General features: G+C 62.6%; 44 protein-coding genes (1 of these 44 cut by a window edge). 21 read left to right on the plus strand and 23 right to left on the minus strand.

Annotated elements, in window-relative coordinates; all coding sequences use genetic code 11:
• The first annotated feature begins 309 nt into the window (after positions 1-309).
• The 6 genes from C8K58_RS15840 to C8K58_RS15865 all read left to right on the plus strand — a co-directional run bounded on the left by C8K58_RS15840 (position 310) and on the right by C8K58_RS15865 (position 6761).
• The gene (locus tag C8K58_RS15840) at positions 310-801 is read left to right on the plus strand and encodes a CS1 type fimbrial major subunit (RefSeq protein ID WP_027604636.1); all 492 of its coding nucleotides are present in this window, start codon (positions 310-312) and stop codon (positions 799-801) included.
• 122 nt (positions 802-923) lie between these two features.
• A complete protein-coding gene (locus C8K58_RS15845) occupies positions 924-3449 on the plus strand; it encodes a CS1-pili formation C-terminal domain-containing protein (RefSeq protein WP_092356273.1) in 2526 nt (841 codons plus the stop codon).
• Positions 3450-3475: 26 nt separating this feature from the next.
• Positions 3476-4714, plus strand: coding sequence for a hypothetical protein (locus C8K58_RS15850; protein WP_108573914.1), 1239 nt, complete (start codon positions 3476-3478; stop codon positions 4712-4714).
• Between the two features lie 15 nt (positions 4715-4729).
• A complete protein-coding gene (locus tag C8K58_RS15855; protein WP_108573915.1) occupies positions 4730-5470 on the plus strand; it encodes a pilus assembly protein in 741 nt (246 codons plus the stop codon).
• Positions 5470-6000 carry a CS1 type fimbrial major subunit gene (locus C8K58_RS15860; RefSeq protein ID WP_223841661.1) on the plus strand — a complete coding sequence of 177 codons (531 nt, stop codon included), beginning with the start codon at positions 5470-5472 and terminating at the stop codon, positions 5998-6000. The genes C8K58_RS15855 and C8K58_RS15860 overlap by 1 nt, the downstream gene beginning before the upstream one ends.
• 20 nt (positions 6001-6020) lie before the next feature.
• The gene (locus C8K58_RS15865) at positions 6021-6761 is read left to right on the plus strand and encodes a pilus assembly protein (RefSeq protein ID WP_027604631.1); all 741 of its coding nucleotides are present in this window, start codon (positions 6021-6023) and stop codon (positions 6759-6761) included.
• On the opposite strand, the gene C8K58_RS15870 is transcribed toward C8K58_RS15865, so the two are convergent.
• On the minus strand, positions 6758-9868 hold the full coding sequence (locus C8K58_RS15870) for a transglycosylase domain-containing protein (RefSeq protein ID WP_108573916.1): 3111 nt from the start codon (positions 9866-9868) through the stop codon (positions 6758-6760). The two genes, C8K58_RS15865 and C8K58_RS15870, sit on opposite strands and share 4 nt — an antisense overlap.
• A 457-nt stretch (positions 9869-10325) precedes the next feature.
• Here C8K58_RS15870 and C8K58_RS15875 point away from each other — a divergent pair, with 457 nt between their 5' ends.
• Positions 10326-11744, plus strand: coding sequence for an amino acid permease (locus C8K58_RS15875; RefSeq protein ID WP_092356291.1), 1419 nt, complete (start codon positions 10326-10328; stop codon positions 11742-11744).
• 50 nt (positions 11745-11794) lie between these two features.
• On the opposite strand, the gene C8K58_RS15880 is transcribed toward C8K58_RS15875, so the two are convergent.
• The 10 genes from C8K58_RS15880 to C8K58_RS15925 form a co-directional block, all read right to left on the minus strand.
• Positions 11795-18283 carry an NEL-type E3 ubiquitin ligase domain-containing protein gene (locus C8K58_RS15880; protein ID WP_108573917.1) on the minus strand — a complete coding sequence of 2163 codons (6489 nt, stop codon included), beginning with the start codon at positions 18281-18283 and terminating at the stop codon, positions 11795-11797.
• Positions 18284-18349: 66 nt separating this feature from the next.
• Complete coding sequence (locus C8K58_RS15885; RefSeq protein ID WP_092356297.1) at positions 18350-19483, minus strand: OpgC family protein; 1134 nt, start codon at positions 19481-19483, stop codon at positions 18350-18352.
• Between the two features lie 132 nt (positions 19484-19615).
• Positions 19616-19912 carry a cupin domain-containing protein gene (locus C8K58_RS15890; RefSeq protein WP_027604626.1) on the minus strand — a complete coding sequence of 99 codons (297 nt, stop codon included), beginning with the start codon at positions 19910-19912 and terminating at the stop codon, positions 19616-19618.
• Between the two features lie 64 nt (positions 19913-19976).
• Complete coding sequence (locus C8K58_RS15895; RefSeq protein ID WP_065938672.1) at positions 19977-21596, minus strand: FMN-binding glutamate synthase family protein; 1620 nt, start codon at positions 21594-21596, stop codon at positions 19977-19979.
• Between the two features lie 81 nt (positions 21597-21677).
• Positions 21678-23942 carry a glycoside hydrolase family 3 N-terminal domain-containing protein gene (locus tag C8K58_RS15900; RefSeq protein WP_108573918.1) on the minus strand — a complete coding sequence of 755 codons (2265 nt, stop codon included), beginning with the start codon at positions 23940-23942 and terminating at the stop codon, positions 21678-21680.
• Complete coding sequence (locus C8K58_RS15905; RefSeq protein ID WP_256592526.1) at positions 23939-25519, minus strand: glucan biosynthesis protein; 1581 nt, start codon at positions 25517-25519, stop codon at positions 23939-23941. Before C8K58_RS15905 ends, C8K58_RS15900 begins: the two co-directional genes overlap by 4 nt.
• A 219-nt stretch (positions 25520-25738) precedes the next feature.
• On the minus strand, positions 25739-27118 hold the full coding sequence (locus tag C8K58_RS15910; RefSeq protein WP_027604624.1) for an ATP-binding protein: 1380 nt from the start codon (positions 27116-27118) through the stop codon (positions 25739-25741).
• Complete coding sequence (locus C8K58_RS15915) at positions 27115-28929, minus strand: DAHL domain-containing protein (RefSeq protein ID WP_027604623.1); 1815 nt, start codon at positions 28927-28929, stop codon at positions 27115-27117. Before C8K58_RS15915 ends, C8K58_RS15910 begins: the two co-directional genes overlap by 4 nt.
• Positions 28930-28939: 10 nt before the next feature.
• On the minus strand, positions 28940-29908 hold the full coding sequence (locus C8K58_RS15920; protein WP_108573920.1) for a cytochrome-c peroxidase: 969 nt from the start codon (positions 29906-29908) through the stop codon (positions 28940-28942).
• Positions 29909-29933: 25 nt separating this feature from the next.
• Positions 29934-31808, minus strand: a complete 1875-nt coding sequence (locus C8K58_RS15925; protein WP_027604621.1) for a bifunctional diguanylate cyclase/phosphodiesterase — start codon at positions 31806-31808, stop codon at positions 29934-29936.
• Between the two features lie 219 nt (positions 31809-32027).
• Here C8K58_RS15925 and C8K58_RS15930 point away from each other — a divergent pair, with 219 nt between their 5' ends.
• Genes C8K58_RS15930 through C8K58_RS15940 form a run of 3 tightly spaced genes read left to right on the plus strand, consistent with a single transcriptional unit; the run spans position 32028 to position 34302 of the window.
• Complete coding sequence (locus C8K58_RS15930; RefSeq protein ID WP_092356312.1) at positions 32028-33344, plus strand: HD domain-containing phosphohydrolase; 1317 nt, start codon at positions 32028-32030, stop codon at positions 33342-33344.
• A gap of 32 nt (positions 33345-33376) precedes the next feature.
• Positions 33377-33790, plus strand: coding sequence for an NUDIX domain-containing protein (locus C8K58_RS15935; RefSeq protein ID WP_027604619.1), 414 nt, complete (start codon positions 33377-33379; stop codon positions 33788-33790).
• Positions 33791-33795: 5 nt separating this feature from the next.
• Positions 33796-34302 (plus strand): GNAT family N-acetyltransferase, encoded by a 507-nt coding sequence (locus tag C8K58_RS15940; protein WP_108573921.1) that lies wholly within the window; start codon positions 33796-33798, stop codon positions 34300-34302.
• A gap of 24 nt (positions 34303-34326) precedes the next feature.
• On the opposite strand, the gene metR is transcribed toward C8K58_RS15940, so the two are convergent.
• On the minus strand, positions 34327-35244 hold the full coding sequence (gene metR / locus C8K58_RS15945; protein ID WP_027604617.1) for a transcriptional regulator MetR: 918 nt from the start codon (positions 35242-35244) through the stop codon (positions 34327-34329).
• A gap of 182 nt (positions 35245-35426) precedes the next feature.
• Between metR and C8K58_RS15950 the strand changes: the two genes are divergently transcribed.
• The 5 genes from C8K58_RS15950 (at position 35427) to C8K58_RS15970 (ending at position 39042) form a co-directional block, all read left to right on the plus strand.
• Positions 35427-36446, plus strand: a complete 1020-nt coding sequence (locus C8K58_RS15950; RefSeq protein WP_108573922.1) for an alpha/beta fold hydrolase — start codon at positions 35427-35429, stop codon at positions 36444-36446.
• Positions 36447-36501: 55 nt separating this feature from the next.
• On the plus strand, positions 36502-37155 hold the full coding sequence (locus C8K58_RS15955) for a DsbA family oxidoreductase (RefSeq protein ID WP_027604615.1): 654 nt from the start codon (positions 36502-36504) through the stop codon (positions 37153-37155).
• 188 nt (positions 37156-37343) lie between these two features.
• Positions 37344-38264: an arginase gene (locus tag C8K58_RS15960; RefSeq protein WP_027604614.1), complete on the plus strand. Its 921-nt coding sequence runs from the start codon at positions 37344-37346 to the stop codon at positions 38262-38264.
• The gene (locus C8K58_RS15965; protein WP_027604613.1) at positions 38261-38641 is read left to right on the plus strand and encodes a transporter; all 381 of its coding nucleotides are present in this window, start codon (positions 38261-38263) and stop codon (positions 38639-38641) included. The genes C8K58_RS15960 and C8K58_RS15965 overlap by 4 nt, the downstream gene beginning before the upstream one ends.
• Positions 38638-39042, plus strand: coding sequence for an EamA family transporter (locus tag C8K58_RS15970; RefSeq protein ID WP_027604612.1), 405 nt, complete (start codon positions 38638-38640; stop codon positions 39040-39042). The genes C8K58_RS15965 and C8K58_RS15970 overlap by 4 nt, the downstream gene beginning before the upstream one ends.
• A gap of 51 nt (positions 39043-39093) precedes the next feature.
• Here C8K58_RS15970 and C8K58_RS15975 read toward each other — a convergent pair whose 3' ends face one another.
• Positions 39094-39864: a MipA/OmpV family protein gene (locus tag C8K58_RS15975; protein ID WP_108573923.1), complete on the minus strand. Its 771-nt coding sequence runs from the start codon at positions 39862-39864 to the stop codon at positions 39094-39096.
• Positions 39865-40090: 226 nt separating this feature from the next.
• Here C8K58_RS15975 and C8K58_RS15980 point away from each other — a divergent pair, with 226 nt between their 5' ends.
• The 6 genes from C8K58_RS15980 to C8K58_RS16005 all read left to right on the plus strand — a co-directional run bounded on the left by C8K58_RS15980 (position 40091) and on the right by C8K58_RS16005 (position 47528).
• Positions 40091-40795 carry an MtnX-like HAD-IB family phosphatase gene (locus tag C8K58_RS15980; RefSeq protein ID WP_027604610.1) on the plus strand — a complete coding sequence of 235 codons (705 nt, stop codon included), beginning with the start codon at positions 40091-40093 and terminating at the stop codon, positions 40793-40795.
• The gene (locus C8K58_RS15985; protein ID WP_027604609.1) at positions 40788-42182 is read left to right on the plus strand and encodes an aspartate aminotransferase family protein; all 1395 of its coding nucleotides are present in this window, start codon (positions 40788-40790) and stop codon (positions 42180-42182) included. Before C8K58_RS15980 ends, C8K58_RS15985 begins: the two co-directional genes overlap by 8 nt.
• On the plus strand, positions 42179-43117 hold the full coding sequence (locus tag C8K58_RS15990) for a carboxylesterase (RefSeq protein ID WP_108573924.1): 939 nt from the start codon (positions 42179-42181) through the stop codon (positions 43115-43117). Before C8K58_RS15985 ends, C8K58_RS15990 begins: the two co-directional genes overlap by 4 nt.
• Positions 43118-43247: 130 nt before the next feature.
• Entirely contained in the window at positions 43248-44372 is a 1125-nt protein-coding gene (locus tag C8K58_RS15995) for a GNAT family N-acetyltransferase (protein ID WP_098480931.1), read from the plus strand.
• A complete protein-coding gene (locus tag C8K58_RS16000; RefSeq protein ID WP_092356323.1) occupies positions 44372-46141 on the plus strand; it encodes a HAMP domain-containing sensor histidine kinase in 1770 nt (589 codons plus the stop codon). Before C8K58_RS15995 ends, C8K58_RS16000 begins: the two co-directional genes overlap by 1 nt.
• A complete protein-coding gene (locus C8K58_RS16005) occupies positions 46131-47528 on the plus strand; it encodes a sigma-54 dependent transcriptional regulator (protein WP_027604606.1) in 1398 nt (465 codons plus the stop codon). Before C8K58_RS16000 ends, C8K58_RS16005 begins: the two co-directional genes overlap by 11 nt.
• 121 nt (positions 47529-47649) lie before the next feature.
• On the opposite strand, the gene C8K58_RS16010 is transcribed toward C8K58_RS16005, so the two are convergent.
• The 10 genes from C8K58_RS16010 to glpK form a co-directional block, all read right to left on the minus strand.
• Positions 47650-47988 (minus strand): GlpM family protein, encoded by a 339-nt coding sequence (locus tag C8K58_RS16010; RefSeq protein WP_108573925.1) that lies wholly within the window; start codon positions 47986-47988, stop codon positions 47650-47652.
• Complete coding sequence (locus C8K58_RS16015) at positions 47988-49325, minus strand: sigma-54 dependent transcriptional regulator (protein WP_065926532.1); 1338 nt, start codon at positions 49323-49325, stop codon at positions 47988-47990. Before C8K58_RS16015 ends, C8K58_RS16010 begins: the two co-directional genes overlap by 1 nt.
• Positions 49322-51223: an ATP-binding protein gene (locus C8K58_RS16020; protein ID WP_027604603.1), complete on the minus strand. Its 1902-nt coding sequence runs from the start codon at positions 51221-51223 to the stop codon at positions 49322-49324. Before C8K58_RS16020 ends, C8K58_RS16015 begins: the two co-directional genes overlap by 4 nt.
• 66 nt (positions 51224-51289) lie before the next feature.
• Positions 51290-52024: an amino acid ABC transporter ATP-binding protein gene (locus C8K58_RS16025; protein WP_027604602.1), complete on the minus strand. Its 735-nt coding sequence runs from the start codon at positions 52022-52024 to the stop codon at positions 51290-51292.
• A complete protein-coding gene (locus C8K58_RS16030; protein ID WP_027604601.1) occupies positions 52021-52692 on the minus strand; it encodes an amino acid ABC transporter permease in 672 nt (223 codons plus the stop codon). The genes C8K58_RS16025 and C8K58_RS16030 overlap by 4 nt, the downstream gene beginning before the upstream one ends.
• Positions 52692-53438, minus strand: a complete 747-nt coding sequence (locus C8K58_RS16035; protein ID WP_024073702.1) for an amino acid ABC transporter permease — start codon at positions 53436-53438, stop codon at positions 52692-52694. The genes C8K58_RS16030 and C8K58_RS16035 overlap by 1 nt, the downstream gene beginning before the upstream one ends.
• Positions 53439-53632: 194 nt before the next feature.
• Positions 53633-54559, minus strand: coding sequence for a glutamate/aspartate ABC transporter substrate-binding protein (locus C8K58_RS16040; protein WP_027604600.1), 927 nt, complete (start codon positions 54557-54559; stop codon positions 53633-53635).
• Positions 54560-54871: 312 nt separating this feature from the next.
• The gene (gene glpD / locus C8K58_RS16045) at positions 54872-56410 is read right to left on the minus strand and encodes a glycerol-3-phosphate dehydrogenase (protein ID WP_027604599.1); all 1539 of its coding nucleotides are present in this window, start codon (positions 56408-56410) and stop codon (positions 54872-54874) included.
• A 222-nt stretch (positions 56411-56632) separates the two neighbouring features.
• A complete protein-coding gene (locus C8K58_RS16050) occupies positions 56633-57388 on the minus strand; it encodes a DeoR/GlpR family transcriptional regulator (protein WP_027604598.1) in 756 nt (251 codons plus the stop codon).
• Between the two features lie 95 nt (positions 57389-57483).
• Positions 57484-57671, minus strand: the end of a protein-coding gene (gene glpK / locus C8K58_RS16055; protein WP_027604597.1) for a glycerol kinase GlpK. It continues 1318 nt past the right edge of the window; only the last 188 of its 1506 coding nucleotides appear in the window; its start codon lies beyond the right edge, outside the window — the gene reads right to left on this strand; its stop codon occupies positions 57484-57486.

The raw sequence follows: 57671 nt of genomic DNA on the forward strand, positions 1-57671 counted from the left end.
ACGCTTGAATAGTTAGAGTCTGCGGTGCGTGTAGTTAATGTCCTACAGATAAATGAATAAACTAAGTAGTATCGAGTGCTTGAAAAGGTAATACATAGATGACAGTTAATATTCAACGTATTGAATAATATTGTTTTTTTCTGTATTGCCCAGTCGTGATTAATTACGCGGTTAAACGAATGTGCTGGCATCGTTGAATGGGTTTTCGAGGGAGTATTTACCGGCGTCGCAAGACACGCATTACGCGATTGCTTGCGGCGCGAGAAACCGTTTCTCAACTAAAGACTGATGTCACTACAGGTACTTAAAATGCTTAAAAAGACCGCTTTCGTGCTGCCACTGATCGCTCTGGCTATTGGCTCTTCCAGCGTGTTCGCTGCCGGCGAAGCTACCAGCGTCATCAACATCAAGGCCACCATTCCTACCAAGCAGTTTCATGTCCAGCCGCGTGATCCCAACTTCGGTCGTGATGAAACCATGGCCTACAACACCGTCAGCGGTGAACTGAGTTCGCTGCGCGCTACCTACGATGTGAAGAACACGGATGGCTCGATCAAGGCCTACATCGAAGGCGGTCCTGCTTCGTTGACCAACGGCACTTCGTCGATCGCACTGACGAACACCTTCAACGGTGTGGTGCTGACCGGTTCGCCGCTGGAAGTGGTCGACGACGCCAGTTCCACCCCAGGTACCCAGGCGGATCTGGTCGTGGCCGCAGCCAAGCCGGCGGATGGCATTTCCGGCCTCTTCACCACCAACTACACCATCGTGTTCGACCACGAGCCACGCGTTACTCCGTAACGCCAAGCCCGTTGACTCAATAAGCCGCGGCTTATTGTTGGGTAGCGGTACCGGTCGGCAGGCAGCGTTTGTCGGTCGATCGGTCTCCCTGTTTTGACGTCCGAATTCAGAGTATTCCGTTCATGTTCCCGATGACTCCCATCGCGGCAGCGCTCGCCCTGTTGTTTTGTGCGGGCGCGTTGGCGGCAGGTACCGCCGACGGTACAACCCCTCGTAGTTTGCTGTCCCAGGCCAAGGGACTGCCGGCGGACTTTGAAGAGCACTTTTTCGACGTGCCGCTGGCGGTCAGGGTTGAGTTGGATCAGGAGTTTGTCTCCGAGGCGATGATAGTCCTGACCCGTGATGACCGCATGACCCTGCTCGACTTTACCGACCACGACGGCAGCGTGATCAAGGACGAAGAGCGCGACCAGTGGGCCGATTACCTGAAACAGGGTGTGGCCCTGGGTGCCTGCGCCAGCAACTGCCCGGATGGGCTCATGGCCGTGCACTACAACCTGGAAAACTCCACGGTGTCGCTGCTGACCGAAAACGCCGAGCGTGATGAGCAGGCGCAGCGCTACTATTTCCTGCCCACCGGTGGCAGCACCGGCCTGATCGTACGCAACCAATTGAACCTCAGCGGCGGCGAAGGCCAGGACCTGGGCGGGCGCTTCGGCATCGACGCCAGCAGCAGCCTGGGCCTGTGGAGCCAGACCCTGAACATGCAGTTCTCGCGCCTCGGCGGTCCCGATGACGACGACCTCAACCACGCGGTGTATGCGCTCTATACCCAGCGCGAGTTGCAGGGCAACTTCCTGCGCCTGGGTTACTTCACCCCCAACGCCGAAGGCCTGACCCGCCAGTTGCGCACCTTCGGTGCCAGCCCGGACACCGCGGTCGGCGTGATGTACGGCAGTTCCGACAGCCTGGTGATCAACAACTCCAAACCGGCGGTCTACCCGATCTATGTCACCGCCAGCCGCCAGGCATCGGTGGAGATTTACCGCAACGGCCTGCTGATCAACACCCAGCCGGTCGGCAGCGGCCTGCACAGCCTGGACACCCGACCACTGCCCGGTGGCATCTATGAAGTGGAAGTGCGCCTGGTGGAAGACGGCCAGATCACCAGCACCACCCAGGAGCTGGTGTACAAGCCCAACAACTGGCGCAACCACGACGAGCGTTGGCGCTACAACCTGTTCGCCGGCCAGGAAAGCAAACTGCTGAGTAATTTCGACGAACAAAGCAGCGGCAGTCCGACTGCCGGCGTTTCCCTCAATTACCTGGCGCATCCCCGTGTGGTGCTGGGTGTATCCGGGCGCCAGGTCAAGGACAACATGCAGTACGGCTCCTCGATCGACTGGACCCTGGCCGACCAGGCCAGCCTGTACGCCAACGTGTACTGGTCGGAAAAGTACGGCACCGGCCTCGACCTCAACGGCTTATACAACTACGGCATGGGCAGCGTGGTGTTCAACCACACCCGCAGCTGGCTCGACACCCGCAACACCTACGAAAACCTGCCCGATGGCACGCGTATTCGCCAGCGCGACATCTTTGTCGGCCAGACCAGCAGTTCGTCGATTTCGGTCAACCATCGCCTGAGCAACCTGCGTTCGATCAATGGCCGGCTGTTCTACAGCGAGGGCAATAACGAAGGCGTCGGCCTGGACCTGGGCTGGACCGAACGCACCCACCTGTTCGGCAACGACGCCAATTGGCGGCTGTCAGTGTTCGACCGGCCCGCCAGCGCCAGCACGGGCGACCGGCGCAACCGCGGGGTCGACCTGAGCGTCAGCCTGGCCCTCGGCGCGCCGGGCGAGCAATGGTCCGCCAGTATCGGCACGCGGACTTCCCGCGACGGGACCCGCGACAACAATGCCTCGCTGACCTACCGCAAGGACCTGCAGGACCACATGCTGCAAAGCGTGTCCGCCACGGCAACCACCGACACCTACGGCGTCGGTTTGTCCGGCATGGCCAGTTTCGAAAACGAGTTTGTCAGTGGTGACGGCTATGCCCAGCGCTCGTCGTTCAACAACGAGTTGTCCGGCGGCCTCAACCTGGACAGCACCTTCGCCCTGGGCCAGCAGAAGATGGTGCTCACCAGCCAATACCACGGCACCGGTTCCGGCCTGATCGTGGACGTGGAGACCGACGTCGATGACATCGCCCTGCGCGCCGACGACCTGAGCGGCGGCAGCACGGCCCTGCGCCCCGGCCGCAACTTCATCCCGATCACCGCCTACAAGGGCAGCTCGGTGAGCTTCGACTTCGAAGGCAACCATGCACCCTCGGCCACGATCCAGCCGCCGCGCACGCGCTACCACTTGAACAAGGGGGGCGTGGAGTATCGCAAGATCAGTGTGATGCAAACCGTGACCGTTCTCGGTCGCCTGGTGGATCCCCAGGGCAAACCGCTCAAGGGCTTGCACGTGATCAATCACGCCACCCGTGGGGTGAGCGAGGTCGACGGCTTCTTCTCGCTGGAAATGAACGCCAGTTCACCCACCCTCGAAGTGCGCCGTAACAACCAGTTGCTCTGCCAGTTCCGGCTCGACCCCTCCAAGGCCCGCAGCGAAAACAGCGTGCTGATGATCGGTGACTTGCGTTGCACGCCGGATACGTTGGCCGACTCCACCACCGCCGAACAGATTGCCGGTTGAGCATGATGACGAGACTAAACAACGTTATGAAAAAACCCAGGGCCCGCGCGCCTCGCCGTTTCGCCCTGGGCATGGCCGTCCTGCTGTGTTCCGCTGGCGCAACGGCCGACGAGAACATCACCGCACGGTTCCGCCCCGATCCGTCCAACCCCATGGTGAACAAATTCGAAAACACCACGCCGATCAGCTCGATCTGCGCCGCGCATATTCCGGCGCGCTGCAAGGCGTTGGGTATTTTCAGCCTGCGGGACACTACCCTCAGGATTGCCAGCATCGCACCGATCATTGCCAATCATGAGGAGGAGCGTCAGGGCTTCATGGTCAAGGTGCCGTCCGCTTGGCGTGACTTGGTCGTGACCCATGCCACCACCCAGGAAACAGAGATCGTTCAAGTCCGGATCGCTGGCATCGGCGGGTATTGGTCTGTCCCCCGGCCTCCAGGCGTGTCGGCATGGGGGCAGCCAGGGATCGCCTGGTCAACACAGTGGCGGTACGCTCCTTCCCCTTGCCAAAGCACCAGCCATCTTGCAGCGGGTACCGCGTCCGCTTCGTACTTCTGGCTGACGCCTGAAGGGGCCGGCCCTTGCAGCCGGAAACCGTCACAGGACCTGCTCAGGATGAACGTCAACACCATGGAGTATGCCTACGAACTGCGCACGCCCAACCCCTTGGGCATGTCCAGCGGGCTATACACCGGCAGCATCACCTACACCATGGGCCCTGGCGGCGATTACGATTTCGGCGACGTCATGATGCCCTCCAAGAACGCCCTCACGTTCAACTTCACCTTGAGCGTGGAGCACGACCTCAAGGTCGAGGTACCGCCGGGGGGCAATCGCATTGAACTGGTGCCCCAGGGCGGCTGGCAGCCCTGGCTGAACCAGGGCCGCAAACCCGCGCGGCTGTTCCGTGACCAGACCTTCAATATCTCCGCCTCGTCGCGCTTCAAGATGCAGTTGGGGTGCGAGCGAACGATGGGCGATACCTGCGCCTTGAGAAACGCCACCGACGGCCACGCAGTGCCGGTGGATGTCAGCGTCAGCCTGCCCCATGGCTTGAGCCACGGGGACGGTGCGCCGGTGAATCGCCAGCCGTTGCTGCTGAGCGGTGCCGGTACCGAGTTGTTTCAACCGGGGTTCTATGTCAACCGACGGCCCGGCACCTTGCACTTCGAGGTCAAGAAAGACTACGCCGAACAGATGCTCGAACGGGGAGGCAGCACCTACTCGGGCCAGGTCACGGTGGTCTGGGATTCGGAACTCTAACGGGGATTTATGGCGATGAAACATCTGTTGGCGCTGTGTGCGCTGTGCTGGTTGCCGTTGTCGGCGCCAGCGGCTCCCAACATCAACGTCGGGGTGTTCTATGACTACCTCGACGGTGACAAAAGTACCTACCTGAAACGGATATTCAACGGTGGCGACAGTACGGCGTTCATCAAGGTCTCGGTGATGGAGATCCTCTACAACGCCGATGGCAGCGCCGAGGAGGTCGAGCTCAAGAACACCCCCGGGAATGCCGCGCGCGATGGCCTGATGGCCACGCCGGCCCGCCTGATCGTGCCGCCCGATGGCATGCAGGGCACACGCCTGTTGTACCTGGGCGAGCGGCAAAACGAGCGCTATTTCCGCCTGCGTTTCGTGCCCGTGATGCCCGAGCCCGAGGACGATTTCGTGGTCTCCAGCGAAGAGCGTGAGGCCTACAAGAATCAACTGTCAGCCGGGGTCACGGTGTTGGCGGGGTTCGGCACGGTGTTTTTCGTGCGGCCTAAGAACACCCGCTTCGCCACCCGCATCGATGAGCAACCCGTTGAGTACGGGCTGCATAACGACGGCAACAGCGTGGTGGTGGTCGATGAGTTCAAGGACTGCGCCAGTGGCGATAGCCAGGACTGCCTGCCCGTCACCAAGCATCACATCCTGCCGGGGCGTGCCTTCAGCTTTGCCAGGCAGGCCGGGCGTACCTACCGCTTCACCCTGATCGAGGGCAGCGAAAAAAAACCATATGAGGTCAAAGGCTGATGGTCAGTGAAATAGCCCCAGGGGGCGCGCGCCAGTCGTGCAGACATTGCAAGCTCGTGTTGGCGGCGCTGCTGCTGATGGTGGGCGCATTGCTGAGTACCCAGGCCTTGGCGATCCGTGAAGAACAGGTGTTCGATGTGTCCGTGACCATCCCGACCGCAGACTTTTACGTCCTGCCGATCAACCCCGGGTTCCTGGAGCGCGAGCAAAAAATGGTCTGGGACCTGGTACCCGGGCGCCTGCGCCCGCTGCGCGAGCACTTTGACGTGAAGAGTTCCGCCGGCGGCATCAACGCCCGTCTGGGCGCGTTGCCCACGCTGTTCAATGGCGGGCGCACCTATATCGACTTGAACGTCACCTTCAACGGCCAGGTGCTGGGCCTCGATGACACCCTGGTGGTGCCGCACGACGAGGCGCGCCAGGGCAAGCGCGTGCTGCTGGATATCTCGGCGGTCGAGCCGGCGGATGGTTTTACCCCTGGTGAGTACTACGGCAGCGTCGAGCTGCTGTTCGATGCGGTACGGCCGTGATGATGGGCAGAGGAGTGGTTATGAAGGCTTTATATGCAATGCTGGGTTTGATGCTGTGTTCACTCAATGCCCAGGCCGGGCCGAACATCAACGTCGGTGACTTCTACGATTATTTGCGCGGCGATAAAAGCACCTACCTCAAGCGGGTATTCAACGGCGGCACCAAGACGGCCTTCGTCAAGGTCAATGTCACCGAGATGCTCTACAAGCCCGACGGCAGCTACGACGAGGTGCCGCTCAAGCTCGAAGCCGATGGCAGCGTGCGCAACGGCCTGGTGGCCAGCCCGGCGCGCCTGATCGTGCCGGCGGACGGCATGCAGAGCACGCGCTTTGTGTTTATCGGCGATCGCGAGCGCGAGCGCTACTTCCGGGTACGCTACCTGCCGGTCGCGCCCGAGACCGAAGACGGCTTTGGCCTCAGCGACGAAGAGCGCAAAGCCTACGAAGAGACCTTGGTGGGAGGCGTGCAGGTGATGGCCGGCTACGGCACGGTGTTCTTCGTGCGGCCCAAGGACAGCCGCTTCGACACCCGGGTCGAAAACGGCGGGCAGCGTTACACCTTGCGCAATGCCGGCAACACCGTGGTGGTGGTGGATGAGTTCAAGGATTGCGCGGCAAAGGACCGTACATCCTGCGCCCCGACCACCAAGAACCATATCTTCCCTGGCCGGGTGTTCAGCTTTGAAAAACAGCCCGGGCGGACGTATCGGTTCTATCTGGTGGAGGGCACCTCCGAACGCATCATCGAAATCAACGGTTAGTCTGTTGAGGTCACGGCACGAGGCGGGTTGCACAGGGTATGGCCGCCCGGTTGCAGGTACGGCATCAGCACCGGTGCCATGCCCTTGAGCACCTGCACCGGCAGCGCCGAGGTAAAGGTGAAATTCTGCGCGCCGCTGCCGGGCACGAAGGCCGTCAGCGTGCCGAAATGCCGGTCGCCGATATAGAACACAAAGGTCGCGGTACGGTTGATCGCCTTGGAGCTGAGGATGCGCCCACCGGCGCCGATGGCTTCGATGCGATTGTCCCCGGTGCCGGTCTTGCCGCCCATGGCCAGCGGTGTGCCGTCGGGCAGCTTGAAGCTGCCCGACACGCGTTTGGCCGTGCCCGCATCCACCACCTGGGACAACGCGCCGCGCAAGGCGGTGGCGACTTCGCTGGGCATCACCCGCTTGCCTTTGTCGGGGTTGTTCACCAGGCGGGTTTCATAGGGGGTGTCGACGGCAAAGTGCAGGCTGTCGATGCGCAGCGTCGGCTCGCGTACGCCGTCGTTGAGGATCGTGCCCACCAGTTCCGCCAGCGCCGCCGGGCGGTCCCCCGAGCTGCCGATGGCCGTGGCCAGGGACGGCACCAGGTGGTCGAACGGGTAGCCCACCGCCTGCCAGCGCTGGTGAATATCCAGGAACGCCTCGACCTCCAGCATGGTGCGGATACGACTGTCGCGGGCGCTCTTGTGGCGGCTCTTGAACAGCCAGCCATAGACTTCCTGGCGCTCATGCTCGCTGGCGGCGACGGCCTGGGTGAAGGTGGCGTCGGGGTGGTTCAACAGGTAGCCGAGCAGCCACAGGTCCAGGGGGTGGACCTTGGCGATATAGCCTTGGTCCGGCAGGTCGTAGGCACCGGGCCCGTAGTCGTTGTAGAGCCTGGCCAGGCGTTCGTCGGTCAGTTTTTCTGCGGCCTTGCTGCCGGTCAGGTGGGAGCGCACGAAGCTGTTGAAGCTCGCCTGGCTGGCCTGGGGCAACAGGTAGCGGTGCACGGCGGCCAGGCGGATGGCGGTGGGGTGCAGGCTGTCGAGAAAGGTGGCGAGCCGCGCCTGGGTGTCCTTGTTGCGGTACTTTTTCCAGAAGCGCAGCAGGAAGGTCGTGCCTTCGCGGTCGGCGAACTGGGCCAGGTATTCCTGGCGCCGTGGGTTGCTGTCGTCCTTGAGCAACTCGGCACTGTTGTTGTCTGCGTGATAGGTGCTGTAGCGCACCAGGTCACGCATCAGGCGAATAAATGGCAGGTTGATCGACTCACGCAGGGCGTCGCGCAACGTCGGGTTGCGGCCGTTGTCTTCATTGCGAAAGTTATGGAAGCGATGCAGGCCGCCGCCGGTAAAGAAGCTCTCGCCGGGGTTGGCGGAATACGACCGGTCGAGGGCGGCCTCGAGCATCTTCGACAGGCTCTTGTCGCTGTTTTGCGCCAGGTAGTCCACGGCCCAGCGCGACAGGCGATCCTGCTCATCGATATCGACTTTTTTCAGTGCAGCCGGTGTCTGGTCGGCGTAGCGCTGGTGCAGTTCGCTGATGATTTGCAGGTAGGTGGTGAGCACCCGCAGCTTGGCGGTGGAGCCCAGTTCCAGCTTGCTGCTCTCGTTGATATCGAACGGCTGGTCGGTGTTGTCGGTCTGCACCCGGACCCGCGCGCCGTCGCCGGTCATCTCGTACAGCGTGAAGCTGTAGCGCACCTGGGCGGTGCTGGCGGGCGTCAGCAGGCGCGGGCCGAGCAGGCCGAGTTGCCCGGCGAAGGCCGGATCGGCCAGGTGCTTGAGGTAGGCCGTGGCCTGGGTTTGCAGCTCATTGTGCAAGGTGCTGGTGGCGGACAGGTCGAGGCGATCCAGGTCATACAGCGGGCGGTTGAGCAGGGCGGCCAGGCGGCTGCGGGCCATGCTGATGCCTTTGTTGGTGTCAATCGCTTGGAGCGTCGGCTGTTGCTGCCAGTCGCGGTAACTTACTTTGCTGGCCAGGGCGGCCCTTGCCAGGGCAGGGTCGATGATCCCGTCCTGCTCCAGCAGGCGGAGGTGGCTGTCGGTCAGGTTCGAAAGTTCCGCGTGGCCTTTGGACAGGTAATGGGAAGGCCGGCGCTGGGCAATCATCAACGACAACACTTCGCGCAGGGCCAGGCCCTTTTGCGCGAGGTCCTGCGGGCTGGCGTCGGCGAGCAACGCGTTGGTGCGGTCGAAGTCGGCGCCGTACCACACACGCAACCCTTCGGCCATGCCATGCACTTCGCCGTGACCGGGCACGGCGGACAACGGCACGCTGTTGAGGTAGTCGCGCACGATGTCCTGGCGCGCCTGCAAGGTCTGCGGGCCATCCCGATAGGCGCGCACGCTGGCGGAAAACATCTGGCGCAGTTTCTCGCCGCCGGACAGCGTCAGCCCGTCAGGGGAGTGGCGGTATTTTTCCAGCTGGGTGGCCAGGGTACTGCCGCCGGCGGTCTGCCCGGGCAAGTGCAACAGCTTGGCCACTTGCGACCACGCCGCCCTGGCGAAGCGCGGCCAGTCCACCGCCGGGTTGGCCTGGGGCTGGGCCGGGTCGAGCAAGTCGCGGTTCTCGATGAACAGCAGGCTGTTGACCACCACCGGCGGGATCGCGTCGAAACGCTGGTAGGACTGCTGTGGGTAGGTGAACCGGTACAACGGCTCGGCGCGGCAATCGCTGATCGACAGGCCGGCCTGGATTTTCTCCCCATAAGGCACGAACAGGCCGCGCTCGGCATAGGTCATCAGGGGCGTGGAGAAGCGCACCTGGCTCTGGACCAGATAGTTGCGCTTGAGCAGGCGCGGCAGGAATTCATCCAGGTCGCTGTAGCCCAGGCGTTTGTCGAAAGGCCCGTCACCGGGATAGACCACGGCATCGCTGGGGCCGGGTTCGAGCCGGTAGTTCAGGGTGGCGGCCAGGCGGCTCAGTTCCCGGGCCTGCCAATGGGACGTGCGCATTTCGCGCTGGGCGGCGAACCCTGCGGCGATCAGGCCGATCACCAGCAACAGCCACGCCATTCGCCACCGGTACAGCCGTTTGCGGGAGCGTCGTGGCAATGGCTGTTCGTCCATGCTGTCGGTGGGGGCCGCAGCCTTGGTTGAATCGGTTTGCCATAAAGCGCCCATAGTCGATTGATCCATCCCGGCAGATTGATCGGACTTGATTCAAGCGTAGACGCTGATGGGCACCGCCGAGAAATTTGTCGGCGTGCGGGCGACCCCGTGCAACCCCTGGCGATTCATCGCGGCGAAATCAGCCTGCCCATGGCCCGCACGTGGTTCTTCGACGTGCCGATGTGGGCGCCGCCAGGGTCAGTACGCAGGGCAATGGGCTTAAGCCGCGCACCATTGCCGTGCGATACTCCCACCGCGCAATCGGAGTTCTCCGGGAGTTCCCGCTGAATATTGCCGTTTATAGAGTGAAAATCACTGGGTTGAGCTTTTTATACTGCACCCCCCTGATCTGGCCCGGCCAGACCGGTTGACCCATAAGGTTCACCGGAGACGGCATGCCATGGCTGACCCGCCGTGGCGTGCCGGACTCGGAGGCTCATATCCAATAACAAGACGAGGTTGTATCCCTATGCCAGTCGGCAACCACCTGCCCCATGGCGAGACCGCTTCGGGCGGCCCGCTCAAACGCGAACTGGGCGAACGGCATATCCGCCTGATGGCGCTCGGCGCCTGTATCGGTGTCGGCCTGTTCCTCGGCTCGGCCAAGGCCATCGAAATGGCCGGCCCGGCCATCATGCTGTCCTACATCATCGGTGGCCTGGCCATCCTGGTGATCATGCGCGCCCTCGGCGAAATGGCCGTGCACAACCCGGTCGCCGGCTCGTTCAGCCGCTATGCCCAGGACTACCTCGGCCCGTTGGCGGGCTTCCTGACCGGCTGGAACTATTGGTTCCTGTGGCTGGTGACCTGCGTGGCGGAGATCACTGCGGTGGCGGTGTACATGGGCGTGTGGTTCCCCGATACGCCGCGCTGGATCTGGGCCCTGGCAGCCCTGATCAGCATGGGCACCATCAACCTGATCGCGGTGAAGGCCTTCGGTGAGTTCGAATTCTGGTTCGCGCTGATCAAGATCGTCACCATCATTGCCATGGTGATCGGCGGCGTCGGCATCATTGCCTTCGGCTTCGGCAACGACGGCGTAGCCCTGGGCATTTCCAACCTGTGGAGCCACGGCGGCTTCATGCCCAATGGCGTCCAGGGCGTGTTGATGTCCCTGCAAATGGTGATGTTCGCCTACCTGGGCGTGGAGATGATCGGCCTCACCGCCGGTGAAGCGAAGAACCCGCAGAAGACCATTCCCCGCGCCATCGGCTCGGTGTTCTGGCGCATCCTGCTGTTCTACGTGGGCGCGTTGTTCGTGATCCTGTCGATCTACCCGTGGAATGAAATCGGCACCCAGGGCAGCCCGTTCGTGATGACCTTCGAGCGCCTGGGCATCAAGACCGCCGCCGGCATCATCAACTTCGTGGTGATCACTGCGGCACTGTCGTCGTGCAACGGCGGCATCTTCAGCACCGGGCGCATGCTCTACAGCCTGGCGCAGAACGGCCAGGCACCGGCCGCGTTCGGTACCACCTCGAGCAACGGCGTACCGCGCAAGGCGCTGCTGTTGTCGATCTTCGCCTTGCTGCTGGGCGTGTTGCTCAACTACCTGGTGCCGGAGAAAGTCTTCGTCTGGGTCACGTCCATCGCCACCTTCGGTGCGATCTGGACGTGGGTCATGATCCTGCTGGCCCAGCTCAAGTTCCGCAGGAGCCTGAGCCCGGCCGAACAGAAAGCCCTCAAGTACCGCATGTGGCTGTACCCGGTCAGTTCGTACCTGGCCCTGGCGTTCCTGGTGCTGGTGGTGGGCCTGATGGCGTACTTCCCGGATACCCGCGTGGCACTGTATGTGGGGCCGGCGTTCCTGGTGCTGCTGACCGTGTTGTTCTACGTGTTCAAGCTGCAGCCGACCCCGGTCGTCCAGGGTTCACAGCCATCGGCGTGATCCCTTGAGCGCGGGCCGGCTTGTGTTACGACAGGTCGGCCCGCACGGTCTCAGACCCGCTGCAACGTGCGTTGCGTGCCCTCGGTCAACTGCCGCACCAGGCGGTTGTGTTCGTTGGCTTCCTCGTCGACCAGTTGTTGGCGACGCTCCAGGTATTCATCCGAACGCCTGTCCGATAATTCCTGATCGAGCACGCTAACTTTGTAGGTGATGGTGTCCTTGACGGTGAAAAACGCCTCCGGCTCGCTGCTGGCCAGGTACTCGACCCAGAACTCGGTGGCCAGGATCGCCTCCTGCAACGCCGGTGACTGGCCGAGCCTGCGCAGGGTCCGGCGCGCCTCGTCGATGACTGCCGGTGTCACATAGTCATCCACGCTGTACAGCAGCTCCAGTGGATAAAACGGCAAGTTGAATTCCCGCGCCAGTTTACTGCGCAGGTAGATGGTCACCTCGGCGGGGTCGGCGTCCAGGTCGGCCCGTTCGCGCGCCAGCACGAACTGGTCGGCAAAGTGGTCGAGCTGATTGAGGTAGAAACAACTCTTGGCCAGTTCCAGCAAGGCCCGGTCGGCCAGGTAGCTCCTGGGTTGCAGCTTGGCCTGGTGGATACGGTGATGCAGTTCCATGTTGGTAAAGGCCAGCAGCACGCTGTCGCCGCAATTGCCTGAGCCGTAGGTATTGAGGCAGATCGTGTTGCGCAGTTGCGTCGACTCGCCCATCGCCATCAGCAGGCTCCAGACCCGCTCGGTCAGCCGCGTTCTTGAGGTGTTGCTGCGGTAGGCGTGGGTCCTCTTCAGGTCGCGCAGGACCCGGAACACATCATCGGCACTTGCTGTTTCATTCGCCTTCAGTTGCTCCCACAGTTGTCGGCGGGCCGCCACGTCCTGCGCCGCGACGCCGGTCAGCCAGGTATCGAAGTCATTCGGCGCCACGGGGGCATGGGCCGGTGTGCGCAGTTGACCGCCCAGGCGGATACCCGTGGCGATACGGTAGGCGTCGATGCTTGCCAGGGTCTCGGCGGACAGCGGGTTTTCGTGCAGCAGGGTATTGCGATTGGCCATTTGCAACCAGGGGTTGCTGAAGACTTCGTCGGGAATGGTGCTGATCCCGTTGGACTGCAAGTGCAGCTCGGTCAGCACCGGCAGCGCGCTGGCGCCGATGGGCCATTGGGTGATCCCGGTGTTGGCCAGGCGCAGGGTATTGAGCTGCGGCATCCGGCTGACATCCGGGGTGAGGGTCAGGTCCGGGTTGTCGTTCAGGTCGAGTTTCTGCAGGTTGACCATAGTGGCCAGGCGCTGTACCGACTCTTCGGTCAAGCGCAGGTCGTTGTCGTTCAAGTCCAGGTGGGTGAGCCAGGTCATGTCGGTGATCGCGCTGGGCAAGTCGGTGAGGCGACAGTCGATACGCAGGGCCTTGAGCTGGGTGAATTTGCCCAGGAACTCTGCCCCCGTGGCGGGGAAGGCGTTCCCGGAAATCCGCAGGTACTCGATGTGGCTGAAGCCGCTGGTGCCGGTCAGGAACGAGCCGGGCGGCAGGCCTTCGTCGTCCAGCTGCAACTCCAGTGACGGTACGTTGAACAGGCCGGCGATATAGAACGTCGCGTTTTCGCGCCGCCATGCGCCCCGCAGTTGGTAGGCGATATGGCGACGTCGGCCACGGTTCATGCCCAGCGGGTCATTGAGTTCGTTGTCGGCCGGCAGCAGGGTTTCGCTCCAGCGTGACAGTTCCACATCCATGGCCTGGTACTCGGCCTGGCGGCGCTCCAGCTCGATGAGTTTTTCCGGGTCGGTCATGTTCAGGGACTGGAGCATCCGCCGTGCATCGTCATTGTTGAAGTGCGGGTAAAGCTCCTGGACCTTGGCCACCAGATCCGGCGGCCGTGGGCCGCGAAACGGCCAGATACGCTGCCAGAACGGATACACCAGGAACGAACGATCCACCCCCATGGCCGGTTGCATCCAGGGTTGCAGATGGGGGATATCCAGCAGGCCCTTGATTTCCACGCGGCGTGCGAAGGCCAGTTCGGCCAGTTGGGTGCGAAGTTGGGCGATACCGCTTTCGCTGTCCACCTCGAGCAAGGCCTGCTCGTCGGCGGACAAGCTGCTGAGAATCACCCGCAGCAATCGGTTCGAGGGCTGGCCCAGCTGCTCGCCCTGCGGGGTGTAGGCCTGGTAACCGCGATTGGTCCTGGCCACGGTCCGGCGCGAGGAGCCCTGCCGATGGCCGGCGGTTTCCAGCAGGCGCCCCTGATTGTCCCGTTCACGCACATCGATGCGCAGGGTCTTCGGCCAGGCGGGCAGGTTGTGCAGCAGGTACAGGGTGATCCGGTCACTGTCGGCGTTGGCGCAGGCATCCACATACAGGCCTTCGAACGCCCGGTTCAAGCGTAACTCGTGGCCGCTCAGGCGCGCCTGTTCGGCCAGGCGCAGGCTCAGGCGGTCATGTTCATGCAGCTGTTTGAGCTCGCGCTTGGAGGCCTGGCCGAGAATCGCCTTGACCGTGCTGGTGGACAGGTCCGGGTGCTTGGTCTTGAAGCGGCGCTCCGGCTCGCTGCCCGCAGTCTCGCTGCGCATGTACAAGGAGTCGAGGATTTGCGAGCGCTCGCGGTCGGTGTATCCAACGATCCGGGTGATCAGCTGGAACAGGCGCTGTTCCTCGGTCTGCGGCAGCGTGCCGAGCAGCGCCCGGGTCAGGTCATCGTCAGCGATGAATTTTTCCAGCAGCCCGGCCGACTCGAGGTCTTTATCGGTGGCGCTCACCACCTTGGCATCGGTCCGATGACGGGCGGGGTATCTGAGCGGGGCATCCCGGTCGACAATCTCCAGCACGTGGCTGTCGGGCCAGCCGGGCAGGCTGGAGACCACCAGCAGTTGCAGGTTCGGGTCTGGAGCGGTGGCGGAATTATTGGGGAGCTCATACATCGCTTCGATGAAGTGGTTGATTTCCTGATCGATGCGCAAGCGCTTGCAGGTATCGGCCAACAACGGTGGCGACGCCCGACCGCTGCGGTGTATCTGGCGCAGCACGTGGGGCGGGGTGTCGGTCAGGGCGAGAATGCTGCGGGCGGTGTCCTGGGGGAATGTGTAATGGTCGCCCCCGAGGCGATAGAGCAGGCTGTGGTCGTCCCAGCCCATGGGGTTCTCGCTGGACAGGCGCCACGCGCCCTCGCCGTTGTGCTCCAGGGTCGGGGTGTCGACACCGATCTTCTGCGGGTGTTTGAGCCGCCACTTGAACAGCCGTTTGTCATAGACGATCCGGTACCAGGAACCGAACAGCGGCAGATAGTGGTCGCCGGCGAGAGGGAAAATACCCTCGGCATCCGGCCGCAGGCTGGTCGGCAGCGCCAGGGTGTGCTCGTACTGGGCCAGCGAACCGTCGGCCAGCCTGACGAAGCCTTCCGGGCCGCGCTGGTTGCTCATGTAGTCGCCCAGGGTGATGCGCAGGCCCCTGGCGTCGGTGGCACTGCGCATGCCCAATTGTTGCCGCTCATGGGGTTGCAGTACCGAACCGATGGCCAGGTAGAAACTGTCCACCGCCGGCGTCACCGCAATCGTGCCGGCATTGCGCATGTCATAGGCTTCATAGACGCCCTCGCCGTAGTGACGCAGCTCCACGGTGAGGTCCTCGGGGCCGCTGGAGCGATAGGGTTTGGCGATGCGTCCCGCGACCACTTCGGTGATGAGGAAATCGCGCTTGAGGCTTCGGCGTATCAACGCCGAGGCGAACTCCCGCGCCCATTGATCGGCATCGTTGTTGAACTGGCGCGGGTGGTACAGCGCATCGATTGCAGCGTCGATGCGCAGGGCGGTGCGGTGGTTGTCCAACAGTTCGGCAAAGGCCGTGGGCAGCCCGCCTTCACGCAGATAGGCCTGCTGCTGGCGCGGGGTGAGGGGATGCTGCGCCAGCAGGCGCTCCAGCAAGGCCGGTGACAGCGGGCTGTTGAGGTCGCGCAGTTTTTTCAGCAGCGGCGTAACCGCCACCAAGGGCATCGACGCCTTGACCGGCAGGAAACGCCGCACATTGGCGGGCGGCAATAGCTCATGTTTTTCATAGCCGGCGTAGTTCACCAGGGCCGCGAACAGGGCCAGGCGTTCGCGCCGCGCCAGGGCGGCGACGTCGCGCCGTACTGCCAGGATCCGCTGTTCGAGCGTGGCGTCGAGTTGATCCGTGAGCCCCAGCAGCGAGGTGCTCGGTTGCAGGCTGATGACCAGGCCCAGCAAGGGGTCGGCCCGGTAAGGCGGCAGGCCGCCGTCGCCTTCGGCCTGGTAGCGGTGGTCGGCGCCGCGCACGAGGGTGATCGTTGTCGGGCGCGGCACCGTCGGCTCGGTCTTGCCGAAGGTTTCGATCACGCTGCGTTGCGGGTCGTTGATGCTCAGCAAGGTGGCGGTGGGCCAATCGGGCAGTTGGGTCAGCAGGCATAACACCACGCTGTCGCCATAGGGGGGCAGATAGCCGGCTTCATGAAAGCGGTTGATGATGTGCTCGATCACCTGGTCGGCTTGCAGGCGGCGCACGCCTTCGATCAGGTTCAACGGGGCCGGTTCGCCGCGCCACACGTCCTCCAGGGTGGCGCGGGAGGTGGCTGTGCTGCGCAGCATCCGCTCCAGGTCGGCTCGCGCGATCAGCGATGAGCCATCGGGCAGCATCTGTTGCAGCAACTGGGCATCCGACAGGGCCTGGGTGTTGTGCAGGTCGAAGGTCCAGGCTTGCAGCGCCGGGTTGAAGACAATCGGTGGCTTATAGGGGCTGCTGCCGTTCTTGAGGACGTAGCGCTGGGTGGCCTGGTCGTGGGCGACCTCGGCCACCAGGGTCTGGCTGTCATGGTGCAGCTTGACGTATTGCTGGCCTTGCACGGTGAACACGCACAGGGCGTCGGCGCGTTGACCCTCGAGCAGGTACTGCTGGCGATGGGCGTAGGGACGTGCGTCGGGTTTCCACAGCTCTTCCACCCCGTCGGGACGCGTGACTTTGCGCGGGTTGCCCAGCCGTTGCAGGTGCCCGAGCATGCGCTGGCGATGGGCGCTGCCGGCGACGCTGATCAAGCGGCCGCTGATGGCCAGGTCGGCGACATCGCTGAGGGTCGAGGCGAAGCTGCTGGCCTCGCCCTTGACCGCTTCATTCAGGCCCACGCTGACGCTGTAGGTCATGCTGCCCAGCACGGCCAGCTGCATCACCCGGTTCATCCCCGTGACCCCGCCGGGCAAGGGCGTGAGCAGCACTTGCAAGACTTCGGCGGCAACGGCGGCGGTGGCGTCCTGGACCGCCTGCCAGTCGGCTTCGGAACGGCTGTTGGCCAGGGTGTCGAGGTCGGCCTGGCAGCGTTGGATCTGCCGGTAAGTCAAGGCTTGCACCAGGGTTACGGCGGGGCCGGCGTGCGGGTCGGTGGAGAAGCGAATGTCGTTGAGGGTGCGCTCCGGGAAGGCCGCGTGAAAGCCATCGTAAAGCCGCTCGGCCAGCCAGCTCATGCCCTCGGGGCGGGGTTGCCGGGTCAGCAACGACTGGAACACCGACAACCCCACCAGGGGCAGTTGCCGGGAAAACCAGCCCAGGTCGCCTTGCTGGTGGCTGTCCAGCAGCTGCTGGCGAAAATCCACCTCTGCCGCGCGCGCATCGCTGTGGTAACGCAGCGCGCCGCCGGGGCGGAACGGAAAATAGGACAGCACCCCGAGGCTGGCGACTCTGATCAGCAGCAGCGGTACGGGAATGGCACTCTCCCAGGTGACGAAGGGCACGGCGATGACAGGGGTGACGCCCGAGGTCAGACTCAGGCGGTCGACCGGCAGTTGCGACCCGCTGCCGTCGATCGATGCGGTGAGGCTGTCATACATCTCGCGGGTCAGGCCGTTGCGGGCGCGGTTGCGCCAGGCGTCAAGCACATCGAACTGCAGCAGTGCCAGCGCCGCCTCGCCCATCAAGCGGCGCAGCGTGCCGTTTTCATCGAGGCTGGCCTTGATCTTCACCTGCAACTGATGGCCCAGGTCCAGTTCGCGGGCAATGGCGATGAATGCCTGCGCCGTGAGGCTGCGATCGTCACCGGGCCCGACCACACGGCTGGCGTCCACCAGGCTGTAGCCGGAGTCCTGGCGGACCGAGGCGGTGAAGCCGAAATTCAGGCAGGCGGCCTCCCACAGCGAGAGGCTTTTGATGTGTTCGATAAAGCGCAGATCCTTGTCGGAGCGCCGCGGTACCCGCACGTGACTGCCCGGCTGCCGGTCCCAGGGCAGCGGTTGCTCGATCTTTTCCAGGTAGGTGGTTTCGAAGCGATACTGCTCCGGATCGCGCCCTCCGATCCGGTCGCGCAACTGCGCCAGGCCATCTGCCTTGAAGCTGCGGACCACCCGTTCCTTTTCGGCTTCAACCGCCGCCATGGCCGCCAGGGCGCTGCGTTGCAGGCGCAGGAAACGGTTTTTTTCCTCGGCGTCCAGCCCTTCAAGGGCTTGCAGGATATTGCGCTGGATCAGCTCCAGCGCCTGTTGCTGGGCCCAGGTGGTGCTCGATTGCAGATTGCCGGACAGGCCGTTGAGTAATTGATGAGTCGGCATGCGCTCTACCTTTCACGATAAGTGGAAGGCAGATGGAAGCATCACGCATACCGGCGCTGGGGCTATCTATTTAAAGGCCGGCGCCTCGCCGCGCAGGGCTAGGTCCAGGCGCTTGTTGAACTCCAGCCACGCCGCCAGCCCGGCCATCAGCGCCAGCCCCAGCAATGCACTGAAAACCTGCATCGGCCAGGCATCCTCGACCTGGGCGTTGAGCATGTCCGCCAGCGGTGCCAGCAGCACGCCGAGGCAGAACACCTCCAGGGAGTAGCGGCCCATGCGGCAGCTTTGTTGCGCCCACCAGGTTTGCGTCCAGCCGCGACCCGGCAACAGCTTGGCGGTGACATAGGCCAGGGCCAGGAAGTGCAGCAGGCGCAGCGGCGACAGGTCGGTCTTGCTGATGGGGTAGATCAGGTCGCTGAGCCACGACGGCATCAACGCGTCATGCACCTCGGGCCAGCGCCATGACAGGGTCAGCACACACGCCACCACGGTGTACACCGCCGCCGCCATGAACAACGGCTGGCGCTTGAGTGGGCGTTGTTCCGGCGGTCGCCCTTGACTGGCCTGCAGTGCCGCCGCGCCACCGAGGATAAACAGGAACTGCCAGGTCACCGGGTTGAAGTACCACACGCCGTCGGCAATCGCCCGCAGGTTCCAGCCCATCCACGGCGCCAGCAGATACACCGCCGCCGACGCGGCCACCACCAGCCAGGTGCTGCGCAGCAGCAGCGGCAACACCAGCGGCAACCCCGCCAGCAGCACGATATACAGCGGCAGCGGGTCCATCAGGTTGGGTTTGAAGCGTAGCAGCAGCTCGTCGGTTAGGGCCTGTTGCGGGTGGGTGACGAAGTGCGTCAGGCCCATCTCTTCGACCAGGTCGCGGGTTTCCACATGGCTGTTGGCGAAGAACACGATGCCCATCAGCATCGCCAGCAAAAAGATATGCACCACGTACAACACCCAGGCGCGACGCAGGATTTTCAGCGAGGCAATCCAGTAGCCGTCGCGTTGCAGGATCTTGCCGTAGGCCAGCACCGCGGCGTAACCGGCGAGGAATACGAAGACCTCGGCCGCATCGCTGAAACCAAAATTGCGCAGGGTGATCTGGCCGAGAGGATTGTGGGGGACGTGATCCCAGAAAATGAAGATCAACGCCAGGCCCCGAAAAAAATCGATGCGTGGGTCGCGTCCGTTCAGCATGGCAGCGGGCTCTTGAACAAAAGGTTTAGTAATGACCGGCGAGCGCGCAGGTTGTCGTACGCCGCACGTCGGGCGGGCGCAGGTTGGCGGTATTTGTAAGCAATTGCAAAGGTTGGGTATTACTGAATGTCTCTAGACGTCAATGATCACCAGGGTGCCCTGGCTACCTGGAAGTACGGCATGAGCGGTGCCCGCTTCCACGAGGTACATCTGGCCGGTCTCTACGTGGATCTCTTCATCAGCGATGCTCAGGCGCAAATGGCCGCTGATCACCAGTAGCCCTTCGTTGTAGTCGTGCACTTCTGCTTCGTAAGCCTGCTCATCCATGCGCAGCATCTTGATCCGCGCCGGGCCGACCTGGCCCAGGCGTATCGATTTCCAGCTGTCAGGCAGTTGCCCGGCGAGTGCAGCGAAGTCCAGTAACGGCATGTGAATCTCCTTGTTTCTACGATGCCGTCGGTGGTCCGGTTCAGCAGGAAAGGGTGGTTGCAGGTTATGCAGCTACCACCTCATGGGGCTCAAAACTGTCCGCCCGCGCCATCTGCCACATGCGCGAATAGAACTCGCCATTCACTTCGCCGGTGAGCAACTCGCCAGGCTTGAGGAATACATGCAACTGCGAGAACAGCTTGATCTCGGTGGCCGACATGCGTCGTACCAGATGCTTGGCCGACAGCTGCGACGGATGATCCAGGCCTGCCGCCGCGAGCATCTCGGCCAGGGCCTTGAGGGTGTTGCGGTGGAAGTTGAATACGCGCTGGGCCTTGTCCGGTACCACCAGGGCACGTTGGCGCAATGGGTCCTGGGTGGCGACGCCGGTCGGGCACTTATTGGTGTGGCAGCTCTGGGACTGGATGCAACCGATGGCGAACATGAAGCCGCGCGCCGAATTGGCCCAGTCCGCGCCGATGGCCAGCACGCTGGCGATGTCGAAGGCGCTGACGATCTTGCCGCTGGCACCGAGCTTGATCTTGTCGCGCAGGTTCAGGCCCACCAGGGTGTTGTGCACGAACAGCAGGCCTTCGCGTAGCGGCACGCCGATATGGTCGGTGAACTCCACGGGCGCGGCGCCGGTGCCGCCTTCCTTGCCGTCGACGACGATAAAGTCCGGGAGGATGCCGGTTTCGAGCATGGCTTTGGCAATGCCCATGAACTCCCACGGGTGGCCCAGGCAGAACTTGAAGCCCACCGGCTTGCCGCCGGACAGTTCACGCAATTGGGCGATGAATTGCATCAACTCGATAGGGGTGGAGAACGCGCTGTGACGCGACGGCGAGATGCAGTCTTCGCCCATCAGGATCCCGCGGGTTTCGGCAATCTCTTGAGTCACCTTGTGCTTGGGCAGGATGCCGCCGTGGCCGGGTTTGGCGCCCTGGCTCATCTTGATTTCGATCATGCGCACCTGCGGGTTCTGCGCCTGCGCGGCAAAGCGCTCCGGATCGAAGCGGCCGTCGCTGGTGCGGCAGCCGAAGTAGCCGCTGCCCAGTTCCCAGGTCAGGTCGCCGCCGTTTTCGCGGTGATAGGGGCTGATGCTGCCTTCGCCGGTGTCATGGGCAAAATTGCCGAGCTTGGCGCCCTGGTTGAGCGCGCGGATCGCATTGGCGCTCAACGAGCCAAAGCTCATCGCCGAGATATTGAACACCGACGCCGAATACGGCTGGGTGCATTGCGGGCCGCCGACCATCACGCGAAAGGCGCTGGGGTCGCTCAGGGGCGCGGGGCGCATGGAGTGGCCGATAAATTCGAAACCCAGCTGGTACACATCGATCAGGGTGCCGAAGGGTTTGTCGGCGGTTTCGTTCTTGGCCCGCGAGTACACCAGGGATCGTTGCGAGCGCGAGAAGGGCAGGGCGTCGCTGTCGGACTCCAGCAGGTACTGGCGGATTTCCGGGCGGATGGCTTCCACCAGGTAACGGATATTGCCCAGGATCGGGTAGTTGCGGCGTACGGCGTGGGGGCTTTGCAACAGGTCGAAAATACCGATCAGGCTCAACACGCCGGTGACCAGGGTGATGGGCCACAGCCATTCGTGTTGGATAAAGGGCAGGCTGGCGAGGGTGAAAATGACGCACACGGCAAAGAAGGCGTAGCGGCTTAGCAAGGACAGGCTCATACGGTTTCCTTGGGTTCGGACTCTCAGGTCGATCCGGCATTCTGCGCCAGTAACGAAACGCCAGACAACCTGCAGGTGGACTCAGTTTGATCCCGGTGATGGGACGGACTGGCCCGAAATAGACAAGGCGCGGCCATCGGTCAGTTCAAACCGGGCCTGGTTTTCGGTGGTCGAATCTGCCCCGACGAAGACGGTGAACGTGCCGGCCTCAATCACCGGCGAAAAGTTGCTGTCCAGCAGGGCAAAGTCCGCCTGGTCAAGGGTGAAGGTCAAGTCCCGAGCCTCGCCGGGCGCCAGTTGCACTTTGCGGAAACCGCGTAATTGGCGAACCGGGCGGGTCACGCTGGCGACGTCATCGCGCAGGTACAACTGCACGATGTCTTCGCCTGGGCGCGCTCCGGTATTGGTGACGGTGACCTTTACAGCTAGCACTTGGGTGGACGCCAGCCGCTGTGTGCTGAGCCGCGGTGCGGAGTAACTGAACGAGGTATAGCTCAGGCCGAAGCCGAAGGGATACAGCGGCGTCCAGTGTTCATCGATATAGCCGGAGGTATACCTTTCATCGCCGCTGGGCGGACGCCCGGTGCTTTTGTGCGCGTAGTAGAGGGGGATCTGCCCCACGTTGCGGGGGAACGTGATCGGCAGTTTGCCGCTGGGGTTGACGTCACCGAACAGGATATCGGCCACGGCATGGCCCATCTCACTGCCCAGGAACCAGGTTTCCAGCAGCGCCGGCGCCTGGCGCACGTTCTGCGAGAGCACCAGCGGGCGGCCATTCATCAACAGGATGACCACGGGTTTGCCGCTGTCCAGCAGGGCACGCAACAGCGCCTCCTGGGCACCCGGCAGGCCCAGGTCCGCGCGACTGCGGGCTTCGCCGCTCTGATCGGCGCGCTCGCCGAGCACGGCGACCACTACCTCGGCGCGGCGGGCGGCCTGCCGGACCTCGTTGAGGTTCTGCGTCTCGGTGCTGATGGGCGAAGCGCCGGGCAGGTAAACCACCTCGGTGCCAGGCGCGACGGCACGGCGTATGCCCTGCAAGACCGTGATCGAATCTTGGGGATGAGCCGCCAAGGCCCAGGGGCCGAGCGTGGCCTCGGCGTCCGTGGCCAGGCTGCCGACCACCAGCATGTTGCGCAGGTGCTTGGGCAGCGGCAGCAGGGCGTCGGTGTTTTTCAACAATACGATGGACTTCTGCGCGGCCTCGCGTGCCAGTGCCCGGTGCTGCGGGGTCAGGACATTGGCCCGCTGCCGCGCCTCGTCGCTGTAGCGGTAGGGATCGTCAAGCAGTCCCAGGCGCTGCTTGGCCTGGAGTACACGGCGCACCGCATTATCCACGGCGGTCAGGGAAACCTGGCCAGTGCGCACCAGGGTGGGCAGGTATTGGCGGTACGTCTGGCTGACCATGTCGATGTCCACGCCGGCGTTGAACGCCAGCCGTGCCCGGTCGGTCGGACCGCCGGCGATGCCGTGCTGGCTCAGCTCCCAGAGGGCGTTGAAGTCACTGACAATGAGGCCACGGAACCGCCACTGATTGCGCAGCACACCGGTCAACAGCGCGGTGTTGCTGTGCAGGGGCGTCCCGGCCAGTTCGTTGAACGAGGGCATGATCCCATCGACGCCAGCCGCCACGGCCGCCTGGAAAGGTGGCAAGTACACCTCCCGCAAGGTGCGTTCCGACACGTCGGCGACGTTGTAGTCGCGCCCGCCTTCTGCCGCGCCGTAGGTCACGAAGTGTTTCGCGGTCGCCAGCATAAATGACGGGTCGGCAGGCCCGGCACCGTGGAACCCCCGCACCTTGGCGCTGGCCAGCGCTGCGCCCAGGAATGGATCTTCGCCGGTGCTTTCCACCACACGGCCCCAGCGCGGGTCGCGGGCAATGTCGACCATGGGCGCGAAGGTCCAGTGTATGCCGCTGGCCGTCGCTTCAACGGCCGCCGCGCGAGCGGTCCGTTGTGCCAGGTCAACGTCCCAGGCCGCAGCTTCTGCCAACGGCACGGGAAATACGGTGCGAAACCCGTGGATCACATCAAAGGCAAACAACAACGGTATAGGCAGGCGCGAACGGGTGACGGCGTGTTCCTGTAACCGGCGGGTCTGTTCGACGCCGTAGGCGCCAAGGACCGAGCCCACGGTGCTCATGGGCCGTTGCGCCAGCTCGCCTGGGTCAATGACCGGGCCGGTAGGTGTGTCCTGGACGCCGAGCTGGCTGAGTTGATCGACTTTTTCTTCCAGCGTCATCTGCTGCAACAAGGCCTCTACCGGGTCCTGCTCGCCGGCCTGGAGAGCGTTGCCGCTGGCATTGAGGGCCAGGCAGAGCAGCGCCCATTGACCGCCGAGCCTCATGGACTATTGCCGGTGTCAGCCGTTGAAGGGGTACCGATTGCCGTCGATTCCGAATGGAAGGGGTGGTACTGATACAGCCAGGTCTCTGACAGCGGCTGGCCGTCCAGGCGTAGGAACAGGCGCAATTCCACCGGGTCCTTGCCGTCGACGCTCAGGTCGAACTGTGCCCGCCAATGGCCGGCGACGCCGTCCGGCACCGCTTCGGTAAAGACCCGGCTGAGCGCGCCCCTGGAGCCACTGATCACGGCCTCGGGCTTGACCCCCGATGCGAGTTTTTCCAAGGGGGCGCCCTGGAATTCCACCACGAATTTACGTACCCCCAGCGGGCGCGGCTCGCCCGGTGAGCCGCCTTTGCCCAGGCGAGTGGCCACGCACACCGCCAGTGGCGAAACGTAGGGCTCCCGGGCCAGCCAGTGCAGGCGATACCGCAGCGCATAACGGTTGCCCGCTTCCGCCGGGGCCGAGGGCACCCACATTGCGACGATGTTGTCGTGGATCTCGTCGTCGGTGCCGTTTTCCATCAGTTGCACGCTGCCTTCGCCCCAATCGCCCAATGGCTCGACCCACAGGCTGGGGCGCCGCTGGTAATTCACGCCATCGAGGTAGTGGTCGAAATCACGGTCGCGCTGTAACAGGCCGAAGCCCTTCGGTTGCCGGTCGCCGAACGCCGAAACCAGGGTGCGTGGCGGGTTGTTCAAGGGCCGCCAGATACGTTCTCCGTTGCCGGTCCACAGCGCCAGGCCGTCACTGTCGTGGACCTCGGGGCGCCAGTCGGCGGCGGTGCGCTTGGCGGTTTCACTGAACCAGAACATCGAGGTCAGCGGCGCAATGCCCAGCCGGCCGACGTTCTTGCGCAGGAAAAACGTGCAGTCGATGTCCATGACCACGCCCTGTGTGCGGTGGATCACGAAACGGTAGGCGCCGCAGATACTGGGGCCGTCGAGCCGCGCGTAGAGGGTCATGGCGTTTGTGTGCTGGTTCTTTGGCGGCTCGAACCAGATATGGGTGAAGTCGGGGAATTCTTCGGCCTTGCCGGCTTGTGCCACATCCAGAGCAATCGCCCGTGCCGACAGGCCGTACTGGTACAACTTGCCGATGGCCCGGAAGTACGACGCGCCAAGAAAGGCCACCCAGTCGTTTTGTTGCCACGCCAGCCTGGCCTGGTCGCCCAGGCGGCTTTCCTGGATACGAAAGCCGGCGAACCCGCTGTTACGGGGCAGGGCATGGGCCGGGCTGTCGCCCGGCATATCAAAGTGCGCCGGGTCGTAGACGATCTCGCGGGCGATGCCGTTGTCCAGCACATACAGCCTGACGGGCGTGCGAAAAAACGACCCCAGGTGAAAGAATGTCACAGGGAACTTGCCGGGGCCTTTGGCGAACAGGGCGTGCTCGGGTTTGAAGCGGATCTGGCCATGGGCGGCGTAGTCGAGTCGCGCCAGCAGCGCGGCCGATGCGGTGCTGGGGTAGGTGTAGGGTTTCAAGGCATCGGCCTGTGCCTGTTCGATCAAGCCTTCGAAGGAAAAAGTACTGGCCGGGTCGGCTGTATCGGCCGCCAGGGCGCCCCTGCCCAGTGGCATGAGCAAGGCGCCCAGTGACGAGTATGTGAGGAACTCGCGGCGCGTAGACATGGTGTCCTTTCCTTCGACGATGAGAGCCCAGGCCTCACGTTCAGCACGCCACCGGCACGCCACCGGCATGCAATCGTGTTGCTTGTGTGGAGTCTCGAGTCGGGAAAAGGGTCTGTCTACTGTCAGAAGTAACAGGTTGCGCAGGGGCGGATGATTCGGCGGCGTGTCCTACGCCGCCGTCTGCCGAATCGGTAATACCACGCGAAACTTCGTGCCCTTGCCCAGTTCGCTGCTGACAGAGATATCGCCATGGTGTTTCTTGATGATGCCGTAGGAGAGTGACAGCCCTAAGCCAGTGCCTTCGCCCACCGGCTTGGTGGTGAAAAACGGGTCGAAGATTTTCTGCACCGCCTCGGGGGCAATCCCACAGCCGTTGTCCGCCACTTCCAGCCACACGTTCTCGCCTTCCACACCGTTGCTGATGGTGATGATGCCGCGCTCCGGCCCCATGGCCTGCGCCGCATTGATCACCAGGTTCATCACCACCTGGTTGAGCTGGGAGGCCAGGCATTCGATCTCTGGCAGCGGTGCGTAGTGCTTGACCACATCGGCCTTGTACTTGAGTTCGCTGGCAACGATGTTCAGCGTCGAATCGATGCCCTGTTGCAGGTTTGCGAATTGCCAGGTCTGGTCGTTGTCCACCCGCGAGAAGTTTTTCAGGTCCTTGACGATCTGCACCACGCGGCCGATGCCCTCCTTGGACTCGTGGATCAACACCGGAATGTCTTCCTGTAGAAACTCCAGTTCCAGGCGGGTGCGCAAGGCCTTGAGCTGCTCGTGCTGTTCACCCGTGGCGAGGCTTTCTTCGGCCTGCCGGTAAGCCTCCAGCATCTGTTGCAACTGGGTGAAGTAGCCGTCGAGGGTGCTGAGGTTGGACGAGATAAAGCCTACCGGGTTATTGATCTCATGGGCCACGCCCGCAGCGAGTTGCCCCAGGGAGGCGAGTTTTTCCGACTGCACCAGCTGGCTTTCCAGGTGCTTGCGCTCTTCGATTTCCAGCTGCAGCGCGTGGGTGCGTTGTTCCACCAGCCGTTCCAGATGAGTGGTTTGCAGGGTGGCGCGACGGGCCATGTCCCATTTATTGGCCAGGGTGTTGGCCATCTGTTGGACTTCGATGTTATCGAACGGTTTTTTCAGGATCAGCAAGCGATCATGGCCTTGCAGGCGGTCGAGCAGGTCCTCCCAGGAATAGTCCGAGTAGGCGGTGCACACCACCACTTGCAGGTCGGGGGCGACTTTCCAGAGCTCTTCTATGGTCCTCGCGCCGTCCCAGCCCTGGGGCATGCGCATGTCGACAAACGCCAGGGCATAGGGCTGCTGGTGCGCCATGGCGGTGATGAGCAACTGCAGGCCTTCTTCGCCGCCGTAGGCCGAGTGCAGGTCGAAAGGGGGGGCCGTGGGTTTGCTGGTTTCGCCGAACAGTGCCGACTCCATGTCATCCAGCTCCTGGTTGGATTCAGTGGGCGGCATCAGGATCTTGCGGAAATCCTCATGAATCGACGGTGTGTCATCAATCAACAGGATGCGCCGGTTGGGAGGCTGGTTCATACGAGGCTTCCGGCAGGAATGAGGGGGATCGTCAGGGTGAATAGCGCGCCCAGGCCCGGCCCGTCGCTGTGGGCGCTGAGGTGGCCGTCCATTTCGACGGCGGCCAGGGCGCAGCTGTGCAGCCCGAAACCGTGGCCTTCCTTGCGGGTGGTAAAACCGTGGGTAAATATCCGGGTCATGTTCTCGGCCGGTATGCCTTCGCCTTCGTCCTTCACGCTGATCTGCAACCTGTTGTCCTCCAGCGACTGGACCGTAAGGGTCATCTGCCGTGGCCGGTCGGTGAGGTTGGACATGGCGTACTTGGCGTTGCTGATCAGGTTGACCATGATCAGCAGCAAGCGGTGTTTGTCCCCGAGGACTTCCGGCACCTGCCCGTAGTGCTTGACCACTGTGACATTGTGCCGGCTCAGGGCCCCCGCGTTCATGCGCAGGGCGTCTTCCATCAAGGTGCTGATCTGCACCGGCTCCTTGAGCGAGGGCGCGCCCGCATAGGATTGTTGGGTGGAGACAATGTCCTTGATATGGTCCACGCTTTTGCTCAATTGCCCCAGTTCCTCGATCAGGCCTTGTTGCTCGACGGCAATGGCGTCCACCAACTGGTTCAAGTAGCCGGGCAGCAACTTGCCCTTCTCATCTTCGGTGATAAAAGTGCCCAGGTCGCCCTGGCGTTCGTTGATCAACTGCATGGCCTTGCCCAGGCCCATTGCCTTGCTGCTGCGCAGTTTGCGGGTGACCAGGTCGGCGGAGATGTTCACGCTGTTAAGCACATTGCCGACGTTGTGCAGCACGTTGGTGGCGATCTCCGCCATGCCGGCCTGGCGCGCGCTGTCCATCAGCTCGCTCTGGGCATCCTTGAGCTGTCGGGTACGTCGTTCCACACGCTGTTCCAGGGTTTCGTTCACCGCCTGCAAGGCGCGGTTGACGCGGTTGATCTCGGCGAAACTACGCAGCAGGCGAACCGTCAGGAACAGCAGCAGGGCCACCAGCAGGGTCGAGAACACCAGCAGGTAACGGTGGTATTGCTGCTCGACCAGGTCGAGGGCCTGTTGGTCCTGGTTGAGGTGGGTGGTCAGGTCATCCAGGCGTTCGGCTACCGGAATGGCGGCGATCTGTTCGAGCAACGTGTTCACCACCGGCTGCTCGCGCAGGATCAGTTCGATGTGATTGCTCAGGATCTCCACCGGGCCGCGGAATTCGCTGGGCAGCAGTTCCTGGTTGACGGCCAGCTTGCCCAGGCCGACGAGAATGTCGGCGGCGCGCTCGTCGCTGGTGACCTGGGCGAATTCAAGGCTGCTGAGCAGCAAGTCGTAGGTGTCGGTGGCCACGCTTTGCAGTTGCGGTTTTGTATCGTCGTTCACCTGGTTGAACTGCGCCTGGATATCGTCTTCGGCAGTCGGCAGGAAGGCCAGGGAATTGCGCAATACCGCGTTATGGGACTTGAACTGGTCGACGCGCCGGGCCTTTTCCTGGATGGCCGCCTGATAAGCCTGTTGGCTGGCTTGCCAGGCGGGCAGGTCTTGCGGGCTGTGGTACGAGTCGCGTGCTTCCAGTTCGGCCCACAACCGGGTCATTTCCGTCAGGGGCGTCACCAGGGGGTCGTAGTTGTGGGTGATGGCTATCCTGGCCTTGAGGACTTCGCTGTCCCACTGGGCATTGAGTTGCTGCAACTGCCGGATCAGGTCCCGGGAGTGGGTGTAGGAAGACGCCTGGTCGCTGGACGACTTGATGTACAGAAAAATCAGGGTCGAGGCCAGCAACAGGGTGATCAACCCCAAGGCCAACTGGCTGGTGCGGCGGCGAGAAAGGGTCATGACGGTCTGCTCATAAAGGCTTGCCTTTCCATTCGCCGGTCAGGGTCTTGAGAAACTGGATGATCAGGTCTTTATCCTCCTGTGAAGGATTGCGCCCCAGTTGGAACTTGAACATCACGTCGACGGCTTCTTCCAGGGTCTTGGCCGAGGCATCGTGAAAATACGGGGCCGTGACCGCGACGTTACGCAGGCTGGGGACCTTGAACACGTGCCGGTCTTCCTCATCCTTGGTCAGCAGGTAGCGCCCCAGGTCCGACTCGACGAGGTTGCCGCGGGCCTTGAAGTAGTCGCCTATCACGCCGAATTTCTGGAACATGTTGCCGCCGATGTTGATGCCCTGGTGACAGGCGATGCAACCGTAATCCTTGAAGCGCTGGTAGCCGTACTTTTCCTGGATCGTGAGGATTTCCGTGTTGCCCAGCAGGTACTGGTCAAACCGTGAGTTGGGCGTCAGCAGCGTGCGTTCATAGGTGGCCAGGGCGTTTTGCACATTGGCGGCGGTGACGCCATCGGGGTAGGCCTGCTTGAACGCCGCCTGGTAGGCGGGCAGGGCGGTCAGGTTCTGCACCACCGTGTTCCAGTCGCTGCCCATTTCCACCGGGCTGATGACCACTTGCTCGACCTGCGCTTCCAGGGTGTCCACCCGGCCATTCCAGAACTGTTTGAAGTTCAGGCTGGCGTTGAAGACCGACGGTGTATTGATCTCCACGGGTTTGCCGTCGAAACCCAGGGAGAAGGGCCTGGTGTCGGCGCCCCCGGATTCGAGGTGATGGCAACTGGCGCACGACAGCGTGTTGTTCACTGACAGGCGCGGCTCATTGAACAGCTGGCGGCCCAGTTCGACCTTGGCCGCATCGAGGTGCGGCACCGGCGGCAGGGGCTTGAGCGCTTCGTCCAGCGGCGCGGCCGTCACGGTCGTCCCCAGGCACAGCCCCAACGCGAGGATGGAGCCGAAACGGTAGGTTGAAACGTCGCTCAAGCGAGCACTCCTTGCAGGCATAGGGCTATTGGTCGGGCATCAGTGTGGGGCTGCCCACCTGCAGCAACTGGGCGAAATCCTTCGCAGGCACGGCCTTGCTGAACAGAAAGCCCTGGCCTTCTTCACAGTGCTGGGCTCTCAGGAAGTTCAGCTGTTCGAGGGTCTCCACCCCTTCGGCGATGATGTTCAGCTCCAGGCTCTTGCCCATGCCGATGATAGCGCTGATCAGCTGCGCGTCCTGGCTATTTTCGTGCAGCCCGCGCACGAATGATTGGTCGATCTTCAGCACATCGATGGGAAAGCGTCGCAGGTAGCTGAGGCTGGAGTAGCCGGTGCCGAAATCATCCAGGGCCAGGCGCACGCCCATGGCCTTGATCCGGTTCAGGATATCGACCGTCTCGTCGACATTCTGCATCAGCACGCTTTCGGTGATTTCCAGCTCCAGCTGGTTGGGCGGCAGGCCGGTCTGCTTGAGGATGGCGGCCAGGTTGTCGACAAACTCCCGCTGGCGGAAGTCGATGGCCGAGATGTTCACCGAGATGCGCAGCGGCGCCAGGCCCATGGTGCGCCAGGCCTGTGCCTGTTCGCAGGCGTGGCGCAGCACCCACTGGGTCAAGGGCACGATCAGCCCGCTGTCTTCGGCCACCGGAATGAAGTCGGCCGGGTGGACCCAGCCCGAGCGCGGTTGAAACCAGCGGATCAGCGCCTCTGCGCCGAGGATCCGCCCGGTTTCCAGGTCCAGCTTGGGCTGGTAGTGCAGCGCAAACTCATCGTGCTCCAGGGCCTGGCGGATCGCGCTTTCCAGGTTCTGCTGGTGCCGGGCGCGCAGGTTCATGTCTTCGGTGTAGAAACTCAGGTCGTCGGGGCCACGCTCCTTGGTGGTGTGCATGGCGGTTTCGGCGTGCTTGATCAGTTCCACCGCAGTGCTGCTGTCGTTCGGGTAGATGCTGATTCCGAGGCTGGCGGTAACGCTCAGGTCGTGCCCCGCGACATGCCGGGTAACGCTGATGGCCTGGAGCACCTTCTGGGCGATGTGCTGGGTTTGCTGGGGATGCTGGACATCATTGAGCAGGATCACAAACTCGTCCGAACCATAGCGAAACACCGAGTCCGACTCACGCACGGCCGCCACCAGGCTTTGGCTGACCTGCTGAAGCACCTCATCCCCCACCGGATAACCCAGGGCGTTGTTGATGCGCTTGAAGCGGTCGAGGCCGATAAACATCACCGCCAGTTGCGTGTCATGGCGCCGGCCCAGGGCAATGGCCTGGGTCAGGCGGTCGCCCAGCAGCGTGCTGTTGGGCAGCTCCGTGAGCGCGTCGTATTGCAGCAGGTGCGAGACTTTCAGCAACTCCTGCACGCGTTCCTCAATCGTGCGTTCGAGCCCGATCACCTTGAGGGCGGCATCCTGGGCGAGCTGCCATTTCCACGTAAGGGCGCTGGCCATCTGGCGGATTTCCAGGTGGTCGAAGGGCTTCTTCAGGATCAGCAACTGGTCGTTGTACTTCAATCGCGCCTCGATCGCTTCAAAGGAATAGTCGGAATAGGCGGTGCACAGGGCGATCTGCAGGTTGGGATCGACGTTCCACAACTGCTCGATGGTTTGCAGGCCGTCCCAGCCGGGCGGCATGCGCATGTCGATGAACGCCATGGCGTAGGGGGCGTTGGTTGCCAGGGCCCGATTCACCAGCTCCAGGGCTTCCTGGCCCTGATAGGCGGAATCCAGGATAAACGCCTGGCGAGGGACGGTGGGGGTGCCGAACAGGGTTTGCTCAAGGGTATCCAGGGAGGGCTCGGCGTCGGCGTCGGCGCAGAGGATCTTGCGAAAGTCCAGGTGGATGGACGTGACATCATCGACGATCAGGATGCGACGGTTGGCCCGCCCTGCGTTCGGGTTCATAGTGCGCGCCTTATCTGCAAACGGTTCGACGGCATAACCATTCCTTCCTTGGTTCCATGGCTGAGCGGGGCGCAGACCTGCCGTGACAGTGTAGTCGAGGTCCCTTGAATTCGGCGGCCAGTTGGCGTCAAATCAACTCCGCGCCTTAAGCGAGGGAAGATGGCTTGGCACACGGTTTCAAATCAGCTCAATTCAGTTCAATGTGAAGGCGCAGCAGGCATGGATGAACAACTTGCGACGAAACCCACTATTTTGCTGGTCGACGATGAAGAGTCGATTCTCAACAGCTTGCGTCGCCTGTTGCGCGGCCAACCCTTTGATGTCGTGCTCGCGGGCAGCGGCGCCCAGGCCCTGGAGATCATGGCCGCCCAGCCCATCGACCTGGTGATGAGCGATGCGCGCATGCCCGGCATGGACGGCGCGCAGCTGCTGGCCGAGGTTCATCGCCTTTATCCCGCCACCAGTCGCATCCTGCTCACCGGCTACGCCGACCTGCCGACGATCATCAAGGCGATCAACGAAGGGGCGATTCACCGCTATATCGGCAAACCCTGGAACGACGACGAACTGAAGCTGATCCTGCAGCAGGCCCTGGAATTTCAGCGGCTGGAACGCCTGGCCCATCAGCAGAACGACCAGCTCAAGCTGTTGAACGCGACCCTGGAAAAGCGCGTGGCAGCACGCACCAGTGAGTTGCAACAGACCGCCGACATGCTCGACCTGGCCTACGACGAGCTCAAGCGCAGCTACGTGACCGGCACCGAAGTGTTTTCGTTGCTGGCCAACCTGCGCCTGCCCAAGAACAAACAGACCAACCGTGCACTGATCGAACTGGTGCGGGTGTACTGCACCGCCCAGTCCATAGACGAAGCCAGCGCCCGCGACATGGCCATGGCCGCCGCGCTGTACAACATCGGCAAGCTGAGCTGGAGCGACAGCATGTTGATCGAGCCCGCCGACAAGCTGCACAGCACCGATCGCGAGCGCTACCGTGGCTATCCGGCCCAGAGCGAATCACTGCTGATGACCCTGGAGCCGATGAAGGATGCGGCGCGGATCATCCGTCATCACCAGGAACGCTGGGACGGCAGTGGTTTTCCCGACCACCTCAAGGGCGATGCGATTCCGTTCGGTTCACGCCTGCTGAAACTGGCGGTGGACTTCATCGAGTTGCAGAAAGGCCTGATCCTTGAGCGGCACCTGAACAGCGATGAAGCGCTGTTGTATATCCGCAAGTATGCCGGGCGCCTCTACGATCCGGACCTGGTCGAGGACTTCATCCTGGCGTGCGCTGCGTTTCTCAGTGACGTGACCCTGGGCGATCCGACCGTCAAGGTGCTCACCACCCGTGAGCTGGAAGACGGCATGGTCCTGGCGCGTAACCTCAACGCCGATAACGGCATGTTGCTGCTCAATGCCGGCAAGGTGCTGAACCTGCCGCTGGTGGACAAGCTGATTGCGTTCGAGGCGATGGAAGGCGCCAAGTACAGCGTGTTCATCAAGGAGCCGGACGAGAGCGAAGGGGTGCTCCATTAATTTTCATTGTTTGAGTTCAAGGTTTTCAGTTCATGCCTAGCACTATCCGTATCGCCGCTGCCCTGCTGATCGGCAGCGACGGCCACACCTTGCTGGTGCGCAAGCGCGGCACCCAGGCCTTTATGCAACCCGGTGGCAAGATCGACGCCGGTGAGCAGCCCGTCGAGGCGCTGGCCCGCGAGCTGTACGAAGAGCTGAACCTGCGCATCGAGCCCGGCGACGCGGTCTACCTGGGTCACTTCTCGGCCCCCGCGGCCAACGAACCGGGGTTTACCGTGGACGCTGAATTGTTCCAGGTGCAGATCGATGTTCCGGTCAGCCCGGCCGCTGAAATCGAAGAGGTGCGCTGGATCGACCCGGCCGGTGATGGCGGCCTGGTGCTGGCGCCCTTGACCCGTGACCTGATCCTGCCGTTTTACCGCGCGTCACTGACCACGCCGGCCTGACGCGAATGAGCGTGCGTGCGCTGGGGGCCAGCGATGCCGAGGCTTATCGGGCGTTGATGCTGGAAGCTTACGGCGCCTATCCCCAGGCGTTCACTTCCAGTGTGGCCGAGCGTGGGGCGATGCCGTTGAGCTGGTGGGAAAAACGCCTGGAGAGTCCGCTGGATCGTTTGCTCGGCGCGTACGTCGGGGATGAGCTGGCCGGCATCGTCGGCCTGGCCTTCGAGCCTCGGGAGAAGGCGCGGCACAAAGTGACCCTGTTCGGCATGTACGTGACCCAGGCGCACCAGCACAAAGGCCTGGGCCGGCGATTGGTCGAGGCCGCGCTGGATGAAGCGCGCCAATATCCGCGCCTGAAAGTGATCCAACTGACCGTCACCGCCGGCAACGATGCAGCGTTTGCGCTGTACCGCCGCTGCGGGTTTATCCAGTACGGCCTGGAACCGTTGGCGGTGAGGGTGGGTGTGGACTACTTCGACAAAATCTACATGTGGCGCGAACTCAACGCTGACTGAGAGCCAATGTGGGAGGGTGTTGTTTCAGCGCACCGCGCTCACGCCGTCCAGCGTTGAAAACGACGTGTCCTTGGCCGTCAGCAAAAAATCGCGCATATACGGTGCATCCAGCATATCCGCACGAATCCCCGCATACAGCGTCGCAAACAAGCCTTTCTCGCCCAGGCGCTTGGCCTTCACGTAGCCGCGCGAGCTGTATTCATGCAGGGCCCAATGGGGCATGCCGCACACGCCGCGACCGCTGGCGACCAGTTGCATCATCATCACCGTCAGTTCCGAAGTGCGCACCTGGGCCGGTTCCACGTCGGCCGGTTCCAGGAAGCGGGTGAAGATGTCCAGGCGGTCACGCTCCACCGGGTACGTGATCAGGGTTTCGCTCAGCAGGTCTTCGGGCACGATGTACGCCTTGTTCGCCAGCGCGTGCTGGTTGGCCACGGCGAGCATGGCTTCGTAGGTGAACAGCGGTACATAGGTGATGCCCGGCAGCTCCAGCGGGTCGGACGTCACCACCAGGTCCAGGTCGCCACGGGCCAGGGCCGGCAGCGGCGCGAACGCAAAGCCCGAGGCCAGGTCCAGCTCGACTTCCGGCCAGGCATCGCGGAACTGGTCGATGGTCGGCATCAGCCACTGGAAACAACTGTGGCACTCGATCGCCATGTGCAGGCGTCCGGCGGTGCCACCGGCCAGGCGCGCGATATCGCGCTCGGCACCGCGCAGCAGGGGCAGGGTGGCGTCGGCCAGTTGCAGCAGGCGCAGGCCGGCGCTGGTGAAGCGCACGGGTTTGGTCTTGCGCACGAACAGCGGCATGCCCAGGCGCTCTTCCAGCTCCTTGAACTGGTGGGACAGTGCCGATTGCGTCAGGTGCAGGCGCTCGGCGGCCTCCACCAGGCTGTCGGCCTCGCGCAAGGCGTGCAGGGTCTTGAGGTGACGGATCTCGAGCACGGGCTCTCCATGAAGACAATTTGTGACGAAGCGGAATAGCGTGAGTTTGTCTCATGTTGCAAGCTGTGTCGACCACGACCGCCGGGCACTCTTCATCAAACTGTCATGGAACTGTGGCAGCGCCCTTGAACAAACTTCATCAGACTCGCGCTCTACTGGGGTTCTGCGTTTCGGTGTTTTTCATGCGCGTGTTGCTTTTACTGGCCGCTCTACTGTTCGGCCTGCCGTCTTTTGCGGCGTCTCGATGTGATGTCAATGTCCCGACCCAAACGGTCGACCTGGTCCAGGTGAGCATCGCCTACCAGAGTATCGGCCGTGCGTCCGACCCGGCCTTGCTGCTGGTGATGGGCCTGGGCGGGCAACTGATCCACTGGCCCGACGAAGTCGTCGTTGCCCTGTGCCAGCAGGGTTTCCGGGTGATCCGCTATGACAACCGCGATGTCGGCCTCTCCACCTGGCGCCAGGCGCCGGCGAGCGCCAACCTGACCTTTGAAGTGCTGCGCTACAAGCTCGGCCTGCCGGTATCGGCGCCGTACACGCTGACGGATATGGCCGATGACGCCCTGGGCTTGATGGACGCCTTGCAGATCCAGCAATTCCACGTACTGGGCGCAAGCATGGGCGGCATGATCGCCCAGCACCTGGCGGCGATGGCGCCGCAGCGCGTGGAAAGCCTGACCCTGGTCATGACCAGCTCCGGCGCCGAAGGCTTGCCGGCCCCGAATGCGGCGCTGGTGCAGTTATTGTCGCGACGCAGTGCGCCGAATCGTGAAGTGGCGCTGGAGCAGCAGGCGGATTTGCTCGCGGCGCTGGGCAGCCCGACGGTGAAGGACGATCGCGAGGTGTTGCTGCACCAGGCGGCGCTGTCCTATGACCGCGCCTTCAACCCGGACGGCGTGAAGCGCCAGATCATGGCGATCCTCGCCGAACCCAGCCGTGTGCCGCTGCTCAACCAGCTGCGCGTGCCGACACTGGTGGTCCACGGCACCGCCGACCCTTTGCTGCCGGTGATGCACGGCGTGCACCTGGCGGCGCATATCCAGGGCAGCCAGTTGAAGTTGATTCCCGGCATGGCCCATCGTTTCCAGGAAGCGTTCAAGGTGCCGCTGCTGACGGCGGTGCTGCCGTACCTGCAGGCTCATCGTGAAGATGCCGCGCATTGGGCGCAGATCGATCCGGTCGGGCCTTCGAAGCTGCTGTGACATTGGTGTATCGTGCACCCTTTACGGCGTATTGAAGCCTGCGAGGTTGCCTGTCATGAGTACTCCCCTGAAAATCGATTTCGTCAGCGACGTGTCCTGCCCCTGGTGCATCATCGGCCTGCGCGGCCTGACCGAAGCCCTCGACCAGCTTGGCAGCGAGGTGCAGGCCGAGATCCATTTCCAGCCGTTCGAACTGAACCCGAACATGCCCGCCGAAGGGCAAAATATCGTCGAGCATATCACCGAGAAATACGGCTCCAGCGCCGAAGAGTCCCAGGCCAATCGTGCGCGTATCCGCGACATGGGCGCCGAGCTGGGCTTTGCCTTCCGCACCGACGGCCAGAGCCGTATCTACAACACCTTCGACGCACACCGCCTGCTGCATTGGGCCGGGCTCGAGGGCTTGCAGTACAACCTCAAGGAGGCGTTGTTCAAGGCCTACTTCAGCGATGGCCAGGACCCTTCCGATCACGCCACCCTGGCGATCATCGCCGAAAGCGTCGGCCTGGATATAAAGCGCGCCGCCGAGATTCTCGCCAGCGATGAATACGCCGCCGAAGTCCGCGAGCAAGAGCAGTTGTGGACCTCCCGTGGGGTGACGTCGGTGCCGACCATCGTGTTCAACGACCAGTACGCCGTCAGCGGTGGCCAGCCGGCGGAAGCCTTTGTGGGGGCGATTCGCCAGATCATCAGCGAAGCTAAAAACTAAAATCGAACACTGATCCAAATGTGGGAGGGGGCTTGCCCCCGATAGCGGTGGCACATTCAACATCTTTGTTGACTGACACTCTGCTATCGGGAGCAAGCCCCCTCTCACATTTGTTTCTCATTGTCCTTGAGGTAAACGCTGGCCCGCCCCTTGCATCGCCCCCCTAAAGCCATAGGGGAAACATGACCTTGAATATTCTCGACCTCGACCACAGCCTCACCGGTCAGGCACCGATTGCCCGGCGTCTGGCCAGTGGCCGTGCCACGCGTATCGACCTGCTGGACCTGGGCCCGAAGCTGCGCCTGTGGTCCACCGAAAAAACCTGGAAGCGCTTCGCCGAGCGCCTGGCCCGGCGGCCCCGGCCCACGGATGCGCGCCCGGAAATCCTGTTCGTCGGCTCCGGCGATTATCACCACCTGACGCCGGCGTTTCTGGCCGACCTGAAAGAACCCATCAGCCTGATCCACTTCGACAACCACCCAGACTGGGTGCGCTTTGCGCCCAAGCGTCACTGTGGCTCGTGGGTCAACCGCGCATTGAACATGCCGGCGATCAAACGCATCGTCACCCTCGGCCCGTGCAGCGATGACCTGCATAACCCGCAACTGCGTGGCGGCAACCTCGGAGCCCTCAAGCGCGGGCGCCTGCAACTGTTCCCCTGGCAGCACCCGCCGTCGAAAGTCTGGGGCCGGGTCGGCGATGGCGCCGGCCACCAGCAGCAGGAAAACCACCTGCACTGGCGCAACCTGGCGGAGCTGGACTGGCCGGCGTTTCTCGAGCAGATGATCGGCAGCCTGCCCACCGAAGCGATCTGGATCACCATCGACAAAGACGTGCTCGCCAGTGAAGACGCCGCCACCAACTGGGACCAGGGCGGCATGCGCCTGACCCACCTGCTGCAAGCCCTGCGCGCATTGGCGGCGCGCAAGCGCATCATCGGCATCGACGTGTGCGGCGAGTTCGCCACGCCGGCGTTCAGCAACGCGTTCAAGCGTTGGGAAGCCAAGTCCGACCAGCCGCCCGCGGAGCGCTGGAGCCCGGAGGATCTGCAGCGCAACGCCGCCACCAATGAAGCCCTGATCGACCTGTTTGAGGAGCTGTTCCCGTGACCTTGACTGTGGTGTTGCTGGTGGCCTTTTCCATCGTGCTCGATGTGATCGGTCAACTGTGTTTCAAGCTCGGTCTGGACCGTTTACCGGAGCTGGAGGGCGGCTTTCGCCTGAATGCGTTCTGGGGCCAGGTGTTCAATGCGCCGTTGCTGTGGGCGGGGATCGCGGCCTATGTGATCGAGTTTTTCGTGTGGCTTGAAGCGCTGTCTCGTGCGCCGTTGAGCCTGTTATTCCCAGCGGCGGCCCTGGCCTATTGCGGTGTGGTGCTGGCCGGCAAGGTGGTACTGGGCGAAACCGTCAGCCGCCGCCGTTGGCTGGGCACGCTGGTGATTACCTTGGGTGTGATGCTGGTAGCGATTGCTGGGAGTCAGGCATGAGTACGCAAACGATGCATACCGGTTGGTTGCATGGGCGCCTCGGCACGGTGGTGCTGTGGGCCTTGCTGATCTGCACCGAGAGTGCCGGGCAGCTGTTTACCAAGGTTGCAGGGGACCAGCTGGGGCAGATGGATTTCAACTGGCAGTGGTTGTCCGAGGTGGCGCGCAACCCGGGAATCCTGGCGGCGATTGCCTGCTACATCGGCGCGTTTTTCGTGTGGATGCTGATCCTGCGGCGCAGCAGCCTGTCCCTGGCGTTTCCCCTGAGTTCACTGGTGTTTGTGGTGGTGTTGCTCGGTTCGTGGCTGGGGCTGGGGGAACATATCAGCCCGCTGCATTGGGTGGGCGTTGCGGTGATTATCGGCGGAATCGCGCTGTTGGCCGAGGGCGAGGAAAACTGAAACACGGACCCATGTGGGAGGGGGCTTGCTCCCACATGTTGTCCGAAGTGATCAATCGAACCTGTAGCTGATCGCCGTCTGCACCTGGCCCTGGTTCACGTCGCCCGTCTCCTTGACGATGCTGCTGTTGGCCGCCGAGCCCACCAGGTGGATCCAGCTGGCGCTGGTCAGCAGCGACCAGTGGGAGGCCAGGGGGAACTCGAAGCTCTGGGTCAGCGTGAGGTTCTGGAAACCGCCGCTGGCGTTGTAGGGGCGAATGCCGGAGGCCGCGGATTCATTGGCGTCTACCCCGAAATAGGTTTGAGTCTGGCGCGCATCGGCGAAATCCGCCGCCAGGCCGCTGCTGCCGATAATCCCGCCTCCCAGTGGGTAGCCCAGCTCGCCGCCGACCTTGCCCAGCGCACCGCTCTGCGAGTGCCCGCCGCCCACGGCCTGGCCCATCCGGGCGTACACGCGCCAGAAGTCGGCCGGCGCGTATTGGATGAAACCGCCCACTTCCGCCATGTCCGACACATTGCGCAGGCCTTGCAGCTCGCCGTTGGAAGTACGCCCCTGCAGGTAGTTGATGTAGGGGCCGGCGGTAAAACCGTTGGTGTTCAGGGCGCTCCAGGTCAGGCCGTCATCGGTGCTCAGGCTGACAGGGCCCCAGTCCAGGTCCAGGTAGGGCACGGGGCGGGTTTCGTAGCGGCTGCCGGTGGGGTCGTGGGGTTGATAACTGAGGCCCGCGCCGACTTCACCGGTGATCGGGGATGCCAGGGCGGGGTCGGCAATGCCCCACAGCCCCAGTAAACCGGCGAATACAGCGCAAGTGAGTTTGAGCATGGAGCAGGTTCCTTATGTGGACATGCGCGCATGAACGCGCGAAGGGCATCCCTTGCGCAAGCACTCATCTTGTTTGTAGCGAGCTACAAAAATTGTAGCTTGCACGACACATATCTCCACCGCTAACGCCAGAACCCCCAGCCCGGCTGGGCTTCAGCCAGTTGGCACACTCCCTGCTCTACCCCTTGGGCAAGCGCACACAGCGCGCTCCTCAAGGTAAACGCAGATGATCCACTGGCATATCGTGTGTGACTTCGACGGGACCATTACCCCCACCGATGTCATCGACAACGTCCTCCAACGCTTCGCCGGCCCCGAGTGGGAAACCATCGAACAGGAATGGCTGGATGGGCATATCGGTTCCCGCGAATGCCTGAGCCGTCAACTGGCGCTGATCAAGGCCACCCCAAGTGAACTGCTGGCGTATTTCGACAGTGTCGAGATCGACCCGGATTTTCCCGACTTCGTCGATCACGTGCTCGGCCTGGGCGCTTCCCTCGAAGTGGTCAGCGACGGCATCGAACAGGGGATTGCGCGGATCCTGTCGCGCAACTACGTGACCTTGCTGCCGATCCTTGCCAACCGCCTGCGCCAGGTCGACCAGAACAGCTGGCGCATCGACTTCCCGTATGCCAGCGATGCCTGCCGCGCCGCGTCCGGCAACTGCAAGTGCAAATCCACCCCGCGCAACAAGCGCGTGCTGGTGATCGGCGACGGCAAGTCGGACATGTGCGTGGCCTCCACCGCCGACTTCGTGTTCGCCAAAGGCAGCCTCGCCCAGTACTGCGCAGCCAACAACATCCCTCACGCGCGCTTCGACACCTTCGCCGAAGTGCCTGCGTTGCTGGCCCGCCTGCCTCAGGGCATCGCTGCCAACGCCACCACCTTCAATACCTCTTCTGACAATCAGGAACTCTTCCACCATGTCTGATATCCGCATCGCTACCGCCGAAGACCAGATCCTTCTGGATAAAGAAGCCAAGTATTGCTCCTACGGCGACACCGTTCACTACATCGAGCCACCGCGTATTTTCAGCCGTTGCGAAGGCTCCTACGTGTGGGACACCGAAGACCAGGCCTACCTCGACCTGCAAATGTGGTACTCGGCCGTCAACTTCGGCTACGCCAACCCGCGCCTGAACAACGCGCTGAAACAGCAGATCGACACCCTGCCGCAAATCGCCAGCCAGTACCTGCACAAAGGCAAGATCGAGCTGTCGGAAATGATCGCGGTGGACGCCAAGAAGAAATTCGGCCTCGACGGTCGCGTGCACTTCAACGTCGGCGGCTCGCAGTCGATCGAAGACTCCCTGAAAGTGGTGCGTAACGCCACCAACGGCAAAAGCCTGATGTTCGCCTTCGAAGGCGGCTATCACGGCCGGACCCTCGGCGCCTCGTCGATCACCTCCAGTTACCGCTACCGTCGCCGCTACGGCCACTTCGGCGAGCGTGCGCAGTTCATCCCGTTCCCGTACCACTTCCGCGGGCCTAAAGGCATGACCAAGGAAGAGTACGGCAGCCACTGCGTGCAGCAATTCGCACGCCTGTTCGAGACCGAATACAACGGCGTGTGGGACCCGAAAGTCGGCCAGAGTGAATACGCCGCGTTCTACGTCGAGCCGATCCAGGGCACCGGCGGCTACGTGATCCCGCCGATGAACTTCTATCGCGAACTCAAGCATGTGTTGGATCAGCACGGCATCCTGATGGTGTCCGACGAAATCCAGATGGGCTTCTACCGCACCGGCAAACTCTGGTCCATCGAACACTTTGACGTCCAACCGGACGTGATCGTCTTCGGCAAGGCGCTGACCAACGGCCTCAACCCACTGGGCGGTATCTGGGCCCGTGAAGAGTTGATCAACCCGAAGATCTTCCCGCCAGGTTCGACCCACTCCACGTTCGCCTCCAACCCATTGGGCACGGCGGTGGGCCTGGAAATGTTCAAGATGACCAACGAAGTCGACTACGGCGCGATGGTCATGGCCAAGGGCAAATTCTTCCTCGAAGGCCTGCAGGACCTGCAGAAACGTTTCCCGATCATCGGCGACGTCGACGGCCTGGGCCTGGCCCTGCGCTGCGAAATCTGCGGCCCGGACGGCTTCACGCCGGACAAGGCGACCCTGGACTACATGGTCGAAGAAGGCATGAAAGGCGACATGGTCGTCGATGGCCGCAAACTCGGCCTGATCCTCGACGTGGGCGGCTACTACAAAAACGTGATCACCCTGGCACCGTCCCTGGAAATCAGCTACCCGGAAATCGAACTGGGCCTGAAGCTGCTCGAGCAACTGCTGGTACGGGCGACCCAACGGTGAGCGCCGCCGGGATCGACCTCGGTGAAGGCAGCGCCGGTTTCGTTCTCGGTGAAGGTCCGGTCGGGATCCTGTTGATCCACGGCCTGACCGGCACCCCGACGGAACTGCGCCAGGTCGCCAAGGGCCTGGCCAAGGCGGGTAACTGCACGGTGTACGTGCCCACCCTGGCCGGGCACTGTGGTGACAACAGCGACCTGCAGGCCACCGGCTGGCTGGACTGGTACGAGGGCGTGCGCAAGACCTTCGTGCAGGTCAGGCAACGCCACGAGCAGGTGTTTGTCGGTGGCTTGTCCATGGGCGCGGTGATGTCGATGTACGTGGCTGCCGAGCACCCTGGGCAAGTTGCCGGGCTGTTGATGTATTCGACCACCCTCAAGTACGACGGCTGGAGCATCAACAAGCTGGCATTCCTCACGCCGTTGCTGATGAAGATTCCGTTCGGCGTGCACATCTGCCGCTTCGAAGAGAAGCCGCCCTACGGCATCAAGAACGAACGCCTGCGGGCAATCGTCGAGCGGCAGATGAAGGAAGGGCAGAGCAGCGAAGCCGGTTTGCTGACCATGGAAGGCATCACGGTGCGCGAATTGCACCGCATGAACGCCGTGGTCAGGAAACGCATGCCCAAGGTCAAGGTGCCGGCCCTGGTGCTGCATTCCCTCGAAGACGACATCACCAGCCGCTGGAACGCCGATTACGTGGAGCGTCACCTGGGCGGCCCGGTGACCAAGATCCTGCTGGACAACTGCTACCACATGATCACCGTCGACCTGCAATACCGCCGGGTCATCGAGTTGAGTGCCGACTTTGTCGAACGGCACACCGCGTTTGTGGACGCCGGCTTACTGGGTGGTGAGCGGGCTTGCTGTGGTGAGCGGGCTTGCCCCGCGCTGGGCGGCGAAGCCGCCCCATCACTGACACTGCATGCGTCCAGTTAGAACTGAGGTGCCTGGGTTTGGGGCTGCTTCGCAGCCCGGCGCGGGGCAAGCCCGCTCACCACAGCAAGCCAGCTCACCACAATGAGCCGCTCACCACAGCAAGCTCGCCAGCCATAACAAGGGAAACGATGTGATCACCACCCAAGCCTTCCCGACCATCCGGGCCCTCCAGCGTAGCGCCTGGAACGACTGTTTTCCCGGTGCCCTGGAAGACTGGGACTATTACGTCGCCGTGGAAAACGCCGCCATCGATGATTTCCAATGGCGCTACCTGGCGGTTTATGACAACGGAACGCTGGTGGCCGTGGCTGCCGCGTTCATCACCCATTATCGCCTCGACACCACGGTGTCGGGCGCCGGCAAGCGTTTGGCCGAACGTGTGGAGCGGCTGTGGCCGGGTGTTTTGCAATTGGGCCTGTATGCCATTGGCTCCCCGGTGGCCGAGCGTTGCGACGCCGGGGTGGCCAGTGGCGTGCCCGAGTCGCGTCGCCCGTTGTTGCTCAAACACTTGCTGGAGGCCGCGCGCCAGGATGCCGATGATTTCGGTATCGGCCTGCTGGCGGTCAAGGATGCACCCAGCCAGGACCCCCATTGGCTCGACAGTTGCCGGGTGGCGGGTTTTCAAAGCATGCCGGGCTTGCCCACCGGGGTGTTGCCGCTGCCGTACGGCTCGGTGGACGCCTACCTCGGCTCGCTGGGCAAATCCACCCGCAAGGACTTGCGCCGCAAGCTGCGTGCACCTGGACCGCGGGTGGAGTGGCGCGGCAATATCGACGACGTGCTGCCCGAGGTCATGCGCCTGTATGAGGCCACGCTGACGCGCGCCGAGTTGCAGTTCGAACGCCTGCCTGCCGGCTATTTCACCGGCGTGCTGGAACGCCTTGGCGATCGCGCCGTCTGTGTTCTTTACTGGGTCGACGAGCAGTTGGTGGCGTTCAACCTGCTGCTGCTGGACGAGCACCGGCTGGTGGACAAGTTTTTCGCCCATGACGTTGCGTTCAGCCGTGACTACAACCTGTACTTCCGCAGCTGGCTGACCAACGTCGACTACTGTATTCAACACAATATTGCGGTGTATGAGTGCGGCCAGGCCGGGTATGCCAGTAAGCTGCGCCTGGGTTGCGAGTTCCAGGGCAACAGTGTGTTTTTCCGCCACCGCAACCGGCTGGTCAACGGCCTGCTCACGCTTGTAAAACTGTTTATTCGACCGGATCGTTCCGACCCTGCCATGGCTGCTGCGATAAGCGAAACCTGATGATCACCAAGACCCGCCAGAAAGCCCGCCCCTTTGCCATTTCGCGCTGGAGCGTCCAGCGCAAGCTGGTGCTGGCGTTCTGGCTGGTCAGCGTGATTCCCACCATGATCGCGGCGGAGCTGGCGGCGACCACGCTGTCGCAGATTTTCGACAGCAACGTGCGCATCTGGCTGCAGGAATCAACCAAGATCGTCAAGGACGAGATCGGCGACATCCTTCACGACAACGCGCGCATGGCCAAGCTGTTCCTGCGCTACACCAGCCCGCCCTCGAGCCGGCAGGCGGCCAAGCATGACCGGCTGACCGCGGACATCGCCGATGCCACTGACATCGACGTGGTGGCGCTGATCCGCACCAGCGATCAAAAGGTGGTGTTCAGCACGGCTTCCGATGACATCGTCAAACAGATCAGCCTGACCAGCAACGCGGTGCTGCAGACCGTGCAAGTGGCAGGGGTGAGCACCGGGATTGTGGTCTCGACCTTCGAAACCAGCCAGGACGGCGTCGACTACCGCCTGTTGGTGGCGACCTACCTGGACAGCAGCTTTCTCACCAGCGTGGCCGATGTGCATTCCCTCGACCTGCGCCTGTACCTGGCCAACCCCGAGGGGTTCTCGGAGATATTTTCGACCCAGCGCTTCGTGGACCATCCTGCGCGCATTCCGAAAAGTGTCGAGACCGCGATGCGCAGTACCAAGCAGCCCAGCGAGCAGTTCACCAACAGCTACAGCGGGCTGTACTGGCCGATCTTCAATGACGCCGGTGACCTCCAAGGCGTGATTTTCAGCGGCCTGCTGCGCCATACCAGCCTGGTGGGGCTGGTGAACCAGAGCAATCTGTTCGTGCTGATTTTCCTGCTCAGCTCGGCGCTGTCCCTGGCGGCGGGGGTGCTGGTGTCTCGGCGCCTGACCAAGCCGTTGCGGGACTTGTCCGAAGGCGTGGGCGCGGTGATCTCAGGCAACTACACGCACCGCGTGCTGGTCAGTGGCGGCGATGAACTGGCGCAATTGAGCAGCACCTTCAACCATATGACCGAGCGCCTGGGCGAGCTGCACCACCTCGAGGCCCAACTGCGCCGGCGCGATCGCCTGCATGCCCTGGGTGAAGTCGCCATGGGCCTGGCCCATGAGATCCGTAACCCGTTGGGCATCATCAAGACGGCCACCCAGTTGTTGCACCGCCGCGTTGACCTGCCGGACGCCGACAAGCGCCACCTGGAATATGTGATCAGCGAAGTCAGCCGCATCAATGACTTGATCACCGAGTTCCTCGACTTTGCCAAACCCAACCCACCGTTGCGCGTGCTGCAGCCGGCCCGTCCGCTGGTGGAGGAGATCCTGGGCTTCTGCGCGCCGGAACTGGCCAGCCATAACATCGACGCGCAGATCGACGACCAGGCGCCGGGGGCGACGATCTACGCCGATGCCAAGCAACTCAAGCAGGCCTGCCTCAACCTGATTCTCAACGCCATCGATGCCATGCCTGAAGGCGGGCGCCTGACCCTGGGCATCCGCAGCGAGGGCGACAACACCGTCATCGCCATCGCCGACACCGGCCAGGGCATCGCGCCGGAGATGATCGAGCGTATCTTTACGCCATTCGTCACCACCAAGGCCTCGGGCACGGGCCTGGGCCTGGCCAAAGTCTATTCGATCATGGAAAGTCACGACGGCAGCATCGAATGCGCCAGCGAAAACGATGCCGGCGCCACCTTCAGCCTGTACATTCCAGCGACAGGCGAAGACGACGAGGACAGTCATGACGCATAACATTCTGGTAGTCGACGACGAACCCAAGCTCTGCGACCTGCTGGCGTCGGCCCTGGGCCAGAACAGCGTGCAGGTGTTCATTGCGGGCAACGGCCTGCATGCACTCAAGGTGCTGGAACAGGAAGACATCGACCTGGTGATCAGTGACTGGCGCATGCCGGGCATGGACGGGCCGGCCTTGTTGGCCGAGATCAAGGTGCGTTATCCCCACGTGCCGGTGATCGTGATGACCGCCTACAGCACGGTGAAAAACGCCGTGCAGTCGATGCGCAACGGTGCCTACGACTACATTGCCAAACCGTTCGATATCGACGAGCTGGACATCACCGTGGCCAAGGCCCTGCAGTTTCGCGACATCATGCGCGACAACGCGCGCCTGCGCGCCGAGCTGGATGAGCAGGCGCAGTTCGACAGCCTGGTGGGCGACAGCCCGGCGTTTCGCAAAGTGTTGCAGGCGGTGGATTCGGTGCGCGACAGCAGCACCACCATCCTGCTGACCGGCGAAAGCGGCACCGGCAAGGAAATGGTCGCCCGCGCCATCCACAAGCACGGCAGCCGTGCCGACAAGCCGTTTGTGGCGGTCAACTGCGCGGCGATCCCCGAAGGGTTGCTGGAAAGCGAAATGTTCGGCCATCGCAAGGGCGCGTTTACCGGCGCCGTGTCTGACCGGGTCGGGCGCTTCCAGCAGGCCGACAAGGGCACGCTGTTTCTCGATGAAGTGGGCGATATGCCCCTGGCCTTGCAGGCCAAGATCCTGCGCGCCTTGCAGGAGCGGGTGATCGAGCCGGTGGGCGACCCCCGCGAGCGCAAGGTGGATGTGCGGGTGATCGCGGCCACCAACAAGAACCTGCTGGAGGCGGTGGCTAACAAGGAGTTTCGCGAAGACCTGTATTACCGCCTCAATGTGTTCCCGATCCCGCTGCCGGCCCTGCGTGAGCGTGTGGAAGACATCGCGCCCCTGGCCCGCCACTTTGCCCGGACCCTCAGCGCCACTGCCGGCAAGCGGATTACCGGCTTCAGCCCTGAGGCGTTGCAGGCCATGGCCGCGTATCACTGGCCGGGCAATATCCGTGAGCTGCAAAACTGTGTGGAGCGCGCGACCATCGTGGCCGCCACGCCTGTGATCGAAGACATTGATTTACCGGGTTATCTGTTTGCTTCCAAACCCAGCGAAGGCGGCGTGACCGCGATCCTCAGCGAAGGGCCGGGGATTCCCCAGGACCTGGATGCGGCGCTGGCGGAGGTGGAGAAAGCCTACATCCTGGCCGCCTTGCAGGAGAGCAACGGCGTGCAGGCTGCGGCGGCGGCGAAGATAGGAATTTCCGAGAGAAGCTTCTGGTATCGGTTGAAGAAGCTGGGCATCCAGGTCGACAAAATAGTCCGCTGACACGCCTCGATTAAAAGTGTGGGAGGGGGCTTGCCCCGATGGCAGTGGGTCAGTTAAAGATAAGGTGACTGATACACCGCTATCGGGGGCAAGCCCCCTCCCACATTTGGATTGAGTGGTGTCAGGCGTGGACGCGTACCCACACGCTCACCAACACCGTCGCGGCCATCAGCCACGCTACCGCTGCGATGGCTAAAGAGGCCTCCAGCCGCATGCGGTCCACCATCACATACAACGTCGCCAAATACACAAAGTAGGGAATGATCGACCACATCCCGAACAGGATGGTGGTCTTCAAATCGTCCAGCGAGCGGCCCTTGCCGACGATGTAATGGGCGATCAACGCAAAGGTCGGAAACAGCGGCACCAGCCCGGCGATGTAGTAGTTCCTGGTCTTGGCCAGCGCCGCCAGGATCAGCACCACCGCCGCGCCCAGGGCGGCTTTCAAAAAAACATCCATCAGTGGCTCAACCCGTATTTCTTGACCTTGTCGAACAAGGTGGTCTTGGCCATGCCCAGTTCCTGGCTGGCCTGGGTCAGGTTGCCGCCGCTGCGTTGCAGGGCATCGCTGAGCAGGTTGCGTTCAAAGGCTTCCACCGCTTCGGTGAACGCCAGGCCTTGGCTGCCGCTGCTGGCCCCGCTTTTCTTGAAGGCGGGCAGGCCGAGGGCGAAGCGTTCGGCGACGTTGCGCAGTTCGCGTACGTTACCGGGCCAGTCGTGGCTCATCAGGCTGGAGAGGGTCTGGTTGTCCAGTTCCGGCGCGGTGCGGTCAAAACGCAGCGACGACTGCTGCAGGAAGTGTTCGAACAGCTGCAGGATGTCTTCGCGGCGTTCGCGCAGGGGCGGCAGTTCCAGGGTCACCACGTTGAGGCGGTAGTACAGGTCGCTGCGGAACTGGCTGGCGCGGCTCAGTTCGTCGAGGTCGGACTTGGTGGCGGCGATCACCCGGCAATCCACGGCCACGCTCTGGTTCGAGCCCAGGCGTTCCAGGGTGCGCTCCTGCAGCACCCGCAGCAATTTGATCTGCAGGTTGATCGGCATGCTTTCCACTTCATCGAGGAACAGCGTGCCTTCATGGGCGTGTTCGATCTTGCCGATACGGCGCTTGCCTGCGCCGGTAAAGGCGTTGGCTTCGTGGCCGAAAATCTCGCTTTCGAACAGGTTCTCCGGCAGGCCGCCGCAGTTGAGGGCGACGAACTGGTGGGCGTGCCTGCGGCTGAAATCATGCAGGCAACGCGCGACCAGTTCCTTGCCGGTGCCGGTCTCGCCTTCGATCAGCACGTTGGCCGAGGTATCGGCGACGTTGGCGATCAGCTCGCGCAGGTTCTGCATGGCCGGCGAGCGACCGATGATGCGGCCTTCCAGCGAATCCCGCTCAGCCAACTGGCGGCGCAGCGACCAGACTTCCCGCGCCAGCCCGCGTTGTTCCAGGGCGCGGCGGGCGACGTCGACCAGGCGCTCGGGGGAGAAGGGTTTCTCCATGAAATCGTAGGCGCCATTGCGCATGGCGCCGACCGCCATGGAGATGTCGCCATGCCCGGTGATCAGCACCACCGGCAGGCTTTTATCCAGGGCCTTGAGACGGGTGAGCAGTTCCAGGCCGTCGATGCCCGGCAGGCGGATGTCGCTGATCACGATGCCGGCGAAGTTCTCGCCGATGCGTTTCAACGCTTCTTCGGCACTGCCCACGCCCACGCTGGGGATGTCTTCCAGCGCCAGGGCCTGTTGGCAGCCGAGCAGCACATGGGGGTCGTCTTCGACGATCAGCACGGTGAGGTCTTGAGGATCAATATTCATGTCGACTCAGCTTGTTGAGCGCCCACCAGCGGCAGGCTCAGGACAAAGGCAGTGCCACCGCCGGCCGGGTGCTCCACGGCGAGGGTGCCGCCGGTGGCTGCCGCGAGGCTGGCGGAGAGGGTCAGGCCCAGGCCCAGGCCTTGCTCGCCGGGTTTGGTGGTAAAGAAGGGTTCGAACAGATGCTTGCGCGCCTCGGCGTCGATGCCGTGGCCGTTGTCGCGCACCAGCAGGCGGTATTTGCCGTCGGCGATGCTGCCTTCCAGGCACAACTCGGGAGCCGGTTGTGCCTGCATGGCGTCGAGGGCGTTGCCGATCAGGTTGACCAGGATCTGTTCCAGGCGCGTCTGGTCGATCTGCAATTGGGCCGGGGCAAAGTTGCGGTGCAGGCTCAGCGGCAGGCTGTCCAGGCGTGGGCCGAGGACCTGGAACGCGGCGTCCACGGCCTTGGCCAGGCTGGCTTCGCCCTGGTCATCGCCGCGTCGGGCAAAGGAGCGCAGGCTGGCGGTGATGCGGCCCATGCGGTCGATCAGCTCGTTGATGGTCTTGAGGTTGGCGCTGGCGGTGTCCAGCGCGCCGCGTTCGAGGAAGCGCACGGTGTTGCCGGACAAGGTGCGCAGCGCGGCCAACGGCTGGTTCAGTTCATGGGCGATGCTGGTGGACATCTGGCCGATGGCCGCCAGCTTGCCGGCCTGTACCAGTTCATCCTGGGCGCGGCGCAGGGTTTCCTCGGCCTGGCGCCGTTCGCGGATCTGGCCCTTGAGCCGCTCGTTGCTGGCGCGCAGGTCGGCGGTGCGTTCGGCGATCCGCCGTTCCAGCTGGCTGTTGGCTTCCTGCAAGGCTTCCCGCGCAGCGAGGCGGGTGGCGATGACTTTGCGCCGCTCGTTCCAGGCAATCAGCAAAAACGCGACGAGGCCAAACGCGACAGCCACCAGGATGCCCTGGTTGATCGCCGCGCGGCGCAGGTCGTTGAGCGGGGTGAGCAGGGTGAAATTCCACGGTGTGTCATTGAGTGGGCGGGTTTGCGCCAGGTAGCTGACTTCGTGCTCGTCGTTGACCACTTCAGTGTTGGCCGGGAAGGTCAGCTTCTCGCTGCGGTCATTCAAGCGCTCACGGGCCAGGGGTTCCAGTTCGTTGAGCGTGGCCCAGTAATATTGCAGGCTGTGGGCCAGGCGATCCTTGGTCTCGTCGCTCAGCGGTCGCACCGCCTTGAGGCGTCGAGCCGGGTCGCTGGAGAGAATGATGATGCCGTTCTCGTCGCTCACAAAGGCTTCGAGGCGCGCGCGTTGCCAGCGCTCTTCCAGGGCTTCGAGGCGCACTTTGACCACCGCCACGCCGATGATCTTGCCGTGTTCTTCCAGGCCGTGGGCCAGGTAGTAGCCGGGTTCGCCGTTGGTGCTGCCGATGCCGTAGAAACGCCCGGGCTGGCCGCGCACGGCATTCTGGAAATAGGCGCGAAAGGACAGGTCTTCACCCTGGTAACTGTCGGCATCGCGCCAGTTACTGGTGGCCAGCACACGGCCGGTGGTGTCCATCACGTAGATGGCCCGACTGCGACTGCGTCGGTTCAGGCCTTCGAGGTAGTCGTTGACCGTTTTGCGGGTTTCCTGGTTCGGCTCGGCCAGCAGCTTGGAGACGCTCGATTCCAGCTCCAGCAGGCTGGGCAGGTAGGTGTATTTGCTGATTTCACTCTCGACGGTGCGGGCATGCAGCTCCAGCTGGCGTTCGCCGTTGTCGCTGAGGGTGCGGATGCCGTAGTACTCACTGATCCAGAAGCCGATATAACCCAGGCCGATCATCAGGGCGATGATCAACGGCGGCAGGAACAGTTGGCGAATCAGACGAGGTTTCACGGCAAGTGATGGCGGTGCGGCGCGATAGAGGTTGGGGTCGCATTTCATCACAGATGCCTTGGGTCAACCAGTTGTGGCGAAGGGGGTGGCCCCTTCACCACAACTGGGTGGTACTTAGTGCTGCAGGATTTTCTCAAGGAAGTGCTGCGCGCGCTCGGAGCGGGCGCTGATGTCGCCGAAGAACTCTTCCTTCGGGCAGTCTTCGATGATCTTGCCGGCGTCCATGAAGATCACGCGGTCGGCCACTTTGCGGGCAAAGCCCATTTCGTGGGTGACGCACATCATGGTCATGCCTTCCTGGGCCAGTTGCACCATCACGTCCAGTACTTCGTTGACCATTTCCGGGTCGAGGGCCGAGGTCGGTTCGTCGAACAGCATGACGATCGGGTCCATGGCCAGGGCGCGGGCGATCGCCACACGTTGCTGCTGGCCACCGGAAAGCTGGCCCGGGTGCTTGTGGGCGTGCGCCGACAGGCCGACGCGCTCAAGCAGTTGCAGGCCTTTCTTGGTGGCTTCTTCCTTGCTGCGGCCGAGCACCTTGATCTGTGCGATGGTCAGGTTTTCGGTGATGGTCAGGTGCGGGAACAGCTCGAAGTGCTGGAACACCATGCCCACGCGCGAACGCAGTTTCGGCAGGTTGGTCTTCGGGTCGGCGATGGAGGTGCCGTCGACGATTATGTCGCCTTTCTGGAACGGTTCCAGCGCGTTGACGCACTTGATCAGGGTGGACTTGCCCGAGCCCGATGGCCCGCACACCACGATCACTTCGCCTTTTTTAACCTCGGTGCTGCAATCGGTCAGCACCTGGAAGTCGCCATACCACTTGTTGATGTTCTTGATCGAGATCATACGGCAAACCTTTTTTGCAGACGCTTGACCAGCAGCGAGGCGGAAAAGCTGATGATGAAGTAGACGACACCGGCGAAGATCAGGAACTCATTGGAGCGCCCGATGATGTCGCCGTTGGAACGGGCGGAGTTGAGGAAGTCCACCAGGCCCACGGTGTAGACCAGCGAGGTGTCCTGGAACAGGATGATCGACTGTTGCAGCAGCAACGGGGTCATCTTGCGGAACGCCTGGGGCAGGATGATCAGGCGCATGGTCTGGCCATAGGTCATGCCCATTGCCTGTGCCGCCGCCATCTGGCCCTTGGGGATCGACTGCACGCCGGCCCGCACGATCTCGCAGAAGTACGCGGCCTCGAACATCATGAACGCCACGACGCAGGAGGTGAACGCGCCGATCGGGGTGTCTTCGCCGGTGATCCAACGCAACACGAACGGCACCGCCAGGTAGAACCAGGTGATCACCAGCAGCAGCGGGATCGAGCGGAAGTAGTTCACATAGGCGCCGGCCACCCGGGACAGCAGTTTGCTGGACGACAGGCGCATCAGTGCCAGGATCGTACCCAGCGCGATACCGCCGATCACGCCCATGACCATCAGCTTCAAGGTCATGACCATGCCGTTCCACAGGCCCGGGATGGCGGGGATGATGCCGCTGAAATCGAGTTCCATTATTTACCCCCCACGGAGATCAGGCCGGGCACTGCGACTTTCTTCTCGACCACGCGCATCAGCAGCATCAGGCTCATGTTCAGGGTGAAGTAGATCAGCGTGGCCAGGGTGAAGGCTTCAAACAGGTTGGCCGAGAACTCGGCGGTCTGTTTGGTTTGCGCCAGCAGTTCCATCAGGCCGATCAAGGACGCCACGGAGGAGTTCTTGAAGACGTTGAGGAATTCCGAGGTAAGCGGCGGAATGATGATCCGGTAGGCCTGGGGCAGCAGCACGTTCCAGTAGATCTGCGGCAACTTGAAGCCCATGGCACGTGCAGCGGCCTCTTGGCCACGTGGCAGCGCCTGGATACCGGTACGCACTTGCTCGCACACACGGGCAGCGGTGAACAGGCCCAGGCACACGACAACGCTCAGGTAGGCCGAGGTGGTCGGGTTGAGGTCCTGCTTGTACCAGTCCTGCAGGTTCTGCGGCAGCAGGTCGGGTATCAGGAAGTACCAGATGAACAGCTGCACCAGCAGCGGCACGTTACGAAACAGTTCCACGTAGCAGGTCGCGATGCCCGATACGAGGCGGTTTGGCACAGTGCGCATGACCCCCAGAATGGAGCCCAGCAGCAAGGCGATAATCCATGCCACGACAGCGATGGCGATGGTCCAGCCCAGGCCGGCGATGTACCAGTCGAGATAAGTCTCGCTGCCCACGCCGGTAGACTTGAAGAACACGCCCCAGTCCCAGTTGTAATTCATTAGGGTCTCCCCTCGAGATCGATCGATGTACAAGCACCCGCTTGGGGAAAGTCCATTCCCGCCTGGCGATGAACGCCAGGCACACGCGATCGGCTCGAAAACCGCCCGGTCGAGTGTTCCAAAGTATAGCCAGCAGGTAGTAACAGACGCCTGAGGGAGGGTTGGCTCCCTCAGGCGATAAGGTTAGTCAGGAATCAGATTTTTACTTCAGGCGCCGGCTTGTCGGTCGGGTTCTTGATCAGTTCCTTAACCTTGTCGCTCATTGGGAAGTTCAGGTTCAGGTTTTTTGGTGGGATCGGGCTTTCGAACCACTTGGCGTAGATCTTGTTGATTTCGCCGGACTTGTACAGGCCAACGATGGCGTCATCCACCGCTTTCTTGAAGGCAGGGTCTTCTTTGCGAACCATGCACGCGTAGGCTTCGAAGGACTGTGGAGTACCGGTGATGACCCAGTCATCCGGCTTCTTGGCCTTGGCTTCTTCACCGGCCAGCAGGGCGTCGTCCATCATGAAGGCTACGGCACGGCCGCTTTCCAGCATCTGGAAGGACTCGCCATGGTCTTTGGCGGAGATGACGTTCATGCCCATCTGCTTGTCAGCGTTCATCGCCTTGATGATGCGCTCGGACGTGGTGCCGGCGGTGGTCACGACGTTCTTGCCCTTCAGGTCGGCGAAGTCGGCGTAGCTAGGCTTGCCTTCCTTGTCTTTCTTGACCAGCAGGCGAGTGCCGATTTCGAAGATGTTGGTGGTGAAGGCGACTTGCTGGGCGCGTTCGGCGTTGTTGGTGGTGGAACCGCACTCGATGTCGACGGTGCCGTTCTGAACCAGCGGAATACGGGTCTGCGAGGTGACCAGGTTGTACTTGGCCTGCAGATCGGGTTTGTTCAGGTCTTTTTTCAGGGCTTCGACGATGGCCAGCTGAATGTCGTGGGAGTAGCCCACAGGTTTGCCCGAACCATCCGCAATGTAGGAAAACGGAATGGAGCTGTCGCGGTGCCCGAGGGTGATGGTGCCGGAGTCGTTGATTTTCTTCAGTGTGCCGGTGAGTTCGGCGGCAAAAACTGGAGTGCTGATCAGAGCAGCAGCGATAGCTGCGCCCAGGATATGGGGAACGATGCGCATCAATACTTCCTCGACATTTGTTTTTTTTATGAAGCCGGCTAGACGGCTCTCTTGTACAGCGAATGCCCGTGACGGCTCCTGAAGCGTCCCAGGCAATCGTCTAGGAGTGTAGAGCATGAGTCGTGCCAGACCGGAAATAAAAGCTTAACAAGTTGATTTACATGAGGATTAATTTTGTATGACGACAAATATGTAACCGTTTGATCCGGTAAACCGAATAGGCTTGCCTGTGGCGTTCGGAAAACCGAATGCCAGGCGCTATAAAAAAGCCCCTGGGCCTTACGGCGCAGGGGCTTTTGTACGACGGGCCTGTCAGGCCGCTTCGATCTTGCTGCGGGTCTGCTCAACCTTGGACAGGTAGCGCTGCACGTTGTCCTGTTCCTGTGGGGTGGTGAACAGGCCGAGTTTGGTCCGGCGCCACAGCACGTCCTGGGGCTGGGTTACCCATTCCTCGGCACACAGGTAGTCGACCTCGCGGGTGTAGAGGCCGCCGCCCAAATGTTCACCCAGGTCAGCCAGCGACTGCACGCCTTCGAGCAGGCGCCAGGTGCGGCTGCCATAGGTGGTGGACCAGCGGCGCGCGATTTCGCTCGGCAACCAGTCGAACTTGCTGCCAATGGCCTCGGCCAGGGCTTCTGGGGTGGTCATGTCCTCGCCGCCGGGCAGGCTGGCGGTGGCGGTCCAGCTGGGACGCATCTGCGTGAAGTACGGGGCCAGTTGCGCCATCGCCGATTCGGCGAGCTTGCGGTAGGTGGTCAGCTTGCCGCCGAACACCGACAGGATCGGTGCCTCGCCCGTACCACCGGACAGCGACAGGGTGTAGTCACGGGTGATGGCCGACGGGTTGTCCGACTCGTCGTTGCACAGTGGGCGCACACCCGAGTAGGTGTGGACGATGTCGTCGCGGCTCAGCTGTTTCTTGAAGTGCGCGTTGACCACCTTGAGCATGTAGTCGGTTTCACCTTCGGTGATCGCCACTTTCGCCGGGTCGCCGGTGTATTCGCGGTCGGTGGTGCCGATGATGGTCAGGTGGTTCAGGTACGGAATGGTGAAGACGATGCGCTGGTCTTCGTTCTGCAGGATGTGCGCGTGGGCGCCTTCATACAGTTTCGGCACGATCAGGTGGCTGCCCTGGATCAGGCGGATACCGTAGGGCGAGTCCAGCTTCAGGTCGTCCTTGATGAACTTGGCGACCCACGGGCCGGCGGCGTTCACCAGGGCGCGGGCACGGATCGAGAACAGGCTGCCATCGGCGCGTTCCATGTTCATGTCCCACATGCCATTGCTGCGATGGGCACTGATGCAGCGGGTCTGGGTATGGATATGCGCACCTTTTTCACGGGCGGCCATGGCGTTGAGGACGACCAGACGGGCGTCGTCGACCCAGCAGTCGGAGTATTCGAAGCCTTTGGTGATTTCGCTTTTCAGCGGGCTGTCAGGGCCGAACTTGAGGCTCTTGGAGCCGGCGAGTTTCTCGCGCTTGCCCAGGTGGTCATAGAGGAACAGGCCGGCACGGATCATCCACGCCGGGCGCAGGTGGGGGCGGTGTGGCAGCACGAAGCGCATCTGCTTGACGATGTGCGGGGCCTTGGCCAGCAGCACTTCACGTTCGGCCAGGGCTTCGCGTACCAGGCGGAATTCGTAATGTTCGAGGTAGCGCAGGCCGCCGTGGATCAGCTTGCTGCTGGCGGAGGAGGTGTGGCTGGCCAGGTCGTCCTTTTCGCAAAGGAATACCGACAAACCGCGACCGGCTGCGTCTGCTGCAATGCCGACGCCGTTGATCCCGCCACCGATTACGGCAACGTCATAGACTTCGGCAAGCGGTGGAGCAGGCAAGGTAGAAGGGTTCATCGACTGGCCTCGGGAGCTTTTTCGTATTGGAATTCGAACATTAATGTTCATTTGCGAAAATGGTAGCTGATAAACGTGGGCACAGCCAGTCGACTTCGATTGAAAAAACTCATCGAAGGGCGGGAAAAGGAAAATTTGTGAACATAAGCCTGGGCAGGCTCGAGAAAAAGGCGCTGGATAAATCGCCATCGGGGCTTGCCCCCGATGGCTTCAGTGCAGACGCTATACGACTTCCAGGCGAACCTTATGCTGGTTCAACAACTGCACCAGGGCCGGCACCGGCTCCTGATCCGTCACCAGGCAGTCCACCAGGCTGATCGGCCCCAGTCGAATCATGGCATTGCGCCCGAATTTGCTGGAGTCCGCCGCCAGGATCACCTGGCGTGCATTGGCGATGATCGCCTGGGAAACCCGGACTTCCTGGTAGTCGAAGTCCAGCAGGCTGCCGTCCTCGTCGATGCCGCTGATACCCACCAGCGCGAAGTCGACCTTGAACTGGTTGATGAAGTCGACACTGGCCTGGCCCACCACGCCGCCGTCACGGCGCACATTACCGCCGGTCAGCAACACATCGAAGTCGTCCTTTGCGCTGAGCATGGTGGCGACGTTGAGGTTATTGGTGATGATTTTCAGGTGATTGTGATTGAGCAGCGCACGGGCAATGGACTCGGTAGTGGTACCGATATTGATGAACAACGAGGCGTGATCGGGAATTTGTGCCGCAATGGCTTCGCCGATGCGCTGTTTCTCGTCGCGCATCTGGTCGGCGCGCATGGCGTACGCGGTGTTCTCGACACTGGAGTCATAGGCCGCGCCGCCGTGGTAGCGGCGCAGCAGATTGGCGTCCGCCAGCTGGTTGATATCGCGGCGGATGGTTTGCGGGGTGACAACGAATAGCTGCGCCATTTCCTCGATACTGACGTAGCCGCGTTCGCGGACCAGTTCGAGGATTTGCTGCTGGCGGGGAGGCAGATTCATGGGGCGTCCTTTGGGCTGCCATACAAAAGTGGCCCATGATGACGCAGGAATCTGCTCCCTGCCAGTTACAACCCGATATGGGGCCGGCGCATGGCTTATTCGGCGCCTTCGTGGGGCTCCCAGTCACGGGTGCGGCTCACCGCTTTTTGCCAGCCGGCGTAGAGTTTTTCCTTGGCGGCTTCTTCCAGTTGCGGTTCGAATTCGCGCTCGATCACGGCCTTGCCGCGCAGCTCGTCCAGGCTGCCCCAGAAGCCGCAGGCCAGGCCTGCCAGGTAGGCGGCGC

The organism is Pseudomonas sp. GV047 (genome assembly GCF_003058245.1).
In the GTDB taxonomy this organism is placed as follows: domain Bacteria; phylum Pseudomonadota; class Gammaproteobacteria; order Pseudomonadales; family Pseudomonadaceae; genus Aquipseudomonas; species Aquipseudomonas marginalis.

Bases quoted from the DNA above. Each gene is read 5' to 3' on its own strand.
- C8K58_RS16025 (WP_027604602.1), bottom strand. From the start codon at position 52,024: ATGATCTCGATCAAGAACATCAACAAGTGGTATGGCGACTTCCAGGTG.
- C8K58_RS15910 (WP_027604624.1), bottom strand. From the start codon at position 27,118: ATGAACCAGCCTCCCAACCGGCGCATCCTGTTGATTGATGACACACCG.
- C8K58_RS15880 (WP_108573917.1), bottom strand. From the start codon at position 18,283: ATGCCGACTCATCAATTACTCAACGGCCTGTCCGGCAATCTGCAATCG.
- C8K58_RS15975 (WP_108573923.1), bottom strand. From the start codon at position 39,864: ATGCTCAAACTCACTTGCGCTGTATTCGCCGGTTTACTGGGGCTGTGG.
- C8K58_RS16050 (WP_027604598.1), bottom strand. From the start codon at position 57,388: ATGAATCTGCCTCCCCGCCAGCAGCAAATCCTCGAACTGGTCCGCGAA.
- C8K58_RS15915 (WP_027604623.1), bottom strand. From the start codon at position 28,929: ATGACCCTTTCTCGCCGCCGCACCAGCCAGTTGGCCTTGGGGTTGATC.
- C8K58_RS16010 (WP_108573925.1), bottom strand. From the start codon at position 47,988: ATGGATGTTTTTTTGAAAGCCGCCCTGGGCGCGGCGGTGGTGCTGATC.
- C8K58_RS15970 (WP_027604612.1), top strand. From the start codon at position 38,638: ATGAGTACGCAAACGATGCATACCGGTTGGTTGCATGGGCGCCTCGGC.
- C8K58_RS15870 (WP_108573916.1), bottom strand. From the start codon at position 9,868: ATGGGCGCTTTATGGCAAACCGATTCAACCAAGGCTGCGGCCCCCACC.
- C8K58_RS15980 (WP_027604610.1), top strand. From the start codon at position 40,091: ATGATCCACTGGCATATCGTGTGTGACTTCGACGGGACCATTACCCCC.
- C8K58_RS15930 (WP_092356312.1), top strand. From the start codon at position 32,028: ATGGATGAACAACTTGCGACGAAACCCACTATTTTGCTGGTCGACGAT.
- C8K58_RS15940 (WP_108573921.1), top strand. From the start codon at position 33,796: ATGAGCGTGCGTGCGCTGGGGGCCAGCGATGCCGAGGCTTATCGGGCG.
- C8K58_RS15950 (WP_108573922.1), top strand. From the start codon at position 35,427: ATGCGCGTGTTGCTTTTACTGGCCGCTCTACTGTTCGGCCTGCCGTCT.
- C8K58_RS15895 (WP_065938672.1), bottom strand. From the start codon at position 21,596: ATGAGCCTGTCCTTGCTAAGCCGCTACGCCTTCTTTGCCGTGTGCGTC.
- C8K58_RS16005 (WP_027604606.1), top strand. From the start codon at position 46,131: ATGACGCATAACATTCTGGTAGTCGACGACGAACCCAAGCTCTGCGAC.
- C8K58_RS15860 (WP_223841661.1), top strand. From the start codon at position 5,470: ATGGTCAGTGAAATAGCCCCAGGGGGCGCGCGCCAGTCGTGCAGACAT.
- C8K58_RS16000 (WP_092356323.1), top strand. From the start codon at position 44,372: ATGATCACCAAGACCCGCCAGAAAGCCCGCCCCTTTGCCATTTCGCGC.
- C8K58_RS15855 (WP_108573915.1), top strand. From the start codon at position 4,730: ATGAAACATCTGTTGGCGCTGTGTGCGCTGTGCTGGTTGCCGTTGTCG.
- C8K58_RS15885 (WP_092356297.1), bottom strand. From the start codon at position 19,483: ATGCTGAACGGACGCGACCCACGCATCGATTTTTTTCGGGGCCTGGCG.
- C8K58_RS16015 (WP_065926532.1), bottom strand. From the start codon at position 49,325: ATGAATATTGATCCTCAAGACCTCACCGTGCTGATCGTCGAAGACGAC.
- C8K58_RS15875 (WP_092356291.1), top strand. From the start codon at position 10,326: ATGCCAGTCGGCAACCACCTGCCCCATGGCGAGACCGCTTCGGGCGGC.
- glpD (WP_027604599.1), bottom strand. From the start codon at position 56,410: ATGAACCCTTCTACCTTGCCTGCTCCACCGCTTGCCGAAGTCTATGAC.
- C8K58_RS15935 (WP_027604619.1), top strand. From the start codon at position 33,377: ATGCCTAGCACTATCCGTATCGCCGCTGCCCTGCTGATCGGCAGCGAC.
- C8K58_RS16040 (WP_027604600.1), bottom strand. From the start codon at position 54,559: ATGCGCATCGTTCCCCATATCCTGGGCGCAGCTATCGCTGCTGCTCTG.
- C8K58_RS15925 (WP_027604621.1), bottom strand. From the start codon at position 31,808: ATGAACCCGAACGCAGGGCGGGCCAACCGTCGCATCCTGATCGTCGAT.
- C8K58_RS16035 (WP_024073702.1), bottom strand. From the start codon at position 53,438: ATGAATTACAACTGGGACTGGGGCGTGTTCTTCAAGTCTACCGGCGTG.
- C8K58_RS15955 (WP_027604615.1), top strand. From the start codon at position 36,502: ATGAGTACTCCCCTGAAAATCGATTTCGTCAGCGACGTGTCCTGCCCC.
- C8K58_RS16020 (WP_027604603.1), bottom strand. From the start codon at position 51,223: ATGAAATGCGACCCCAACCTCTATCGCGCCGCACCGCCATCACTTGCC.
- C8K58_RS15850 (WP_108573914.1), top strand. From the start codon at position 3,476: ATGAAAAAACCCAGGGCCCGCGCGCCTCGCCGTTTCGCCCTGGGCATG.
- C8K58_RS15865 (WP_027604631.1), top strand. From the start codon at position 6,021: ATGAAGGCTTTATATGCAATGCTGGGTTTGATGCTGTGTTCACTCAAT.
- C8K58_RS15890 (WP_027604626.1), bottom strand. From the start codon at position 19,912: ATGCCGTTACTGGACTTCGCTGCACTCGCCGGGCAACTGCCTGACAGC.
- C8K58_RS15985 (WP_027604609.1), top strand. From the start codon at position 40,788: ATGTCTGATATCCGCATCGCTACCGCCGAAGACCAGATCCTTCTGGAT.
- C8K58_RS16030 (WP_027604601.1), bottom strand. From the start codon at position 52,692: ATGGAACTCGATTTCAGCGGCATCATCCCCGCCATCCCGGGCCTGTGG.
- C8K58_RS15845 (WP_092356273.1), top strand. From the start codon at position 924: ATGTTCCCGATGACTCCCATCGCGGCAGCGCTCGCCCTGTTGTTTTGT.
- C8K58_RS15905 (WP_256592526.1), bottom strand. From the start codon at position 25,519: ATGCCACTGGGCAGGGGCGCCCTGGCGGCCGATACAGCCGACCCGGCC.
- C8K58_RS15840 (WP_027604636.1), top strand. From the start codon at position 310: ATGCTTAAAAAGACCGCTTTCGTGCTGCCACTGATCGCTCTGGCTATT.
- C8K58_RS15900 (WP_108573918.1), bottom strand. From the start codon at position 23,942: ATGAGGCTCGGCGGTCAATGGGCGCTGCTCTGCCTGGCCCTCAATGCC.